We start from the raw sequence: 56,738 nt of genomic DNA on the forward strand, positions 1-56,738 counted from the left end.
GATGTTTCACGTGAAACATCGCCCCCGCGCACCCATGAGGGCGGGGCCCGAAGATGACCTTCGGGCCCCGCCCTCATGGAGCCGACCCGGGGAAGCCCCGGCCGGCTTCGTGGGTCAGGCCGACTTCGACCCGCCCTCCTCGTCACGGCCGTCCGCCTCGGCGTCCGCCTGCTTGGCCTGCACCTCGGGGTCGAGGAGACCCTGCCCGGTGCCGTCTACCGAGGTGAGCGGCGGCCCGTCCGGGACCTCGGTGGGAGCCGGGGGCTCCACCAGCCAGTCCGGGTTGGCCTGCTTGTCCCACCACTTCCAGGCGGCGAGCGCACCGCCCGTCACGGCTCCGAGCACCAGCACGGAGAGAGCGAAGCGCTTGGTACGGCCCCGGCGCTGGTTCTTCCGGGCCAGCTTCTCGATCTGCTTGGCGCTGACCTGGCCCCGCAGGGCGGCCAGAGCGGCGGCCGACCGGGCGGTGGCTTCCTCGCGGGCCGGCTGGGCGGCGGCTACGGCCTGCTCCAGCCGGGGCCGGGAGTAGGCAGCGGCCTGGTGCGCGGCGCGGCGGGTGTGGACGACCGCCTTGTGAGCGGCCTCGTCGACCTTCGGCGGGACATGGGCGCGGGCGTGCTCCACATGGGGCGCCAGGTGGGCGTCGTAGCGGACGCGGGCCTGGTCGGCTGCCTGGGCGGCGGCCAGCGAGACCTTGGGTGCGAGCCGGACGCGGGCCTCCTGCCCGAAGTGTGCGGCGCGTTCCATGGCTGTTTCGGCGTAGGGAGCCACCGCCTCCGCGGCGTGCCGCGCGCTCTCCTTCGCCGAGCCGGTCGCGGCGCGCACGCTGTCGATGCGGGTCACGGGTTCCTCCTCCTCGGTGGCGTACGTGAGTGCCTGGGGTATGCCCCAGAAGGCGAATAGTTCACCAAATGGCTCGCCTTTCCACCCTTTTCGCGATGATGCCTTCCTTCGGGGCCCACAGCACACAGGGACGGGCATCCGGGTCATGCTGTGCCGCGATCAGGTGGTCACGGCGGCCCTCCCCACAGCGCGTGCCCGCTCGTCGGCCGGGCACTCCTCGGTCGCGGCTCCCACGATCCTTGGTGGTCCTGCCTCTTGAGGGGGCCTGATGGGGAACGGCCGTCCGCGGCACTGCCCCCAGGGGGTAAGCGGCGGAACCGGGGGAGTGAAGTGCCCGGCACGTCCGGTCCGTGCGAGGATCGGTGCGTCACAGAGGACAACGGAAGGCAGATCGTGGCTGAGCAGCTTTACGCCACCCTGAAGACCAACCACGGCGACATCCAGGTCCGGCTTCTGCCGAACCACGCGCCGAAGACGGTCAAGAACTTCGTCGAGCTCGCCCAGGGTGAGCGCGAGTGGGTGAACCCCGAGACCGGCGAGAAGACGACGGACAAGCTGTACGACGGCACGGTCTTCCACCGCGTGATCAGCGGCTTCATGATCCAGGGCGGAGACCCGCTGGGCAACGGCACCGGTGGCCCGGGCTACCAGTTCGCCGACGAGTTCCACCCGGACCTCGCCTTCGATAAGCCCTACCTGCTGGCCATGGCCAACGCCGGCCCGGGCACCAACGGCTCGCAGTTCTTCATCACCGTCTCCCCGACCGCTTGGCTGACGCGCAAGCACACCATCTTCGGTGAGGTCGTGGACGAGGCGAGCCAGAAGGTCGTCGACGAGATCGCGGCCCTCCAGACCAACCCGCGCACCGACCGCCCCGTCAACGACGTGGTCATCGAGTCGGTCGTGGTGGAGAACCGCGAGGGCTGAGTCCTCAACGGTTCGCCGTTTCCCGGTGAACTCGCGCAGGGAACCTTTCCGCCCCGCCCATCCGTACAGAGGATGGGCGGGGCGGCGCGTTGGCCGCGTGGTCCGGACCGCCGTACGAGGACTGTTTGAGGGGAAGAGGTCCCATGGATCAGGGCCCATCCGGAGCGCAGGGCGCGCGGGACGCGCACAGCCTGCCAGGCTGTTACCGGCATCCGGAGCGCGAGACCGGGATCAGTTGCGTTCGCTGCGAGCGGCCCATCTGCCCTGAGTGCATGGTCAGCGCCTCGGTCGGCTTCCAGTGCCCGGATTGCGTCCGCGGTGGCTCGGGCACCGGCTCCTCCCCGGTGAACGCGCCGCGGACCATCGCCGGCGGCACCATCGCGGCCGACCCCCGGCTCATCACCAAGATCCTGTTGGGGCTCAACGCCGCCGTCTTCGTCGCCATCCTGGCGATGGGCGACGAGTTCGTCATGCACTTGGTCCTGGTCGGCGCCTTCCCCCCGCCGGGGTCCGGCTGGGAACCGGCCATGGGTGTGGCGGCCGGTGAGTGGTACCGGCTGGTCACCTCGATGTTCGCGCACCAGGAGTTCTGGCACTTCGGCTTCAACATGCTCGGGCTCTGGTGGCTCGGCGGACCGCTGGAGTCCGCCCTCGGCCGGGTCCGCTTCCTGGCGCTCTACCTGATCTCCGGCCTGGCCGGCAGCGCGCTCACCTATGTCATCGCCGCCCCCGGCCAGCCCTCGCTCGGCGCCTCGGGCGCGATCTTCGGCCTGATGGGCGCCACCGCGATCTTGATGCGGCGCCTCAACTACGACCTCCGGCCCGTCCTCATCCTCCTCGGCCTGAACCTGGCCTTCACTCTGTACGCCCGGGGCAGCATCGCCTGGGAGGCGCATGTCGGCGGCCTGGTCGCCGGAGTGATCATCGGGTACGGCATGGTCCACGCACCGCGCGGGCGGCGGGCGCTGGTCCAGTGGGGCACTTGCGGGGCGGTCCTGGTGGCCGTCCTGGTCATGATCGTCGCTCGGTCGATGGCGCTGAGCTGAGCCACGGCGCCGAGGTGCCCGCCGACGGATCCGCGAGGCGTACCGCTTCTAGCAGGTACTCACAGCCACCTGTGTACATCGGGGTGTGCGCAACCCGTACGGCCTAGTGACACGCGGTGGTTGTACACATGTTCGAATTGCGATTCGAGGGTTATCCACAGTCTGTGCCGGATCTTGTGCACGGGGTGCGGAAAAACTGCGCCCCTCGCCTCTGACCTGGAGCTTTCCAGAAGAGGCAAGGGGCGAACAGAGCTCCTACGCATCGGCGGCCGGTCATATCGGCGTCAACCGCAGATGAGTTATCCACAGATCTTCCGATCTTTTCCCCAGGTGTGGATAACCCAGTGGATAGCTTGGGGCAGGGCTTGCCTCAGAGAGCCGGAAGTGCTGCGGGCGGGGCGGCTACTTCCACTGCGTGGAGACGCCGAACCCCGCGGCGATGAAACCGAAGCCGATGACGATGTTCCAGTTGCCGAACGCGTCGATCGGGAGGCCGCCGTCCGTCAGGTAGAAGACGACGATCCACGCCAGGCCGATCAGGAACAGGGCGAGCATCACCGGAGCCACCCAGCTGCGGCTGGTGAGCTTTATCTCGGTGGACTGCTTCGCCGGGGGCGGCGTGTAATCAGCCTTCTTGCGGATACGTGACTTCGGCACGAGGGTCTCTCCTGTCGATGCGCTGCGTGGCCGCGCAGGGGGACGGTGGCTGGCTCCGGGCGAGTGGCACCGGGGCGGTGTGGTCTCCCCCGGCCGTCCGTTAGCGTAGTGCTTCCGTGGTGCCGAAGGAGAGCAAGGGTACGTTGAGCAATTCTGCCGACTCACCCCACGCGGACTCCAGTCCTGACCGTGGGCGATTCCGATGGCGTCCCGTGCGTCTTCTCACCGTGGGCGTCTTCGCGCTGGCCGGCCTGATCTTCGTGACCAGCTTCAACACGGCCCGCGGGACCAACATCCGCACCGACACCGCCCTGCTGAAGCTCTCGGACCTCATCCGCGACCGCAGCCACAAGAACGGTGAGCTGGACGAGGCCAACAGCGCGCTGCGTAGAGAGGTCGAGTCGCTCGCCGAGCGGGACGACGGCAGCACCCAGGCCGAGGACGCGAAGCTCGGCGCCCTGGAGAGGTCCGCCGGGACCAAGGCGATCTCCGGCTCCTCCGTCTCCGTGACGCTGGCGGACGCCCCGCCCGACGCCACCGCCAAGCTGCCGGGCTACCCCGACCCCCATCCGAACGACCTGGTGATCCACCAGCAGGACCTGCAAGCCGTGGTGAACGCCCTGTGGAAGGGTGGCGCCAAGGGCATCAAGGTCATGGACCAGCGGCTGATCTCCACCAGCGCGGTCCGTTGCGTGGGCAACACCCTGATCCTTCAGGGGCGCGTCTACTCGCCGCCCTACACGGTCACGGCCGTGGGCGACCAGGAGAAACTGAAGCAGGCGCTGGCCGCCTCCCCGGAGATCCAGAACTACATGCTCTACGTCAACGCCTACGGCCTCGGCTGGAACGTCGAGGACGCCGAGAAGACCAAGCTTCCCGGCTACTCCGGAACCGCCGACCTGCACTACGCGAAGCCGACCTCCTGAGGCCTTCGGCCCCTTCCCTCGCGGGCTCCGGACCCTCGCGCGGGCGGGTCTCCGGACTCTCGCGACGTTTCACGTGAAACATCGCGGTGGTTTCACGTGAAACATCCCTGGTTCCACGTGAAACATCGGCTCCCCGCTCCCGCCCGCCGGTGTGGCAAGTCCCGCATTCCGTGGGGACGCCCCGGGGAGATGGCTGATCCCTTTAGTCTGGTGCTGCAACTACGTGAGTCGGTATGCCCAGCGGTCAACCACCGTGTGGGGCAGGACAAGTGGGGACGGCATGTACGGCTGGATCTGGCGGCATCTGCCGGGCAATGCCTGGGTGAGGGCGTTCATCTCTCTGGTTCTCGCACTCGCCGCGGTCTACGCGCTCTTCGAGTACGTCTTCCCGTGGGCCGAGCCGCTGCTTCCCTTCAACGACGTGACTGTCGACGACGCCCGTGGAGTGACCCGATGAGCGCACGCATCCTGGTCGTCGACAACTACGACAGCTTCGTCTTCAACATCGTGCAGTACCTCTACCAGCTCGGTGCCGAGTGCGAGGTCGTCCGGAACGACGAGGTGCGGACCTCCCACGCGCAGGACGGCTTCGACGGCGTCCTGCTCTCCCCCGGCCCTGGCGCACCCGAACAGGCCGGCGTCTGCGTCGACATGGTGCGGCACTGCGCGGAGACCGGCGTCCCGGTCTTCGGTGTCTGCCTCGGCATGCAGTCGATGGCGGTCGCCTACGGCGGCGTCGTGGACCGCGCCCCGGAACTGCTGCACGGCAAGACCTCCCCGGTGCTCCACGAGGGCCAGGGCGTCTTCGCGGGGCTCCCCTCCCCCTTCATCGCGACCCGGTACCACTCGCTGGCGGCCGAGCCCCTGCGGATGCCCGAGGAGCTGGAGGTCACCGCCCGCACCGCCGACGGCATCATCATGGGCGTCCGCCACCGCGAACTGCCCGTCGAGGGCGTTCAGTTCCACCCGGAGTCGGTCCTCACCGAGCACGGGCACCTCATGCTCGCCAACTGGCTGGCGGAGTGCGGCGACACCGGGGCCGTCGGCCGGTCGAGGGGGCTCGCGCCGGTGGTGGGCAAGGCCACGGAGTGACCGAGCTGCGGCCCGAGCGCGAGACGGCCGCCGGGGGCCCGGTCGACCCGCTCACGGGCCCGCTCCCCGACGTGCTCGCCGGCGGACACAGCTCCCCGTGGTTCCGCGCCGAACAGCACCAGGGCGACCCCGCGCCCCAGCACCCCTCTGCCGACCCGTACGCCCCGGCACCCGCCGATCCCTACACGGTGCCCCCGCCGTCGGCCTACCAGCCCCCTGCGGCCCCGCACGCGTACGGCACCGAGCCCGCCTACGCCGAGCAACCCCCGTACGCCGAGCAGGCCCCGTACGACGCTCAAGGAGGGTACGGCCTGCCGGATGCCTACCCCGCCCCCACCGAGACGTACGGGCAGCCGGAGCCCTCTCCCCAGCCCCACGGCGACCCGGCCCGGCCCGCGGCCCCCCAGCCACCGCCGGAGCCGTACAGCCCCACGCCGGACGCCCTCCCCCGCGACGACGAGACGATGGCGCTCCACACCGCAGACCCCGTGCGCACAGCCGGGGACAGCGACGGCCAGGACCGGGACCCGGACGGCGACCGGCCGGCCGGGAGCGACGGTGCTGAGGGCGGACGGGCCGCCCGGCGCAAGGCCGCCAAGCGGAACGCGCGGTCGGGTGGACGGCGGGCCGGGGGCGGCCGACGCCGCGCCGGATCAGCGCCGGCCGACGGCCCGCAGGGGCAGGACGGCGACGCCTCACCGGACACCGGGCCGCGCGACCGCCCCCGTACCCGTGTCGAGGCGCGGCGGGCCGAGCGGGCGCGGAAGCCGAGCGCCGCCACGGTCGCCAGCCGGGCGGTCGGCGAGCTGTTCATCACGATCGGCGTACTGATGCTGCTCTTCGTGACGTACCAGCTCTGGTGGACCAATGTGCGAGCTCAGCACCAGGCCGACGGGGCCGCCAACAGCCTTCAGCAGGACTGGGAGCAGGGGAAGCGGAAGCCGGGGGCGTTCGAGGCCGGGCAGGGTTTCGCCATCATGCACATCCCGAAGCTGGACGTCGTCGTCCCGGTCGCCTCCGGCATCGACAAGCAGCGCGTGCTCGACCGGGGCATGGCGGGCCACTACGCGGAGGGCGCGCTGAAGACGGCGCTGCCCGAGGCGAAGGAGGGGAACTTCGCCGTCGCGGGCCACCGGAACACCCACGGCGAGCCCTTCCGGTACATCAACCGGCTCACCCCGGGCGACCCGATCGTGGTGGAGACCCAGGACACCTACTACGTGTACGAGATGGCGAGCATCCTGCCGCAGACGCCCCCGTCGAACACCGCTGTCATCGACCCGGTGCCCGCGGGATCGGGGTTCACCAAGCCGGGCCGGTACATCACGCTCACCACCTGCACCCCGGAATTCACCAGTACGTATCGGATGATCGTCTGGGGCAAGATGGTCGAGGAACGGCCGCGCAGCAAGGGCAAGCCGGATGCGCTCGTCGATTGAGTCGGACCGGACGGACGGGGCAGGGTCAGTGGCAGCGACGAAGACGCAGGACAGGACGGACGAGGAGTCCGTCGTCGCACCGCGCGGACGCAAGCGCGGCATCATCGCGACAACGGTCGGGCTCTTCGGGGAACTGCTGATCACCGCGGGCGTCATCCTCGGTCTCTTCGTCGCCTACTCGCTCTGGTGGACCAACGTCGTCGCCGACCGCGAGGCCGGCAAGCAGGGGGACGCGGTCCGCGACCGCTGGGCCGGGGGTCCAGGAGAGCTCGACACCAAGGACGGCGTGGGCTTCCTGCACGTCCCGTCGATGAAGAACGGCGAGGTGCTCGTCAGGAAGGGCACCGAGAGCGACATCCTCAACCACGGTGTCGCGGGGTACTACACGGACCCGGTGAAGTCGGCGCTTCCGGCCGACGACAAGGGCAACTTCACCCTCGCGGCCCACCGCGACGGGCACGGCGCCAAGTTCCACAACATCGACAAGATCAAGAAGGGCGATCCGATCGTCTTCGAGACGAAGGGCTCCTGGTACGTCTACAAGACGTACGCGATCCTGCCGGAGACCTCCAAGTACAACGTGGAGGTCCTGGACGCCGTCCCGAAGGGGTCAGGCGCCAAGAAGCCCGGCCGCTACATCACGCTGACCACCTGCACGCCGGTCTACACCTCGGACTACCGCTACATCGTCTGGGGCGAGCTGGACCGCGTCGAGAAGGTCGACAACCAGCGCACGCCTCCCGCCGAACTCCGCTAGGGGGTGTAGCCACCGGAGCCCGGCAAGCGCCGTACCGCCCGCCTTCGGCGCGCGGTCGGGGAACGACGAAGCCCCGGCACCGGTGATCCGGTGCCGGGGCTTCGGGCGTTCGCCGCTGGTGGCGGGGTCAGTCCCCGCGCCCGCCGAAGAAGTTGCCGCCGTCCTCGCCGGGCGGGCCGACGGTGGTCAGGTTGACCGCGGTGCCCTTCGGGACCTCCGCGTCCTCACCCGGGTCGAGGGCGGCGACGAGCGAGTTGTCGTCCTGCGAGCCGGCGATGTTGCCGACCGTCAGCCCCGCGTCGGTCAGCGCCTTCTTCACGTCACCGAGCTTCTGGCCGCGCAGGCCGCCCGGAACCTTGACCTTCTCGGCCGCCTTGGCGATCTTCACGGTGACCGTGGAACCGGGCTGCACCTGGGACTGGGGCGAGGGGGTCTGCGAGAAGACCTTGCCGGCCTCCGCCTCGTTCTCCTCCTCGACGCAGTTGGCCTTGAGGCCGCTGCCTTCGAGCTGCGAGGTCGCCTCCTCACAGGTCTTGCCGCTGACGTCCGGCACCGCCGTCATCGCCTTCTCCTTGGCGACGGTCAGCGTGATGGTGGAGCCCTTCTCGACCTCGGAGTCGCGGTCGGGGTCCTGGCCGATCACCGTGCCGGGGGTCTGGTCGGACTCCTCGTTCTTCCGCTCGATGTCGGTGAAGCCCTTGGACTGGAGCTGCTCCTCGGCCTTCTCGTAGGAGAGCCCCTTGACGTCCGGCACCGTGATCTTCGGCGCGCCGGTGGAGACGACCACGGTGACGGTGCTGCCGCGTTCGACCTTGCCACTCTCGCCGCTGCCCGGCTCGGGGTCCTGGCTGCAGATGTGCTTCGCCGGCTGGTCCTCGCACTCCTCGCGGGCGGAGACGTCCAGCTTCAGGTCGACGTTCTCGGCCTTCTTCTTGGCCTGGGCCTCGGTGCTCCCGACGAAGTTCGGGACGTTGACCTTGGTGTCGCCGCCCTTGTCGCCGAAGACCGACTTGCCGATGAAGATGGCGCCGATCAGGACCAGGATGCCCGCGGCGATCAGCAGGATCGTCGAGATGTTGGTGTTCTTCTTCGGCTGCTGGCGGCGGCGCCCGGGCCGGTCGTCGTAGCCGTAGCCGCCGTCGTCCGGGTTGGCCGGCGGGAGCATGGAGGTGGCGGCGGCGTCCTGCGGGTGCATCGCCGTGGTCGGCTGGTCGTCCGGGTAGCCGCCGTAGCCGACCGCGCCCATGGCGGCGGTGGCGCCGACGGGCTGGCCGTCGAGGCACGCCTCGATGTCGGCGCGCATCTCGTCGGCCGACTGGTAGCGGTAGTCCGGGTCCTTGACCAGGGCCTTCAGGACGATGGCGTCCATCTCGGGCGTGATCTCGGGGTCGAAGACGCTCGGCGCCTGGGCCTCTTCGCGCACGTGCTGGTAGGCGACGGCGACCGGGGAGTCCCCGACGAAGGGCGGCCGGACGGTGAGCAGCTCGTAGAGCAGGCAGCCCGTGGAGTACAGGTCGGAGCGGGCGTCGACCTGCTCGCCCTTGGCCTGCTCCGGAGAGAGGTACTGGGCGGTGCCGATGACGGCGGAGGTCTGCGTCATCGTCATGCCGGAGTCGCCCATGGCCCGGGCGATGCCGAAGTCCATGACCTTGACCTGGCCGTTGCGGGTCAGCATCACGTTGGCCGGCTTGATGTCGCGGTGGACGATGCCCGCCCGGTGCGAGTACTCCAGCGCCTGGAGGATGCCGATCGTCATCTCCATGGAGCGCTCCGGCAGCAGCTTGCGGCCGGAGTGCAGCAGTTCACGGAGGGTGGAGCCGTCGACGTACTCCATGACGATGTACGGGATCGAGACCCCGTCGACGTAGTCCTCGCCCGTGTCGTAGACGGCGACGATCGCCGGGTGGTTGAGCGAGGCGGCCGACTGGGCCTCACGGCGGAACCGGGCCTGGAAGGACGGGTCGCGGGCGAGGTCGGCCCGGAGCGTCTTCACGGCGACGGTCCGGCCGAGACGCGTGTCGTGGGCGAGGTACACCTCGGCCATGCCACCACGGCCGAGCACCGAGCCCAGCTCGTACCGGCCGCCCAGGCGACGCGGCTCTTCCATAGCTACCTACCAGCTCTCTCCGTCGGTCCCGACCGCACCCGTGTGTGGTCCGGCGGTGTGCTGCCCGGCCATACGGTACCCGCCCCGCACAGGCCGGTCCGGCCCTGGCCGTGAGCTGATACCTGACCGGTATCCCCGCGCGTGAAGATCCACAACTACCGGACCGTGACGGGGGCCATAGCCGGCCGCGGGCTCACTTCTTGTTGTTCACGACCGCCTCCATGACGGACTTGGCGATGGGCGCGGCGAGACCGCCACCCGAGATGTCCTGGCGGTCGGCACTGCCGTCCTCGACAACCACCGCGACCGCCACCGGGGAGCCCTCGGCCGTCTTGGCGTAGGAGATGAACCAGGCGTACGGCTTCTCGCTGTTGTCGACACCGTGCTGTGCGGTACCGGTCTTGCCGCCGACGGTGACGCCCGGGATGCGCGCGTTGCTGCCCGTGCCGTCGTTGACGACCGTCTCCATCATCTGCTGGAGCTTCTGCGCGTTCTCCTTGGAGAGCGGCTCGCTCATCTTCTTCGGCTCGTGCGTCTCGATGGTGTCGAGGCCCGGCGCCTGCAGCTGGCTGACCATGTACGGCTCCATGAGGACACCGTCGTTGGCGATGGCCGAGGTGACCATGGCCATTTGGAGCGGGGTGGCGGCGGTGTCGAACTGGCCGATGGAGGAGAGCGCGGTCTGCGACTTGTCCATCTCCTTGGGGAAGACCGAGGCGTTGGAGCGGACCGGGGTGAACTGCTCCTCGTTGAAGCCGAACTTCTCGGCCGTCTCCAGCATCTTGTCCTTGCCGAGATCGGAGCCGATCTTGCCGAAGACGGTGTTGCAGGAGACCCGCAGCGCGTCGCGGAGGGTGGCGTCCTTACAAGGGATGTTGCCCTCGTTCGGCAGCGGCGTCGTGGTGCCCGGCATGATCCACGGAAGCGGCGTGTCGGTCTTCGCGTCGATGTCGGTGACCAGCCCGTGCTCCAGGGCGGCTGCCGCCGTGAGGACCTTGAAGGTCGAGCCGGGCGGGTACGTCTCGCGCAGCGCGCGGTTGACGAGCGGCTTGTCCTCGTTCTTGTCGAGCTTGGAGAACTCCTCGCCGTCCTTGTTGGTGATCCCGGCGAAGACTCCGGGGTCGTAGGACGGGGTGGAGGCGAGGGCGAGGATCGCGCCGGTCGACGGGTCGAGCGCGGCGACGGCGCCCTTGCGGTCGCCGAGGCCCTCGAACGCCGCCTTCTGGGCGCTCTCGCTGAGCGTCGTGACGACGTTGCCGCCCTCCTTCTTCTTGCCGGTCAGCATGTCGAGCGTGCGGCGGAAGAAGAGGCGGTCGTCGTTGCCGGTGAGGATGCCGTCCTCGAGGTTCTCGAGCTGCGAGGCGCCGACGAGCTGCGAGGCGTACCCGGTGACGGGGGCCCACATCTCGCCGTTCTTGTAGGTGCGCTTGTACTCGTAGTCGGTGCCCTCGGTGGCCTTGGAGCCGGTGATGGACTTGCCGTCCACGATGATGTCGCCGCGCGGCTGGGCGTACCGCTCGATGGAGACGCGGCGGTTCTTGTCGTGCGTGGCGAGCGAGTCCGCCTGTACGTACTGGATCCAGTTGGCCCGCAGCAGCAGGGCGAGGACCAGCAGCCCGCAGAAGATCGCGATCCGGCGCAGGGGCTTGTTCACGGGCGCACCACCTGGGTCATCTCGGCGTCGGGGGAAGGAGCCGGCGCCGGGGCGGGACGGCGGGCGGTGTCACTGATGCGGATCAGGATGGCGACCAGCGCCCAGTTGGCGAGCACCGACGAACCACCGTACGCGAGGAACGGCATGGTCATACCGGTGAGCGGGATGAGGCCCATCACGCCGCCGGCGACCACGAAGACCTGGAGGGCGAAGGCGCCGGTCAGGCCGATGGCGAAGAGCTTGCCGAAGGGGTCGCGGGCGGCCAGCGCGGTGCGGGCGCCCCGCTCGATGATCAGCGCGTAGAGGAGGAAGAAGGCCATGACTCCGGCCAGGCCCAGCTCCTCGCCGACGGTGGAGAAGATGAAGTCGGAGTTGGCGGCGAAGCCGATGAGGTCGGAGTCGCCCTGCCCGAGGCCGGTGCCGAGCACCCCGCCGGAGCCGAACGACATGATCGACTGGCCGATCTGCTCGCAGGCCCCCGAGTCCACGTAGCAGCCGAAGGGATCGAGCCAGGCGTTGACGCGGAGCTTCACGTGGGAGGCGAAGGAGGCGACACCGACGGCGCCCGCGGCGGCCATGCCCAGGCCGATGACGATCCAGCTCGTCCGCTCGGTGGCGACGTACAGCATGATCACGAACATGCCGAAGAAGAGCAGCGAGGTGCCGAGGTCGTTCTCGAAGATGAGGACGAGGAGGCTGACCGCCCAGATCATCAGGATCGGGCCGAGGTCGCGGCCGCGCGGCAGGTAGAGCCCCATGAACCGGCGGCTGGCCAGGGCGAGGGCGTCGCGCTTCACCATCAGGTACCCGGCGAAGAAGATCGCGATGACGATCTTCGCGAACTCACCGGGCTGGATGGAGAATCCGGCCACCCTGATCCAGATCTTGGCGCCGAAGACGTCCGTGCCCAGACCGGGCACGAGCGGCAGCAGCAGCAGGATCAGCGCGCCCACCATGGAGATGTACGTGTACCGCTGGAGGATGCGGTGGTCCTTGAGGAACACCACCACGGCGACGAAGAAGGCGATGCCGATCGCGGAGTACATCAACTGGCTGGGGGCGGAGGGCGAGAAGGAGCCGTACGCCTTCCTGGCCAGCGCCTGCAGCCGCTCCGACTGGTCCAGGCGCCAGATCAGCACCAGGCCGAGCCCGTTGAGGAGGGTGGCCACGGGGAGCAGCAGCGGGTCGGCGTAGGGCGCGAAGCGGCGCACCACGATGTGGCCCACGCCCGCCAGCAGGCCGAGGCCGATGCCGTAGCCAATGAGGCCGGTGGGGATCTCGCCGTTGATCGCGAGGCCCACGTTGATGTACGCGAACACGGGGATGACCACCGCGAACACCAGCAGGGCTAGCTCGGTGTTGCGGCGGCTCGGCGCGCCGATCGCCCCGATGGTGGAAGTCTGTGTCGTACTACTGCTCATGGCGTGAAAAGGCCCCCAACGGCTGCTTACTGCTTACCGCACAGCGGGACCAGCTTCTGCTCTTCCTCCGAGAGGCTGGGGCCGGGCGTGGGAGTGGCATCGGACTTGTTCTTGCTCTTCGGGTCGTCGGCGAGGTCACCGGCCGCGTCGGAGTCGCCCTTGCCGGGCTTCGCGTCCTCCTGCTGCTGCTTCTGCGCGGCGGCGCGGCGCTCGGCGTCCTTCTTGCAGGCGGACGCCTGGACGCTCAGTTCCTCGACCTTCCCCCTCGCCTCGTCCATGCCGCCCTCGGCGATGGTCGCCTCCACCTGCTTGCGCTGGTAGGGCGGGAGGTACTTGAGTTCGATCTCGGGGTGGTCGCGGTGGACCTTGGAGAGCGACACCCAGGCCAGATCCTGGTTGATGCCCTGGAAGAGGGCGACATGGTCGTCCTTGGTTCCCACGTAGTACTGGGTCTGGGTCCAGCGGTAGCCGCCGTAGAGGCCGCCGCCGACGACCGCGAGGGCCAGCACCGTGAAGAGGGACCGCTTCAGCCAGGCGCGGCCGCGCCGCGGCTTCTCGAAGTCCCCGTCGCCGTACGCGCCGAAGGAGTTCTCCGGGGCGTACTCGGCGGAGGCGCCGCTTCCGGGCGGGCCGAAGGAGCCGCTGGGGGCGGACGGCCGACGGCCGAGGCCCGCCGCGCGCCCGGCCGGGGTCTCCATGGCACCGCTGTCCTGCTGCTGGTGCTGGTTCTCCGCGACCGCGCCGACGACGACCGGGGTGTCGTTGAGCTGGGTGGTGAGGGTGTCGTTGGAGTCGACGTCGAGGACGTCGGCGACGATGCAGGTGATGTTGTCCGGTCCGCCGCCGCGCAGGGCGAGCTGGATCAGCTCCTGGATGGTCTCCTGCGGGCCCTGGTAGCTGGCGAGGGCCTCCTCCATCGTCTGGTGGGAGACGACGCCGGAGAGGCCGTCGGAGCAGATCAGGTACCGGTCGCCGGCGCGGACCTCGCGGATGGAGAGGTCGGGCTCGACGTGGTCGCCGCTGCCCAGCGCGCGCATCAGCAGCGAGCGCTGCGGGTGCGTCGTCGCCTCCTCCTCGGTGATGCGGCCCTCGTCGACGAGGCGCTGCACCCAGGTGTGGTCCTGCGTGATCTGCGTCAGCACCCCGTCCCGCAGGAGGTACGCGCGGGAGTCGCCGACGTGCACCAGGCCCAGGCGCCGGCCGGTCCACAGCAGGGCGGTGAGCGTGGTGCCCATCCCCTCCAGCTGGGGGTCCTCCTCAACCATCACCCGGAGCTGGTCGTTGGCGCGCTGCACGGCGGCGCCCAGGGAGGTGAGGATGTCGGAGCCGGGGATCTCGTCGTCCAGCTCCACGAGGGTCGTGATGACCTCGGAGCTGGCCACCTCACCCGCGGCCTGGCCGCCCATGCCGTCGGCGATGGCGAGGAGGCGGGGGCCGGCGTAACCGGAGTCCTCGTTCCCCTCCCGGATCATGCCCTTGTGCGACCCCGCGGCGAACCGCAGTGACAGGCTCATGCGCCGCACCTCGCCTGTCGACGGTTCCGGGTACAGCCGGTCTGATCGAGCCACACTGCCCACCCTCCGGTCGGGAGCGCCTCCTGAATCGGATCCTGGCGGTGGATCACGACGGCCCGCTCGCTCCGCTCGCTCATTGTCGTACTACTTCCGCAGCTCGATGACGGTCTTGCCGATACGGATCGGTGCGCCCAGCGGAATCGGTGTCGGGGTGGTGAGCCGGGTCCGGTCGAGGTAGGTGCCGTTGGTCGACCCGAGGTCCTCGACGATCCACTTGCCGTCGTGGTCCGGGTAGATCCTGGCATGCCTGCTGGAGGCGTAGTCGTCGTCCAGCACGATCGTGGAGTCGTGGGCGCGGCCGAGCGAGATCGTCTGCCCCTGGAGGGCGACGGTGGTGCCGGTGAGTGACCCTTCGGACACCACCAGCTTCGTCGGCGCCCCGCGGCGCTGGCGGTTCGAACCGCCCTGGGCGCGCTGCTGCGGCGGCGCGGCCTGCTGGCGTTGTTGCTGCGGACGTGCGTCGGCGGTCCGCCGCGCTCCGCGCTGTGTGACGCGCGTGCCGAACAGGTCGCTCCGGATGACCTGGACGGCCACGATCACGAACAGCCACAGAACGGCCAGGAAACCCAGCCGCATGACCGTCAGGGTCAGCTCTGACATTGCCCCCGCTTCACCCTTCGGCTTGCCGGTAAATGATGGTGGTGTTGCCCACGACGATTCGCGAGCCGTCGCGGAGCGTAGCGCGGGTGGTGTGCTGTCCGTCCACCACGATGCCGTTGGTCGACCCGAGGTCCTGGATCGTGGAGGGCGAACCCGTCCGGATCTCGCAGTGTCTGCGGGAGACTCCGGGGTCGTCGATGCGCACGTCGGCCTCGGTGCTGCGGCCGAGTACGAGGGTGGAGCGGGAGATCTGGTGGCGGTTGCCGTTGATCTCGATCCAGCGCCGGGTGGTGGCGCCCGCCCCGGCGAGCGAGGGCCCGACGCCCTGTGCCCCGCCGTGCGTCCCGGGCGGGGGGCCGGCGGGCATGGGAGGCGGGGAGGCCGGGGGCTGCGGGTAGCCGTAACCGCCCGGGGCCGGATGGCCGGGAGCGGGGGCGTGGCCGCCCTGGGAGGGTGCCGGAGGGTACGCGTGGCCGCCGGGTGCGGGAGCGCTGCCCGGGGTCTGCGAGGTGCTGGAGGCCAGGGTGCGGCTGCGGACGCGGTACAGGCCGGTGTCGAGGTCGTCGGCCTTCTCCAGGTGGACCTTGACCGGGCCCATGAAGGAGTACCGCTGCTGCTTGGCGTAGTCCCGGACCATGCCGGACAACTCGTCGCCCAACTGGCCCGAGTACGGGCTGAGCCGCTCGAAGTCCGGGGTGGAGAGTTCGACGATGAAGTCGTTGGGGACGACCGTGCGGTCGCGGTTCCAGATCGTCGCGTTGTTGTCGCACTCGCGCTGGAGTGCGCCGGCGATCTCGACCGGCTGCACCTCGGACTTGAAGACCTTGGCGAAGGTGCCGTTGACCAAACCCTCGAGCCGCTGCTCGAAACGCTTCAGGACTCCCATGGGGCACCTCCTCCGTCGTTGGCTTCCTGGTACTGCTTACTGATCGTATCCACGCGCCGGGAAATCGGCTGGTTCCCCCTGTCGGCCCCGCCCACGAGTGTCGCCCCTCACAAGACATGCCCCGCGCACGCCGATTCACGACTCGGGGCGAACCTTCCCGTGGGACCCTGCCACGGCCACGGGTGGCCTTGCCAGGGTCCTGGGTCCCGGCGCCCGCTGCCGGGTGCCGCACCGGCCGGGCAGCGTCCTCGCGGACGCGGTCCGGACCCTTTCACGGGTCACGCCGCACTGCGTGCCGCCGCGTGCGCACCACGCTTCTTCGGCGCTCTCCCTGTTCAGTGTCGCGTATGCCCGACGGGGACGGGAGCGCCCGGCGGCGAATCGCCTCCCCGCCGACCGCGCCCGGGAGGGGGCGAGAGGGCGATCCCGGGACGGTACGGGGCGTACGCGGCCGGAGTCGTGGAGCGGGACGGGTGGGAAGGCGCGAGGAAGGGGACCGCGGAGGATTGCATTCCGCCGCGACGGCGGGTCGCGGACGGGCACGGGGAAAGCGATGTGATTCCAGCCTGGGCACCGTGCTAATCTTCTGGATGTCGGAAGGCGCCGCGCCCCACCAGGGGACGGACCGGAAGGCAACACCCAATGCGCGGGTGGCGGAATAGGCAGACGCGCTGGATTCAGGTTCCAGTGCCCGAAAGGGCGTGGGGGTTCAACTCCCCCCTCGCGCACCATGGAGACCGGGTCTCCATCAGGACGAAAGTTCTGGTGGGGGCCCGGTTTTCGTTGTGCCCGCTTCTCCTGTTCGTGCGCGTTCCGCGGGGGGTACTGAGGGGCTCGCCCTCCCCGCGGCTCCGCTCCCGGTGGGCGGTTCCAGGGCGGCGGTGGGTGGCGGTGCGGGGGTGCGGCCCGTTTGCCGGCGCGACGGCGGACCGTACGATGTGACGATTGTCTCAGGGGTGTTGAGGGGCTGGCCGGTCGCCGTGCGCGGCCCCGTCCGACCGGCGCCCGGACGGCGCCGTGCCCCGGAAGGATCGGCTCCGCCGAAGGCGGGCGCAGGTGTTCCGGGGCGCGGGGTGGGGCCGGGGTGGGCGTCAGGCGGCCTGGGGGGCCTCGGTGAGGCGGGCGGCGAGAGCGCGGGCCTTCTCGCCCGCCTCCTCCAGGGCCTTGGTACGGGAGGTCTCGAAGAGCGGGATCAGCTCGGACATCGCCGGGTTGACGGGGGCCAGGGTCAGCTCGGGGACGATGAAGTCGACCTTGGCGCCGAGCATGCCGGTCATCAGCTTCTCCAGGTAGTTCTGGACGAACTCGAAGCTCTCGCGCGGAGTGCCCTCGGCGTACGAGCCGCCGCGACTGGCCACCACGGTGAAGGGCAGTCCCGCCACCGAACCGCTCTCCCCGCCGGTGCGGCCGACGATGATCACCTGGTCGAGCCAGGCCTTGAGGGTCGAGGGGATCGTGAAGTTGTACATGGGGGCGCCGAGCAGCACGGCGTCCGCCGACTCCAGCTCGGTGGCCAGCTCGTCGCGGAGCGCCACCGCGGCCCGCTGCTCCTCGGTGTGCTCCGAGGGGTCGGTGTAGCCGGCCGACACGGCGGCGAAGTCGAGGTGCGGCACCGGGTGGGCGGCGAGGTCGCGGTGGACGACCTTCCCGTCCGGGTGAGCCTCGGTCCAGGCCTTGACGAAGGCGGCGGTGACCTCGCGGGAGGCGGAGCCTGCCGGGGAGATGGCGGAGTCGATGTGGAGCAGCGTGGCCATGGGGGTCTCCTGGGGGAGGTGAGGCGGGGCCCGGCACGGCGACGTCGATGGCGCCCGGCCCTGCCTGATGTTCCGTACGTAACTATGGATAACACAGTCACTTACTTTTTTTCATCCCGTGCGGGGTGGCCAGTAGTCTGAGAGGTATGGCGGGCAACGGCAGGGCCACGGGAACGGGCGGCGCGCGCGGGCGCGGCGCCGGGGACGACGGTGCGCGGAACGGGGCCGGTGCCCAGGAGCGCGGGGACGTCGCGCACGTCCCGGAGGCCTGCGGCAAGGTCGACCTGGGCATCACCCGGGTCTTCGAACTGCTCGGGAAGCGCTGGACCGGCCCGATCATCGCCGTCCTCATGACGCAGCCCGTGCACTTCGCCGACCTGCGGCGCGCCATCCCCGGCATCAGCGAGCGGATGCTCTCCGACCGTCTGACGGAGCTGACCGCGGCCGGGCTCGTCCTCCGCGAGGTGGCGGAGGGCCCACCGCTGCGCGTCTCCTACCGGCTCACCGAGCCCGGGGCGGAGCTCGGCCCCGCGCTGTCCGCCCTCCGGTGCTGGGGGGAGAAGCACCTGCTGGGCGGGGCGGGCGGAGAGCCGGGCACGGGGTGCGAGGTGACGCGGGAGGGCTGAGGCCGACTGGGGCGGTCAGTCCCGGAGCGGGCTCGGGAGCCGTGGGGGCGGTGGGGTGCGTGAGGTTTCTGTGACCCGTGTGGGGGACGGAGTTCTCCACAAGCGGTGCGGTGGGCGGGGTTGTCCACAGGCCTCGGCGGGGTGTCCGCGGCGGCGGTACGGTCGCTCTCGCAGGGCCTTCCGTACGCGACGGGCGGGCGGTGGGCGGCGCGAGACGACCTGCCCTGGCGTGGTGCGGGCGAGTGTCCGTGACGGGCTGGGAGGGGAACGCGGCGGGGCTTTCGAGGGGGAGGCGGTTCCAGTGACGGAGACGGTGGCGGTGGCGAGCGGGCCGGCCGTGGGCGGTGGCGGTGCGGTGCTGGACGAGGAGGCCGGAGTTCCGCTGGTGGGCGGGTCCCGCGTGGCCGGGGGCACGGGCGCCATCCCCTCGGCGCGGGCCGCGAAACTGTCCCGGGTGGCGGGGTTCGCGAGCTGGCCGGAGCGCGACGATCCCCGGCGCGCGGGCAAGGCCCTGCGCGGGCGGGTGCCGCGCAGGACCCACGCCGACCTGGTGCTCGACACGGACCGGCCCGATCCGGTGACGGCCGTCGAGGAGTCCAACCGGGGCCGGCTCCGCGAGCTGACGCCGATCCGGGTCGGGCGGATGGTGGCGAGCCCGTTCGCCTTCCTGCGCGGTTCGGCCGGGCTCATGGCGTACGACCTGGCGCGGACGCGGGTCACCGGGATCGGGGCCCACCTGTGCGGAGACGCGCACGCGGGGAACTTCGGCCTCTACGGCGACGCCCGCGGCGGGCTCGTCATGGACCTCAACGACTTCGACGAGACGGTCTACGGCCCGTGGGAGTGGGACCTGAAGCGGCTCGCCGCCTCGCTGGTGCTGGCCGGACGCGAGGCCGGGGCGGACGAGGCCGGGTGCCTGGCCGCCGCGCGGGACGCCGCCGGCGCCTACCGGCGGACGATGCGGCTGCTCGCCCGGATGCCCGTGGCCGACGCGTGGAACGCCGTGGCCGACGAGGAGCTGGTCTCGCACGCCGACGCCCGGGACCTCCTCGGCACCCTCGGCAGGGTGGCCGAGAAGGCGCGGCGCAACACCAGCGCCCGCTTCGCCGCCAGGTCCACCGAGGCCGCGGCCGACGGCAGCCGCCGCTTCGTCGACGCGGCACCGGTGCTGACCCGCATCCCGGAGGACGAGGCCGCGCGGGTCGCCGCCGCCCTCGGCCCGTACCTCAACACCCTCCCCGAGGACCGGCTGCCGCTGCTCGCGCGGTACGCGATCCAGGACGTGGCCTTCCGCGTGGTCGGCACCGGCAGCGTCGGCACCCGGTCCTACGTCGTCCTGCTCCTCGACCACCGGGGCGAGCCGCTGGTGCTCCAGGTCAAGGAGGCCCGGCCGTCGGTGCTGGGCCCGCATCTGGGGCGGGCCGGGTTCGCCGTCCCCGAGGCCGGTCACGAGGGACGGCGCGTGGTGCTGGGGCAGAAGCGGATCCAGGTCGTGAGCGACGTTCTGCTCGGTTGGACGTCCGTGGATCAACGTCCTTACCAGGTACGGCAGTTCAGGAACCGCAAGGGGAGTGTCGACCCGGCCGCGCTCCCGGCCGACCAGGTGGACGACTACGCCCGGATGACCGGGGCGCTGCTCGCCCGGGCCCATGCGCACAGCGCCGACCCGCGCCACATAGCCGGGTACTGCGGCAAGGGGGAGGCCTTGGACGAGGCGGTGGCGGCCTTCGCCGTGGCCTACGCGGATCGTACGGAGGCGGATCACGCGGCACTGGTGACGGCGGTGCGGGCGGGGCGGTTGGAGGCGGAGGTGGGGGTGTAGGGGAGATGGGTGCTGACGGAGAAGGGGTGTTTGGCGGTCGGGGCGGCCGGGGCGGTCGCGGTAAGAGGGGGAGGGAGCCACGGGCGCGGGGTGGCTGCTGGATTCCGCCGTCCGAGGTGACCGGCGCGGGGGTTTGACGGAAGGGCCTAGGCTGGACGGGTGACGAGCCCGGAAGCCGAATCTCTGCCCGCCGACTCCGCCCCGGAAGAGCCTTCCTCGGGCGTGCCCTCCGCAGGGGGGGCCGCCGGCGGGGCGCCGTCCCGTGCCGATGAGGAACCGCAGGGTGGGGCGGCCACCGGTGGTGTGCCCGCCGACCAGGATGCGGGCGCCGCTGCGGCTCCTTCCGTGGGCGAGGCTCAGCGGCCCGCAGGGCCTTCCGAGGCGGCTGGGGCCCCCGGTTCCACTGGGGCTGCCGGGCCGACCGGGACGTTCGGTGCGGGCGCCGGCGCCGGGGCCGGGGCCGGGGCCGAGGAGGCGCCGCGGCGGCCGGAGGAGCGGCTGGAGAAGGCGGTCCGGGCGGCGGAGCAGGCGCTGATCGAGTTCGAGATCGCGGTGGAGACCTTCCGGGTGGAAGTCGAGAACTTCTCCCGGTTGCACCACCAGAAGCTCGGCCCGATGTACGCCCGGCTCGATGAGCTGGACGCGCAGATCGCCGAGGCGAAGGCGGCGCGGACCGGTGACGCCGAGGATCTGCGGCTGGCCCGGGAGGCCAGGGCGCGGGTGATGCCGTTGCCGGGCGTGGAAGAGCTGTTGCACGGCTGGATCGACTCCGAGGGGCTCTCCCCCGAGGGCGCCGCCATGCTCACCGATCAGCCGGTGCGCCCGCCGCAGCGGGTCCGCCCGAGCGCCGACGCGCGCCGCCTCTACCGGGACCTGGTGCGCAAGGCCCACCCCGACCTGGCGCAGGGGGAGGCCGAGCGGGCTCGCCGCGACGCCTTCATCGCCCGGGTCAACAACGCGTACACGCTCGGCGACGAGGAGGCGCTGCGGGCGCTGACGGCCGAGTGGGAGGCGGGTCCGGCTCCCGAGGAGCAGCCGCCGAGCCGGAGCGAGGAGCTGTACGCGCGGCTGGAGTGGCTGGCCGAGCGCAAGGAGATGCTGACGCTGATCGCCAAGGAGCTGGAGGACGGGGCCATCGGTTCGATGCTGCGCATGGCGCAGGACGACCCCGACCGGCTGCTCGACCAGATCGCCGAGCAGCTCCTCGGCGAGGTCGCCGAGCGTGAGCGGGAGCTGACCGCGCTGCTGGGCTGACCTGCCTCGCTCCGTGGTCGTCCCCGCCTCCTCAGGGGCGGGGGAGGGCGTGGCCCGTCCGGTAGCGTCGGGTTCATGCATTTCGGATCTGCGGTACCCACGGTCGAGGTCGGAGCGTTGTCCGGCGAGGATTTCCTGCTGGACGTCCGGGAGGACGACGAGTGGAACGCGGGCCACGCCGCCGACGCGCTCCACATCCCGATGAGCGCCTTCGTCGAGCGGTACGGCGAGCTGACCGAGGCGGCGCCGCAGGACGGGCGGGTCAACGTGATCTGCCGGTCCGGGGCCCGGTCGGCGCAGGTGGCGATGTACCTGCGGCAGCAGGGGATCGACGCGGTGAACGTCGAGGGCGGTATGCGGGCCTGGGAGTTCGCGGGGCGGCCGCTGGTGGACGAGAAGGGGCAGCCGGGGTTCGTCGCCTGAGGCGGGCCCCCTCGCCGACGGCGGTGCGGCCGGCGCCGGGCCAGCCGCGCTGTGGCCGGTCCGCGGCGGCGTGTGCGCTACCCCAGTCCGTCCCGGAGCCGGGGCGGGTTCGTGGCGGGAGTGCGGAGGAGTGGGCGGGGGCCCTGCGCGGGGATCGTGCCGTGAGTACGGTTTCTGCGCGGGGCGGCCCATGAGCGCCGCCGCACGGTGAACGGGGACGGGTCGGATGGACGGATACGGCGGCGCCGGGGACGCGGAGGCGACCCCGGCGACGGACGTCGAGGCGAGGGAGACGGACGGCCCGTACCCGCCCCGGCGGGGGATCGGCGCCCAGCGGACGCCTTCCTCGGAGCATCCCGCTTCCCGAGCGCCCTCCCCGGGCGAGGCGTCCCCGCGACCGGACGACGGTGAACTGGCCGATCAGGCCGGTGGTCCCGACGAGTTCGACAAGGCCGAGCAGGCCGAGCAGGCCGAACGGGCTCATGAGGCCGGCAAGTTCGACAAGGCTGAGCAGGCCGACCGAGCCGACGCGTCCGACCAGGCAGACCAGGCAGACCAGGCCGATCGCGCAGACCAGGCCGACCGGCCCGGCGAGTCCGGCCAAGACGTGCGCGCCCACGAGTCCGGCCGAGCCGACGAGGCCGACGCGTCGGACCAGGCCGCCGCCTCCGCAGCCGACCCCGCCGGGGCCATCTCCTTCCGGGACGGCACCGCGTACCGCTTCCCGGGCAGCACCGCGTACACCGCCGGCGCCGTGAGCGGCCTTTCCACCCCGGCCCCGCTGGTCCCCGGCGCACCCCGCACCGCTCCCCCGCCCGTCCCGGCGGCCACCGGCCCCGCCCCCGAGCCGGGCGCCGCGGGTCCCGGGATCGGGGCGTTGCGGGTGGGGAACCAGGTGGTGGCGGCGGTGGTGCTGGCGTTGGTGGCGGTGGGGGTGGGGGTGCACGTGATGATGGTGTTCCTGCACGTCGCGCCCGCCAACACGGTGACCAAGCAGCACGGCCAGGCGGTGGACGACTACGTCTACCCGGAGTTCGAGCAGAACTGGAAGCTGTTCGCGCCCAACCCCTTGCAGCAGAACATCGCCGTACAGGCGCGGGCCGAGATCCTGGCGGAGGACGGGACGGTGGGGCGTACCCGGTGGGTCGACCTGTCGGCGCTGGACGGCGCGGCGATCGACGGGGACCCGCTGCCGAGCCACACCCGGCAGAACCTGCTGCGGCGGGGCTGGGACTTCTACGTCAACTCGCACGACAGCGCCGGGGTCCCGAACGGCGTGCGGGGCGAGCTCTCCGAGCAGTACGTACGCCGGATCGTGCTGGCGCGGCTGAGGACGGAGCTGGACGGAACGCGGGACGGCGTGATCGACCGGATACAGGTGCGGTCGCGCACCACGCAGGTGCAGCCGCCGCCGTGGAGCGACGAGAAGGTGAGCCGGGAGCCGGTCGACCGCGAGCTGACGTGGTGGTCGGTGACGGACGCGGACGTGCCGCTCGGCGGGAGCCTGCAGTTGCGGCGGGACGGCGCCGCCCGGGGCGGCCGGGGCGCGAACGAGGCGGGGGGCGCGCGATGAGGACGGCTCTGGCCGGGTTCGCGCGGGGTGTGCACCTGGTGACCTCGCGGTCGCTCGGGCCGTACCAGACCGCCGTGGTGCGGATCGGGCTGGCGGGGACGTGGCTGCTCTTCCTGCTGCGGGAGTTCCCGCACCGGCATCTGCTCTACGGGCCCGAGGGGCCGTGGGGCTGGTCGATGGCGCGTCGGCTGATCGCGGGGAACGACGCGTTCACCCTGCTCATGTGGTCGGACGGGCGGCTCTGGTTCGAGGCGGTGTACGCGCTGGCGGTGGTGGCGAGCGCGCTGTTGCTGGTCGGCTGGCGGACGCGGACGATGTCCGTGCTGTTCATGGTGGGCGTGCTGTCGCTGCAGAACCGGAACATCTTCGTCGGCGACGGCGGGGACAACGTCGTCCACCTGCTGGCGATGTACCTGGTGCTGACCCGGTGCGGCCAGGTCTGGTCGCTGGACGCGCGCCGGGCGGCGCGGGCGGGGGCCGCCGGGCGCGAGCCGTGGGCGGACCGGGCCGGACCGGTGCTGTGGGCGGGGAGCGCGGCGGCCCTGGCGGCGGTGACGGTCCTCGGGGCGGCCGGCTGGGGGTGGCTGCTCTTCTTCTGGGTGGTGCTGATCGGGCAGGCGGTGTGGTGGTGGCTCGGGCGCCGGGCGCCGGACGGGCAGGCGTACCTGCTGAGCGATGTGGTGGCGCATCTGGTGCACAACGGCGCCCTGCTACTGATCATGGTGGAGACCTGCCTGATCTACGCGACCGCCGGCTGGTACAAGATCCAGGGCTCCCGCTGGCAGGACGGCACGGCGGTCTACTACCCGTTGCAGCTGGAGTCGTTCTCGCCGTGGCCCGGCCTCTCGCAGATGCTGGCCGGGCACGGGCTGCTGATGCTGGTGGTGACGTACGGGACGGTACTGACGCAGGTGGCGTTCCCGTTCGCGCTGCTCGACCGACGGGCCAAGAACGCGCTGCTGGTGCTGATGATGGCCGAGCACCTGGCCATCGCGGTGCTGCTGGGGCTCCCGTTCTTCTCGCTGGCGATGATCGCGGCGGACTCGGTCTTCCTGCCGACGCTCTTCCTGCTGTGGGTGGGCCGTCGGTGCGGTGGGGTGCGGGACGCGGTGGTGCGCCGGGCGCGTGCGGCGCTCGGGAGGGGCGCGCAGGGCGGTCGCGAGGGCGAGGCTGCCGCCGGGCCGACGCGGAAGCTGCCCGTCCGGCCGTCGTAGGCTTCCCGCCATGAACGCGTACGGCCCGACCGGGGCCCACCCGGAGCCGTCGGTTCCGCCCGTTGTCCCGCTACCCGCCGCCGGACCGGACGAGGCGCTGGCGCGCTGGCGCGGCCTGGCCCCCGGATCCGGCTGCGGTGCGGCGCCGGAGGCCGCGCCCCGCCACGTACTCCTGGAGGGGTTCCACGCGCTGAAGCATGCTCTCCGGTTCGGTGCGGTGGTCCCGGTGGCGCTCTGCTCCGACCGGGCGGGGGCGCTGGGGCTGGCGGCGGAGCTGGCGCCGGACCTTGCGGGTGTGCTGGCGCGGCTGTTGGTCGAGGTGGGCGCGGAGGCGTTGCGCGGGCTGGTGCCGCGCCCGCACCCGACCGGGGTGGCGGCGCTCGCGGTGCGGCCCGATCCGGTCGCCGTGGCGGCGGCGCTGCGGGCCGGGGAGCGCCGGACGCCGGTGGTGGTGCTGGACCAGCCGCGCCACCTCGGCAACGCGGGGGCCGTGGTGCGGCTGGCCGCCGGTTTCGGGGTGACCGGAGTGGTGACGACCGGGCCGCTCGATCCGTGGCACCCGACGGTGGTGCGCGGCGGCGCCGGGCTGCACTTCGCCACGGCGGTCGCCCCGCTGGAGGTCCCAGAGCTCCCCGACGGCCCCCTCTTCGCCCTCGACCCGGAGGGCGCCGACATCCGGGGGACCACGCTGCCGGACGACGCCCTGCTGGCCTTCGGCTCCGAGCGGCACGGGCTCTCGGCCGCGTTGCGCGCTCGCGCCGACCACCTGGTCGCCCTGCCGATGCGCCCCCAGGTCTCCAGTTACAACCTGGCGACCAGCGTGGGCATGACCCTCTTCCACTGGGCCTCCGCCTCCGCGGCGGCGCCGGGAGCGGGCCCAGGGGCGCCGTCCGCCTGAGGGTCCGGGTGGGCTCGGCGGCAGGATCGCGTTAGATTGCCCGAACGATCGGTCGGTTCGGGCGGGTGGACCCCCGGGGCGAGGCGCCGGTATCCGTACGGGAGGATCGCGGGCATGACAGCACACCAGGGCGGCGGCTCGCCGAGCGCGGCCACGGCCGGGCAGCGGGGGCGGGGCGCGGGGCGCGGGGCACGGAGCGGGCGCGACACGTACACGCCGCAGACGCTGCTCTCGGTGGCGGTGCGCGTCTTCAACGAGCGCGGCTACGACGGCACCTCCATGGAGCACCTCTCGCAGGCCGCCGGAATCTCCAAGTCCTCGATCTACCACCACGTCTCCAGCAAGGAGGAGTTGCTGCGCCGCGCCGTCAGCCGCGCCATCGACGGGCTCTTCGCCGTCCTGGACGAGGAGGGCGCGGTCACCGGCCGCCCGCTGGAGCGCGCGCAGTACGTCACCCGCCGCACCGTCGAGGTGCTCGTCACCGAACTCCCTTACGTGACCCTGCTGCTGCGGGTGCGCGGCAACACCGACACCGAACGGTGGGCGCTGGAGCGGCGCCGCGAGTTCGACCACCGGGTGGCCGGGCTCTTCTCGGCGGCCGTGGAGGAGGGGGAGCTGCGGGACGACGTCGAGGTGCGGATGGCCACGCGGTTGTTGTTCGGGATGATCAACTCTGTGGTCGAGTGGTATCGGCCCGAGGGGGTGCCTCGGGCCGGGGATCAGGGGTCGCCCTACGAGGAGGGGCCCGTCGGCAGTGGGGCCGACGTTGCCGACGCGGTGGTGCGGATCGCCTTTGCGGGGCTGCGGGCGGCGTAGGGACCTGGTGGTCGGCTGGGGGTGCTTGACGCGGTCCGGCCGACCGGCCTCAGCCTGGCCGGTGGTTGTCCGGCCGACCGATCTCAGCCTGGCCGGCGTTTGAGGCCGTCTCTGACGTGGGGGCCTCAGTCGCCGGTCTGGCTGCGAGGGTGGCTGTGGCCGCTCCAGCCACTGTCAAAGATGGCCTCAAGCGCCGGCCGCGGTGGGGTCGGCCGCGCTGGAAGGTCGGCCGACAGGCCTGCCCGCTCACCCGTCGGGAGGCAGCTCCTCCTCCTCGAACACCAGCAGTGTCCTCGTCGAGAGGACATCGGGCATGGACTGGAGGCGGGTGAGGACCAGTTCGCGTAGGGCGCGGTTGTCGGGGGCGTGGACCATGAGGAGGACATCGAAGTCGCCGCTGACCAGGGCTATGTGGGCGGCGCCGGGGAGGCGGCGGAGCTCCTCGCGGACGGTGCGCCAGGAGTTCTGGACGATTTTGAGGGTGATGTACGCGCAGGCCCCCTGCCCGGCGCGCTCATGGTCGACGCGCGCGCCGAAGCCCCGGATGACGCCGTCGTCCATGAGGCGGTTGATGCGGGCGTAGGCGTTGGCCCGGGAGACGTGCACGGTGTCGGCGACCGACCGGATCGAGGCGCGGCCGTCCGCCTGGAGCAGTCGGAGGATGTTCCGGTCGACGGCGTCCAGCGGCCGCGGCTCCGTGTGCTCGGCCATTCGTATCGCTCCCCACTCCCGGCGGGCCCGCCCTATGGACGACCTGTGCCCAACCCGTACCGCGCAGAACCGTTCGTCCACATCCTGAGGTCGCCTGTAGCCAAAATGCCTTGTCGACCGAACAATCGGTAGGTGAGGCGCGTCACAGCACGCCGTGCGGGCGCGCCGTCCCTGTGTGACTGTTCGTGACGAGGAGGAGGCGACGTGTCGAAGAAGCGGCAGAGTACGCCGGTCGTCGACCGGCGCCGGCGCACCGGCCCGGAAGACGCACCCGAGGCGGCGGGCCACACCGCCACGCCGCCCGCCTGGCGCCCGCGCGTCGACCCCGGGCCGCTGCTGCCCGACGAGTCGCCCTTCCGGGTCCTCGGGACGGACGCGGCCGGGGACGTCGACCCCGCCCTCCTCAAGCGCCTCCACCGCGAGCTGGTACTGGGCCGCCGCTACAACACGCAGGCCACCGCCCTCACCAAGCAGGGCCGCCTCGCCGTCTACCCCTCCTCTACCGGGCAGGAGGCCTGCGAGGTCGCCGCCGCACTGGTCCTCCAGGAGCGCGACTGGCTCTTCCCCAGCTACCGCGACACGCTCGCCGCCGTCGCCCGGGGCCTCGACCCGATGGAGGCGCTCACGCTGCTGCGCGGTGACTGGCACACCGGGTACGACCCGCAAGCCGTACGGATCGCGCCGCTCTCCACGCCGCTCGCCACCCAGTTGCCGCACGCGGTCGGCCTCGCCCACGCGGCGCGGCTCAAGGGCGACGACGTGGTGGCGCTGGCCATGGTCGGTGACGGCGGGACCAGCGAGGGCGACTTCCACGAGGCGCTCAACTTCGCCGCCGTCTGGCAGGCGCCCGTCGTCTTCCTGGTGCAGAACAACGGCTTCGCGATCTCGGTCCCGCTCGACAAGCAGACAGCCGCCCCCTCCCTCGCCCACAAGGCCGTCGGCTACGGCATGCCGGGCCGCCTGGTCGACGGCAACGACGCGGCCGCCGTCCACACCGTCCTCGCCGAGGCGGTACGCCGGGCCCGCGAGGGCGGCGGCCCCACCCTGGTCGAGGCGATCACGTACCGCGTCGACGCCCACACCAACGCCGACGACGCCACCCGCTACCGAAGCGCCGACGAGGTCGAGGCATGGCGCGCCCACGACCCGGTGGAGCTGGTCGAGGCCGCGCTGCGGGCCCGCGGGCTCGCCGACGAGGACGAGTTCGCGGCGGTCCGCGAGGACGCCGAGAGGTTCGCCGCCTCCCTCCGCGAGCGGATGAACGCCGACGCCGAGCCGGCCCCCGCCGACCTCTTCGCCCACGTCTACGCCGAGCCCACCCCGCAGCTGCGGGAGCAGGCCGCGCAACTGCGCGCCGAACTCGACGCCGAAGCCGCCGCCGAGCAGGACACCGCCGCCCACGGGGAGGAACTCCGATGACCGCCTCCGCCCCCGAGACGACCGGGACGTCCGGGAAGACCGGGTCCGCCGACGCGCGCCCGGCCCGCCGCACCAAGGCGGCCAAGCCCGCCACCATGGGCCAGGCCATCGGCCGCGCCCTGCGCGACGCCATGGCCGAGGACGGATCCGTCCACGTGCTCGGCGAGGACGTCGGCACGCTCGGCGGCGTCTTCCGGATCACCGACGGCCTGGCCGCCGAGTTCGGCGACGACCGCTGTACGGACACCCCGCTCGCCGAGGCCGGAATCCTCGGCACCGCCGTCGGCATGGCCATGTACGGCCTGCGGCCGGTGGTGGAGATGCAGTTCGACGCGTTCGCCTACCCGTCATTCGAGCAGCTCGCCTCGCACGTCGCCAAGATGCGCAACCGCACCCGGGGCGCCATGCCCCTGCCGATCACCATCCGCATTCCCTACGGCGGCGGGATCGGCGGCGTCGAGCACCACAGCGACTCCTCCGAGGCGTACTACATGGCCACGCCCGGCCTGCACGTGGTGACCCCGGCGACCGTCGAGGACGCGTACGGGATGCTGCGCGCCGCCATCGCCTCGGACGACCCGGTGGTCTTCATGGAGCCGAAGCGGCTCTACTGGTCGAAGTCCGACTGGTCGCCCGAGGCGCCGACCGAGGTCGAGCCGATCGGGCGGGCCGTGGTCCGCCGCACCGGCACCGACGCCACCCTGCTGACCTACGGGCCCTCGCTGCCGGTCTGCCTGGAGGCGGCCGAGGCCGCGCGGGCCGACGGGCGGCAGCTGGAGGTGGTGGACCTGCGGTCGCTGGTCCCCTTCGACGACGAGACCGTCTGCGCCTCGGTGCGCAGGACGGGGCGGGCCGTGGTCGTCCACGAGGCCGTCGGTTTCGGCGGGCCCGGCGCGGAGATCGCCGCCCGCGTCACCGAGCGCTGCTTCCACCACCTGGAGGCGCCCGTGTTGCGGGTCGCCGGATTCGACATCCCCTACCCGCCGCCGATGCTGGAGCGGCACCACCTGCCCGGCGTCGACCGGGTCCTCGACGCCGTCGAGCGGTTGCAGTGGGAGGCGCGGAGCTGATGGCCGAGGTCAAGGAGTTCAAGCTGCCCGACCTCGGTGAGGGACTGACCGAGGCGGAGGTCGTGCGCTGGCTGGTGGAGGTCGGCGAGGTCGTCACCGTCGACCAGCCCGTGGTCGAGGTCGAGACCGCCAAGGCGATGGTCGAGGTGCCCTGCCCGTACGGGGGCGTGGTCACCGCGCGGTTCGGCGAGGAGGGCGAGGAACTGGCCGTCGGGGCGCCGCTGCTGACCGTCGCGGTCGGAGCGGCCGGCACCGTCGGTGCCGGGGGCCCGCCGGCCGGCGGTACGGACGCGGACGTGACCGGCGCCCAGGCGCCCGACGCGGCTGAGGACGAGGACGCGGGGGAGACCTCCGGGGCCGTCCTGGTCGGGTACGGCACGGGGGCGCCGCCCGCCCGCCGCGGACGCGTCCGGCCCGCTCAGGGCACGCCCGGCGCTGTCTCCGCTCCCGCGCCGGCGCCGAGCACCGGCTCGGTGAACGGTGTGGCCTCCGGGTACGGGCGCCACGCGGTCACCCCCGACGTGCCGGGGCGGGACGCCACCGCGCCCTCGACCGGCCCGGTGCCGGTCATCTCCCCGCTGGTCCGGCGGCTGGCCCGGCAGAACGGGGTCGAGCTGCGGACGCTGACCGGGTCGGGGCCCGACGGGCTGATCCTCCGGGCGGACGTGGAGCGCGCGATCGGCGCGGGCGCCAAGCCCTCGGAGGTGGCCGCGGCACCCGCAGAGCAGGCGGCATCGGCCGTCGCGGCGGTGGCCGCCGACGCGGGCGAGGTGCGGATTCCGCTACGCGGGCTGCGCGGGGTCGTCGCCGACAAGATGAGCCGCAGCCGCCGGGAGATCCCGGAGGCGACCTGCTGGGTCGACGCCGACGCCACGGAACTGCTCGCCACCCGGCGGGCGATGAACGCGGCGGGCGGGCCGGACGCCCCGAAAATCTCGCTGCTGGCGCTGCTCGCCCGGATCTGCACCGCCGCGCTGGCCCGCTGTCCCGAGCTGAACGCCCGGGTCGACACCGAGGCCCGCGAGATCGTCCGGCTGGAGCGGGTCCACGTCGGCTTCGCCGCGCAGACCGACCGGGGGCTGGTCGTGCCCGTGGTGCGCGACGCCCACACCCGCAGCGCCGAGTCCCTCAGCGAGGAACTGGCCCGCCTCACCGCCTCGGCCAGGGCCGGGTCGCTTACCCCCGGGGAGCTCACCGGGTCCACCTTCACGCTGAACAACTACGGCGTCTTCGGGGTCGACGGCTCCACACCGATCATCAACCATCCCGAGGCCGCGATGCTCGGCGTGGGGCGCATCATTCCCAAGCCGTGGGTCCACGAGGGCGAGTTGGCCGTCCGGCACGTCACGCAGCTCTCCCTCACCTTCGACCACCGGGTCTGTGACGGTGGGGCGGCCGGGGGGTTCCTGCGGTACGTGGCTGATTGTGTGGAGCAGCCGGCGGTGTTGTTGCGGGGGGTGTGAAGGGGTGGGCTGCGCCGCTTGGCCGGGGTGTGGCCTCAAGCGCCGGCCGGGCTGAGTTAGGGGGCGGTTGGCTGGGGGCCCTTGGGTTCCGGCGGGCCGGGGTGTGGCCTCAAGCGCCGGCCGGGCTGGGGTGGCCTCAAGCGCCGGCCGGGCTGGGGTGTGGCCTCAAGCGCCGGCCGGGCTGGAATTGGGCTGAGGTGTGGGCCTACGCCCGCCGGGCTGGGTGGGCTGGGGTGTGGCCTCAAGCGCCGGCCGGGCTGGATGTGGGCTGCGGTGTGGTCGCAAGCGTCGGCCGGGGGGGTGTCGTTTCAAGCGTCGGCGGGCTGGGATTGGGGGTGGGGTGTGGGCTCCAGTGCTGGTCGGTTGTGGGTGGGCTGGGGGGCGGTCCGGTGTGGTTCAGCCCTGGTCCGGGGTCGTGGAGGGGCGGGCCGGGGTGGGTGAGGTTGCGTGGTTGCGGCTTCAGTGGGGCTGTTGTTTGGCAGGGCCAGTCGGCGGTGGGGGCGGAGGGGTGCGGGGCGGGCCCGCGCATACTCGGGGGCATGGTCATTGGGTCTGGGGATGTCGCTCGCGCCGAGGTGGGCTGTGCGCGGGCTGGGAGCGGGGGCGAAGCGTCCGCCGCGGTGGTGGCGTTCGATGCCGTGGTGCTTGCCGGGGGTGGGGCGCGGCGGCTCGGGGGTGCTGACAAGCCGGGGTTGCGGGTCGGGGGGCGGGCGTTGCTCGACCGGGTGCTCGCCGCCTGCGGTGGGGCGGTGACCACGGTGGTGGTGGCGGAGCCTCGGACGGTTTTCCGGGAGGTGGTGTGGGCTCGGGAGGAGCCTGCGGGCGGGGGGCCGCTCGCCGCGCTGGCGGCGGGGGTGCGGGCTGCCGGTGGCGGGGACGGGCCCGGCGCCGTGGTCGTACTCTCGGCGGACCTGCCGTTCGTGGACGCGGCGGCCGTACGCGCCCTGCTCGGGCGGCTCGCGGAGAGTGAGGCGGACGCCGTTCTGGCCCGGGACGCCGAGGGCCGGGACCAGCCGCTGGTCGGCGCCTATCGCAGAGCCCCGCTGGCCCGGGCACTCGACCGGATCCACTCCGAGGAGGGCGACCTGACGGGGCTTCCGCTGCGGCGGCTGACCTCCCGTCTGAACCTGGCCCACCTGGCCGAGGCGCCGGACGCGCCGATCTCGTTCGACTGCGACACCTGGGGGGACCTCGCGGCGGCCCGGGCGCGGATCAGGGAGCATGGACACGTGTTGGATGAATGGATCTTGGCAGCCAAGGAAGAACTCGGTATCGACCTGGACGTCGACATCCGCCTTCTTCTCGACCTCGCCCGCGACGCCGCCCACGGCGTCGAGCGCCCCGCGGCCCCGCTGACCACCTTCCTGGTGGGGTACGCGGCGGGCCGTGCGGGCGGCGGGCCCGAAGCGGTGGCCGAGGCGGCCCGCAAGGCCGCCGACCTCGCCGAGCGCTGGGCGGCCGAGGTACCGCCCGAGCCCGGGGCAGGCACCGGATGAGCGGCGGCCCGGCCCCCGACCCGGACGGCTTCGACAGCCTCCTCGCCCTGGTCAACGACGCCTCCGCGCGCCGCACCCGCGACGAGCCCGCCCCCGCTCCGTACGACCAGGAGGCCGACGGCCAGACCGGTGACGTGCCGCGGGGCGCCGCCGACGGGCCGGTGGACGCCCGCGCCTCCGCCGACCAGGCCGTTCCCGAGGCCGGGGCCCCCTCCGCCCGGGCCGGATGGCCCGCCGAGTACGGGCCCGAGCCGCCCGGCCAGGCGAGCCCGCCCCGGCCCAGTGGCCCGGGTGGCGGCGCACGGTCGTACGCGGCTCCGGACGGGGAGGGGGGCGAGCGGGCGGCCACCGGGTCGGGCCGCACGGCGACCGCCGTGGCCGACAGTGGTGCGGCGGCGGGCCACCGAACGGGCGGTGCCAGGCGCGAGAGCCACGCCGTGACCGCCTGGTCCGAGGCCGTACAGGTGGCCGGGCGGGCCGGGCAGGCCGTCCGGGAGCGGACCGCCGGGGCACGGCCCGCGCTGGAACTCCCGCCCGCCGACGCGCTCGGGCTGGTCCTGGCGCGGCCGCTGGCCGCCCTCACCGATCTGCCGCCCTTCGACACCTCGGCGATGGACGGCTGGGCGGTCGCCGGTCCGGGCCCCTGGCAGGTCCGTCCCGACGGCGTGCTGGCCGGGCAGTCGGGCGAGGCGATGGCCGACGGGGAGGCGGTGCCGATCGCCACCGGCGCCCGGGTCCCGCGTGAGGTGACCGCCGTCATCCGCACCGAGCACGGCCACCTCGACGCCCACGGTCGGCTCCACCCGCGGCACGAGGTGATCCAGGGTCAGGACATCCGTCCGCGCGCCCAGGAGTGCCGCACCGGTGACACTCTGCTGCCCGCCGGGAGTGCGGTGACCCCGGCGGTTCTGGGGCTGGCGGCGGCCGCCGGGTACGACGCGCTGGCGGTCCACGCCCGCCCCACCGTCGATCTCTTCGTCCTCGGCGATGAACTGCTCACCTCGGGACTCCCCGAGGACGGCCTGATCCGCGACGCCCTCGGCCCGATGCTGCCGCACTGGCTGCGGGTGCTGGGCGCGGAGGTCCGCACGGTGGAGCGGCTCGGGGACCGGCCCGATGCGCTGGCCAGGGCCCTCGCCGCCTCGGAGGCCGACCTCGTCGTCACCACCGGCGGGACCGCCTCGGGGCCCGTCGACTTCGTCCACCCGACGCTCGACCGGCTCGGCGCCGAGCTGCTGGTCGACGGCGTCGCGGTCCGGCCGGGCCATCCGATGCTGCTGGCGCGTACCGCTCCCGGCCAGCACCTGGTCGGCCTGCCCGGCAATCCGCTCGCCGCCGTCTGCGGGCTGCTCACTCTCGCCGTCCCCCTGCTGCGCGGCCTTGCCGGTGCGCCGCTCCGGCAGCGGCCGGCGGCGGGACGTACCCCCGGCGGCGGTGTCCTCCCGGACGTGTACGAGACTCGCCGGGTGCAGCTCTCCACCGACCCGCTCGCGGCCACCGCGTCGCCTGGCACCGCGACCACGGTTTCCGCCCCGACTGCCATCCTGGACACCCCCACTCAGGGGCACCCGTCCGACACCCGGCTGATTCCGGTGCGGGTGGAGGCGGGACAGGCGCGGGCACTCAGCTTCGGCGGTCCGGCGATGCTGCGCGGCGTCGCCACCGCGGACGCGCTGGCGGTGGTGGGCCCCGGCGGGGCCGAGGCCGGAGACCTGGTGGAGCTGCTGGCTCTGCCGTGGTCGGGTGGGGGCGGCGGTTTCACGTGAAACTGCCCGGCCAGGACGCCATGGCGCGGGACGCGGACGAACACCTCGTCACGCACCGCGTGAAACTGCCGCACCGCGTCGTCGAACGTCCGCTCCTCCAGGTGGCCAAGCGCCTGTCGATGGCGCTCGTCGTCCTGATGATCACCGTCCTCATCGTCTACCTGGACCGCGACGGTTACGGTGACAACGCCGACGGCTCCGTCGACTTCCTCGACGCCTTCTACTACGCCACCGTCACGCTCTCCACCACCGGCTACGGCGACATCGTGCCGGTCAGCGACAGCGCGCGGCTCATCAACATCCTCGCCGTCACCCCTCTGCGGGTCGCCTTCCTGATCATCCTGGTCGGCACCACGCTGGAGGTCCTCACCGAGCGGACTCGGGAGGAGTGGCGGCTGAACCGCTGGAGGTCCTCCTTGCGCGAGCACACTGTCGTCGTCGGCTTCGGCACCAAGGGCCGGTCGGCGATCCAGACCGTGATCGCCTCCGGGCTCTCCAAGGAGCAGATCGTCATCGTCGACCCCAACGAGAAGGTGATCGACGCGGCGGCCGCCGAAGGGTTCGTCGGGGTCGTCGGCGACGCCACCCGTAGCGATGTCCTCCTCCGCGCCGAGGCGCAGAAGGCCCGCCGGATCATCATCGCCACCCAGCGCGACGACACCGCCGTCCTGGTCGCCCTCACCGGCCGCCAGCTCAACCGGGGCGCCAACATCGTCGCCGCGGTCCGCGAGGAGGAGAACGCTCCGCTGCTCCGCCAGTCCGGCGCCGACGCCGTGATCACCAGCGCCAGCGCGGCCGGACGACTGCTCGGCCTCTCCGTGCTCAGCCCCAGCGCCGGCACGGTGATGGAGGACCTGATCCAGCAGGGCAGCGGCCTCGACCTGGTCGAACGCCCGGTGATAAAGGCCGAGGTGGGCAAGACGCCCCGGGAGACCGGCGACCTCGTGGTCAGCGTCCTGCGCGGCCACCGCCTCATGGGCTACGACGACCCGGCCATCGGCACCCTCCAGCTCACCGACCGGGTGATCACCATCATCCACAACAAGCCCGGGACGACCCCGGTCCGCCCCACGGCGGCGGGGCCGAAGCGCCCGCTGCCGTGAGTCGGCCTGCGGCTCGCGCTCTGTGGCCTGTCCCCCGGGCGCGGGCCAGGACATGTTTCACGTGAAACGTCGCTCAACGCCCACAAGCTCTTAAGCCGGATGAAGCTGCCGAACCCGTGCCGAGCCGCGATGTTTCACGTGAAACATCGCGAGAAGCGGAGTCGCCGCCTTTCGATGGATGTTTCACGTGAAACGTCCGCCCGGCTTCGTCTCAAGCCCCGGCGCGGCGTGGGCCCGTCGGGCAGCCGGGACCGCCTCCCACTGGCGTAGCCTCGCGGCTATGCATGCGATCACGATCCCCGAACCCGGCGGACCCGAGGCCCTGGTCTGGGCCCCTGTCCCCGACCCGGTGCCCGGCGAGGGCGAAGTGCTCGTCGAGGTCGTCGCGGGCGCCGTCAACCGAGCCGATCTGCTTCAGCGGCAGGGCTTCTACGACCCGCCGCCCGGCTCCTCCCCCTACCCCGGCCTGGAGTGCTCCGGCCGTGTCGCGGAGCTCGGCCCCGGTGTCTCCGGGTGGTCCGTGGGCGACGAGGTGTGCGCCCTGCTGTCGGGCGGCGGGTACGCCGAGAAGGTGGCCGTTCCGGCGGGCCAGCTCCTGCCCGTACCGGCCGGAGTCGACGTGAAGACGGCGGCGGCCCTGCCGGAGGTGGTCTGCACGGTCTGGTCCAACGTCTTCATGGTGTCGCAGCTCCGGCCGGGCGAGACGCTGCTGGTGCACGGCGGGGCCAGCGGTATCGGGACCATGGCGATCCAGTTGGCCAAGGCGGTCGGTGCCAAGGTCGCGGTGACCGCGGGGTGTCAGGAGAAGCTGCGGTTCTGCGGCGAGCTGGGCGCGGACTTCCTGATCAACTACCGCGAGCAGGACTTCGTGGAGGAGATCCGCGAGGTCACCGCCGGCGCGGGAGCCGACGTCATCCTCGACATCATGGGCGCCAAGTACCTGGACCGGAACGTGCAGGCGCTCGCCACCAACGGGCGGCTCGCCATCATCGGGATGCAGGGCGGCATCAAGGCGGAACTCAACATCGCCACCCTCCTCAACAAGCGGGGCGCCGTCACCGCCACCTCGCTCCGAGGTCGTCCCGCCTCCGAGAAGGCGGCCATTGTGTCCGCCGTGCGGGAGCATGTGTGGCCGCTCGTCGACTCCGGGCGCGTCCGGCCGATCGTGGACCGCGAGGTGCCCATGCGGGATGCGGCTGTCGCGCACCAGGTCCTGGAGGAGAGCAGTCACATCGGCAAGGTGCTGCTCACCACCGGGTGAGCCTTGGCCGGCTGCGCTTGGGGTGAGGGGTGGGGTGGCCTCAAGCGCCGGCCGGGCTGGATTTTGGCTATGGGCTGTGCTCCCCGGCGTCGGCTGGGTTTGGGGTGTGGCCTCAAGCGCCGGCCGGGCTGGATTTTGGCTGGGCATGGGGTGTGGCCTCAAGCGCTGGCCGGGCTGGATTTTGGCTGGGCATGGAGTGTGGCCTCAAGCATCGGCCGGGCTGGTTTTGGCTGGGCTGGCCTCTTCCGCGTCGGCTGATGGGGGTGAACTGTGGCCTCAAGCGCTGGCCGGGCTGAGTTTTGGTCGAGCTGATTTCTTTGCTGGGTGGTGGATGACGGGCGGTCATGCCGTGGCTGTCGCAGGGCTGTTGCCTGGGCGCGTTATCGTCCACGTCGGCCGCGGGGTGACCGCACCGGTGGTTCGGTGGGCTCGGCGGGATGGCGACAGGTGGCGGGACGATCGTGGGGAGAGCTGGCATGCATCCAGCAGCCGTTGAACGGGACTTTCAGGCCCAGGCGGGCCGCCTCCAGGGCTGGGGGTTGGCGTCGCTGGTGGTCGCCGTGGTCGGCTGGGGGTGGGCCGCCTGGCAGGTGTTCGTGCCGCATGGGGTGGACGGGAGCTCCGAGAGCTGCGTGCCGCCGGCTTTCGCGGACCGCTCGGACCGGTACCGCGATCCGTCGATGATGAACGACGAGGACCGGCACGAGCGGCAGTGCGCGACCGCCCGTGACTGGACGACGCCGGTCACGCTCCTCGTCGTCTCCGTCCCCGCCTTCGCCGCCGGTTCCGGTCTGCTCGCCGCGGGCTGGACGATGGAGCGCACCCGCCGCCTCACCACCGATCTGGAGCGCGCCACCGGCTGACGCCCGCCCGGACTCGGGCACCGTCCGCACAGGCGGCGCCCCGCTCACCCGTACGCGGGGCTTGGGGGCGGAAGCGCTGGGTAACCGAGATGCCGGGGTGCGGGGCCCGTGTGACGCTGGTTCCGTCGATCGATCCATGGGGGCCGGGGCAGTACGGCTCAGGCCCGTGGGCGCGGTCGTCTTCCCGGACGGCTCAGCGACCCGGCTCCGACAGGGGGCAATGACGTGATCACCGGCGAGAACCGGCGCGTGCCCGCACGGCGTACCGCGCTCCCCGCACTCCTGCTCACCGCCCTGGCTCTGCTCGCCGTCCCGGCGGACCCCGCACTCGCGGCCCCGCCCGCCCGGCCCGACCCCGGCCCCTCCACCGTGGGGAACGCGGCCGGTGCCGGACGGGAGCGGCCTGGCCGCACCGACCCGGGGGCTCCCTGGGGTCGGTCCCCCGGCTTCGGCGAGAGCGAGACCGCGGGCCGGACCGGCATGCTCGGCCACCCGCGCGACGCCCACCGCCACGACCCGGGTACGGAGTCAGCCCTGCCGCAGGACCACCACCCCCTCGGCATGCTGGACCCGCCGAGGCCCCCTGCCCGCCCGGCTCCGCCGGACCGTACGCCGAGCCCCGAGGCCACCCCGGACCTTCCCGGAGCCGCCGTGGACCCCACCGGGCAGCTCCCGGGGGTCGAGGCGGTGCCGCGGGAGCCGGAGGCGGCCGCCTCTCCCTCGGCGCCGCCCTCGCCCTCGCCGCACCCCCGGGAGCACCGGCGGGAGCCCGCGCAGTCGCTGCCCGCGCCCCACGGGGAGACGGCGTACCGGGCAGCCCCCCACACCTCGCCGGTCGTCCCGCGCGATCAGGGCGCCGACGCGGGGCCCACCGAGGAGGACGCCGCGTCGGACGTCGCCGAGGCGCCGGGCACCGGGCAGAGCACCGAGCAGCGGGCGATGGCCCGTACCTCGGGGCGTTCCCTGCACACGCTGCCGCTGGGCGGGGGACTGATCATGGTCGGGCTCGGCCTCGGCCTGGTCTTCGTCGCCCTGCGCGTGCGTCGGATCTGAGTGCGACAGAATGGGGCCATGGAGATGCCCAGGAACGAACGGTCGTCACGCTCGACGGAGAACCCGCAGGTCCTGATCGTGGGAGAGGACGGGATGGCGCTGGGCGGCGGCGACGACGAATCCACCGAAGTGCCGGTGACCGAGATGGTCGAGCAGCCCGCGAAGGTCATGCGCATCGGCAGCATGATCAAGCAACTGCTGGAGGAAGTGCGCGCGGCTCCTCTCGACGAGGCGAGCCGGAACCGCCTCAAGGACATCCACTCCAGCTCCGTCAAGGAACTGGAGGACGGCCTCGCCCCCGAACTGGTCGAGGAGTTGGAGCGGCTCTCGCTGCCCTTCACCAACGAGGCCACCCCGAGCGACGCGGAGCTGCGCATCGCCCAGGCGCAGTTGGTCGGCTGGCTGGAGGGCCTCTTCCACGGCATCCAGACCACGCTCTTCGCCCAGCAGATGGCGGCCCGTGCCCAGCTGGAGCAGATGCGCCGCGCACTGCCGCCCGGCGTCGCCCCCGAGGAGGCCGACGGCGCCTCCCCCGCCGCCGGCCGCACCGGAGGCCCGTACCTCTAGGCCACGGCCACCGGGTCCCTGGCCCACCGGGTCCCTGGCCCACCGGGTCGTCGCCCCCGCCGAGGGCCGCCCGACCGCCGTCCCGCACGGGACGCAGCCGGGCGCCCCGGCCCGGGCCCGCCCCCCGCCTTACGCCCCGCTCAGCGGGCGGATTCCGCCTGAATCGCCGAGGCGACGGGCGCTGCCGGGCCGTCCGCCCCCGTGCCCTCCGAGCGCCGGGCGACCGCCACCCCGGCCACCGCGCCCAGGCCGCAGACGGCGCACACCAGCCAGAGCACCAGGTAGCCGGACTCGCCCGGCGTGTGGGAGCCGGCCGGGGTGAAGGCGCCGAGGACCGAGGCGGCGGCGCCGCCCGCGACCGCGCCGCCGACCGTCTTGACGTTGTTGTAGAGCGCCGAGGCGACACCGGTCCTGGCGGGGTCGGTCGCCTCCACGATCACCGTCGGCATCGCGCTGAGCGCCGCCCCGATGCCCGTACCGCAGACCAGCAGCGCCACCACGACCTGCGTCACGCTGCCGTGGGCGGCCGCCAGCGCCAGGAACCCGGTGGTCATCAGGGCGAAGGAGAGCGCCAGCGTCCCCCGGTAGCCGAGCCGCCGGGCGATCAGCGCCGTCCCGGACGAGGTGAGCAGCGCCGCGACCGTGGCCGGGAGGGTGACCAGGGCGATCTGCAGGGCGGAGAGCCCGAAACCGTAGCCGGTCTCGGCCGGGTCGGCGGCGAGGAAGGTGGTGTTCGGCGACTGGCTGCCGAAGTACATGACGCCGAAGAAGAACGAGACCAGGTAGAAGGGCGCCACCCGGCGCCCGCGCATCGCCCGCAGGTCCACCAGGGGCTCCGCCCGGCCCAGCTCCCACCGCACCCAGCAGACGCCGAGCACCACGCTGACCAGCAGCGGCCCCAGCACGGCCGCCGAGAGCCAGCTCCCCTCCTCGGCACGCGACACCCCGCCGAGCAGCGCCAGCAGCGTCAGGCCCAGCAGCACCATCCCCGGCCAGTCGGCCGAGCCGCCCGCCCGGGCCCGGGTCTCGGGGACCCAGCGCATCGAGACGGGCACGCAGACCAGGGCGAAGACGGCGGGCAGCAGCAGGACCACGGTGAGGTCGTCGACCGCCTTGGCGACCGCGCCCATCACCACGGCGCCGATCAGGCTGCCCAGGGTGAGCGCGCCCACCAGCCGGGCGATGGCGCTGCGGGCGCGGTCGACCGGGAGCCGGTCGCGGACCAGGGCGATCTCCAGCGGCAGCAGCGCCACCAGCGCGCCTTGGAGGACGCGGCCGAGCAGCAGCACCGTGAAGTTCGGGGCGAGCGCCACCAGGAAACTGCCCGCCGCCACGCAGACGAGGGCGATCCGCAGCATCAGCCGGCGGCCGCGCAGGTCGCCGAGCCGGCCGAAGACCGGCACCAGGACGGCACCGGAGAGCAACTGCACCGAGATCACCCAGTTCAGCGCCGAGTCGGAGACTCCGTGGTGGTCGCCGAGGGCGGGCAGCAGCGGGGTGATGCCGGTCTGGAGGAAGCCGCTCATCAGCTCGAACAGCACGAGGACGCCGACGACGGCGCCGACCTTGAGCTCCCCCGGCCCGGCCCCCGGCGCCGCGTCGGCCACGCCGCCCTTGTCCACCGGCGGAACCCCGCCCGCGCTCACGCCCCGTCTCCCGCCGCGTGCCGGTCCAGCGCGCCGACGGCGAGCGCGGCGAGCAGCGCTGCCTGGTCGCCGAGGACCGCGTCGTCGAAGACGGCCTGTGCCGAGTGGTTGACCGGGGCGGTGGCGAGGTCGGCCCCGGGCGGGCAGGCGCCCACGGCGAGGAAAGCGCCGGGGACCTCCTCCAGCACGCGGGAGAAGTCCTCGGAGCCGGAGACCGGGCGCTCCCCCTCGACCACCCGGTCCGTCCCGAACAGGCCGGCGGCGGTGGAGAGGGCGAACGCGGCCTCCTCCGGCGGGTTGACGGTGGCCGGGTACTGGCGCGCGTACTCCACGTCCACCGTGACGTCGTGGGCGAGCGCGATGCCGTGCAGGGTCCGCTCCACCAGCCGCTGCACCTGGTCGCGGGCGGTCTCGGAGTAGGTCCGCACGGTCGCTTCGAAGCGGGCCTCGGACGGGACGACGTTGCGGGCCGTCCCCGCGTGCAGGGAGCCGACGCTGACCACCGCCGGGTCCTGCACGTCGATCTCGCGGGCGACGCGGGTCTGGAGCGCGGTGACCATCTCGCAGGCGGCCACCACCGGGTCCCGGGTCAGATGCGGCATGGAGCCGTGGCCGCCGCGCCCGGTCACCGTGACGTCGAAGGCGTCGCTGGCCGCGAGCATCGTGCCGGGGCGGGTGGTGACCATGCCGAGCGGCAGCCGCGTCGAGAAGACATGCAAGGCGTACGCGGCGACGACGCGCTGCCCGGCCGCCTCCAGCACGCCCTCCTCGATCATGAGGGCGGCCCCGTCGCAGCCCTCCTCACCCGGCTGGAACATGAACACCACGTCCCCGGCCAGTTCCGTCCTGCGCGCCGCCAGCAGCCGCGCCGCGCCGACCAGCCCGGCGGTGTGCAGGTCGTGACCGCAGGCGTGCATCGCCCCGTCGGTCCGGGAGGCGTACGGCAGTCCCGTCTCCTCCTGGACGGGCAGGGCGTCCATGTCGGCGCGGAGCAGGACGGCGGGGCCCGGCCGGCCGCCGCGCAGGACGGCGGTGACCGAGCTGAGCGCCTTGCCGCGGGTGACCTCCAGGGGCAGTCCCGCGAGCGCGTCGACCACGGCCGCCTGGGTACGGGGCAGGTGGAGGCCGATCTCCGGCTCGCGGTGCAGGGCGCGGCGCAGCCGTCGGAGGTCGGTGAGCGTGGCCGGTTCGGCGGGGGAGCCCGGGGCGGCGGGGGAGTCCGTGAGATGCGTCATGGCCGGTATCGTGCGCCCGACGTGCAGGTGTCCGGCCGTACGCACAGGAATCCGCCACCGCACATGATCCATTGCAGCAATCCGCCACGTCCCGCACGCCCCCCGGGGCTTGTGCGGGGCCGGGGAGGCGGACCGAGGCGACCGGAGTGCCCGTGCTGGACGAGCTCGACTTCCTGCTGATCACCGCGCTCCAGCACGCCCCGCGCGCCGACTGGCGGCAGATCGGCGCCGCCGTCGACGTGGACGCCACCACGGCCGCCCGCCGCTGGTCGCGGCTGACCCGGGCCGGACTGGCCTGGCAGAGCTGCCACCCGAACCCGGCCCACCTCGACGGCATGCTCGTCGCCTACATCGAGGTCGACTGCGTGCCGGGCCGCCTGCACGAGGTGTGCGCCGAACTCGTCGACGACCGGCCGCTGTTCAACATCGAGCACGCCACCGGCTCCCGCGACCTGATCCTCACCGCCGTCTTCGCCACCCCGGCCGACCTCAACCGCTATCTCACCTTCCGCCTCGGCCGGCTCCCCGGCGTCGCCCGGACCCGCACCCAGCTCGCCACCGCCCTGCACACCGAGGGCAGCCGCTGGCGCCTGGACCGCCTCACCCCGGACCGGCGCACCGCCCTCGGCCCGGCCGCGCACGACCGGGCGGGACGGCCGACGGGCGCGCTCAGCGAGGCCGACGTCCACTTCATCCTGCGGCTCGGCGAGGACTGCCGGCAGAGCGCCGCCGACCTCGCCGCGCGTACCGGCCTCAGCCCCACCACGGTGCGGCGGCGGCTGGAGCGGCTGGACGCGGCCGGGGCGATCTCCTACCGCTGCGAGGCGGCCCACTCGGTCTCGGGCTGGCCGGTCAGCGCCACGCTCTGGGGGACGGTGCCCGCCGCCGACACCGCCCGCGTCACCGCCCGCCTCTCCGCGCTCCGCGAGACCCGCCAGTGCACGACGCTCTCCGGCCCGTACAACCTCATGTTCACCGTCTGGCTGCGCTCGACCGCCGGGATCCAGCCCTTCGAGGCCGCCCTCCTCCAGCGGTTCCCGCAGCTCACCGTCGCCGACCGGGCCGTCACCCTCTGGCAGATCAAGCACGCCGGGCACGTGCTGGACCCGCGAGGCAGGCGGCTGCGCTGGGTGCCGTTCGGGCGCGAATGGACCGATGCCGGGGCGGAGGCGGCCGAGCAGGAGCTGGTGGAGCGGCTGCGGGCCGGGCCGGTCACCGGGTGAGCGGCCCCGCCCCGAAGCGGAAGGCCGGGGACGCCGAAGGGCCGGGAACGCGCGGTGGCGCTCCCGGCCCCTCGGGCAGGTCGGTCGCGGGTCAGCTCGGGTTGCCGCTGGAGACGTCGAGCTGGATCTCCGGCATGTCGTCCGGGTCGACCTCGCTGCCGGCCTTCGGCGTCTGCCGCATGACCGTGTCCTTGCCGTAGGCGTTCTCGTCGATGCTGGTGGTGTCGTACTTCCACTTCGCGGCCTGCATGCACTTCTTCACGAAGGTGATGTTGGTGAAGGTGAAGTCGGGGACGCGGATCTTGTCCGGGTCGTTGTACGACTCGTCCGGCTCGGTGCACTCCTCGACGTCCATCGTCTTGGTGAGGTCCGGGCCGCGGAAGCCGGGCTTCTCGGCGCCCTTCTCCTCACCCTGAGAGGTGCCCGGGTCGCCGGAGCCGCCCGCCTTGTTCTCGTCGTCGTTCTGGAGGGCGAGGGCGGTGATCAGACCGCCTATCGCCAGCAGCGCCACCACGATCGAGCCGGCGATCAGCGGCATCGGCCGCTTGCCACCGCCGTCCTGGCCCTGCTGCTGGACCGCGTACGGCGGCGGCGTGGCCGGGGCCTGGTGGTGGCCGTAGGGCTGCGGGGTGGCGTAGCCGGACTGCTGCGGGTAGCCGTAGCCGGGCGCCGGGGTGGGGACGGGGTGGTGCTGCGGCGGCGGGGTCTGCGCGGTGTACGGGCCGGGCTGGTACGGCGTCTGGACCGGTCCGGTGCTGGGCGGCTGCTGGCCGACCGGCGGGAAGACGGCCGAGCCGACGCCCGCGCCGCTCTGCGTCTGCGAGCCGGGGACGATGCTCGGGGCGGCGGGCTGGAGCGACTGGGCGATCCGCAGGCACTCGTCGCGCATCGACTCGGCGGTGGGGAACCGCTCGTTCGGGTTCTTCTTCAGCGCGCGGGCGACCAGCGCGTCCACCGCCGGGGGGAGCGCGCGGTTGACCGAGGAGGGCGGGACCGGCTCCTCCTGCACGTGCGCGTAGGCGATGGCGAGCGGCGAGTCGGCCTCGAACGGCAGCCGGCCGGTGACCAGCTGGAAGAGCATGATGCCGACCGAGTACAGGTCGGAGCGGGCGTCGACGCCGCGGCCAAGGGCCTGTTCGGGCGAGAGGTACTGCGGGGTGCCGACGACCATGCCGGTCTGCGTCATGGAGGTGACGCCGGACTGCATGGCGCGGGCGATGCCGAAGTCCATGACCTTCACGACGCCGCGCTTGGTCATCATGACGTTGCCCGGCTTGATGTCGCGGTGGACCAGGCCCATCTCGTGGCTGATCTCCAGCGCCGCCAGCACGTCGGCGGTGATCTTCAGCGCCTGGTCGGCGGGCATCGCGCCCTGCCGCGCCACCGCATCGTCGAGGACCGAGCCGAGCGGCCGCCCCTCGACGTACTCCATGACGATGTACGGCGTCGCCGTACCGCCGAGGTCGTCCTCACCGGTGTCGAAGACGGAGACGATGTTGGTGTGGGTGAGCTTGGCCACGGACTGCGCCTCGCGGCGGAACCGCTCGCGGAAGGCGGCCTCGCGGCCCAGCTCGGTGTGGAGGGTCTTGATCGCCACCTGGCGGTCGAGGACCGAGTCGTAGGCCAGGTGCACGGAGGCCATGCCGCCCTCGCCCAGCAGATCCCGGAGCTGGTAGCGCCCACCGGCCACCGCCCGCCCCGCGTACCGGCCCTGTGCGCCGTCCTGGCTCATGTCGTGCGTCCCCCATCGGCACGGTGAGTGCCCGCCGGTCGGTGATCCCTACATTCTGGCCAAGTCTGCCGCAGGCCACGGACACGTCAAGCCGGGTGGCCGTTCCGTGACCGTACGAGACAGGGCCCGCGCCTGAGGCCCGGGGGCCGCGGGGGAATCGCGGAAGGGCGCGCGGGAGCGCCGGGGAAGGGATGGTAGGGGCGGTGGGGGATTTGCCCCGTAGGCGGGTTTCGAGGTTTGATGGCCGGTCCATCTCGGAACGGCGGGGCCTCATGAGGCTGTAGCGTGACCCGTCGGAGCACCCGCGCGACTCTCCGGGCGAGAGCCGAGTACCTCTGAGTACGTCGAGCGCGTGGACAGTGACGATCAAGACACGACGGCGAGGACCGATGGCACAGACGCAGCGCGCTCAGGGCCCGTCCGACCCCGAGGCGACTGGCGGCGACATGTCGGACTCCCATGACGCCCCGGAACTGTGGGGCAACGGCGGTCTCGTCGGCGACGGCCGCTACCGGCTGACCCGCAGACTCGGCCGGGGCGGTATGGCGGAGGTCTTCGCGGCCGAGGACGTCCGGCTCGGCCGGACCGTCGCCGTGAAACTGCTCCGCTCGGACCTGGCCGAGGACCCCGTCTCCAAGGCCCGCTTCACCCGCGAGGCACAGTCGGTCGCGGGCCTCAACCACCACGCGGTGGTCGCGGTCTACGACTCGGGCGAGGACCGGGTCGGCAACAGCACCGTCCCCTACATCGTGATGGAGATCGTCGAGGGCCACACCATCCGCGACCTCCTGGTCAACGCGGAGGCACCCGGACCCGAGCAGGCGCTCATCATCGTCTCCGGTGTCCTGGAGGCGCTCGCCTACAGCCACCAGCACGGCATCGTCCACCGCGACATCAAGCCGGCCAACGTCATCATCACCCACGCCGGCGCCGTCAAGGTCATGGACTTCGGCATCGCCCGCGCGCTGCACGGCGCCCAGTCGACGATGACGCAGACCGGCATGGTGATGGGTACTCCGCAGTACCTCTCCCCTGAGCAGGCGCTCGGCAAGGCCGTCGACCACCGCTCCGACCTCTACGCCACCGGCTGCCTCCTCTACGAGCTGCTGGCGCTGCGGCCCCCCTTCACCGGGGAGACGCCGCTCTCGGTGGTCTACCAGCACGTGCAGGACCAGGCGGTCCCGCCCTCCGAGGTCTCCGACGCGGCGCCGCCGGAGCTGGACGGGCTGGTCATGCGCTCCCTCGCCAAGGACCCGGACGACCGGTTCCAGAGCGCCGAGGAGATGCGCGGCCTCGTCCAGTACGGCCTCCAGATGCTCCAGCAGCAGGGCAGCCACACCCACACCTGGAACACCGGCCCCGTCGACATGCACGAGGGCGGGCACACCCCGGCCATGGGCGTCGGTGGCATGGGCGGCCAGGCCGGCCTCCCGCACCCCGACCCGGGCACCATGCAGCAGCCGATGATCCGGCAGCCCGGCATGGACGACGGGGGTTACGAGGGCGGCGGCCGGCCCGGCAAGGGCGGCGGCAAGGGCCGGATGTGGCTGATCGCGCTGCTCGCGGTGCTGGCGGTCGTCGGCGGCGTGGCCTGGGCGGTGAAGAACAGCGACACCGGGAACGAGAACAAGACGCCGGTCAAGCCGTCCACCTCGTCCTCGCAGGGGTCCCCGTCGCCGTCCCCCTCGCCCTCCGACGAGGAGACCGACGAGGAGACGGTGCCGGGCGACACCGGCGGCAACCAGCAGCCGTACCCGCCGGAGCAGACCGGCGACCCGGGCTGGTCCAGCGACCAGCCCACCAACGAGGTCCCCGAGACGCCGGAGGACCCGGCGCCGTCGAACGAGCAGCCCTCGCAGCCGGAGGACCCGGACCCGACCGCGTCGGAGGAGGAGCCGCCTCCGTCGCCGGACGAGTCGCCCGGCCCGGACCTGCCGCTCCCGGACCCGGAGACGGGCGGCCAGGGCTCCTGAAGCCCGGCCGCGCTTCACCGCGCGCACACCGACGGGCCCCCGGTCACCACGACCGGGGGCCCGTCGGCGTAGGCGTGCCGGGGCGCGCCCTACTCCCCGCGCTCCGCGTGCATCCGCGCCACGTACGCGGCCGCCTGGGAGCGGCGTTCCATGCCGAGTTTGGCGAGCAGGCCGGAGACGTAGTTCTTGATGGTCTTCTCGGCGAGGTGGAGGCGGGCGCCGATGGCCCGGTTGGTGAGGCCTTCGCCGATCAGGTCGAGGATCTTCCGCTCCTGCTCGGTCAGGCCGGTCAGGCGCTCGTCGCCCTTCGGGCTGTCGCCGTCGCGCAGCCGCCGGAGGACGCGGGCGGTGGCGGCCGGGTCCAGCAGGGACTTGCCCGCGGCGACGTCCCGGACGGCGGCGAGCAGGTCGCCGCCGCGGATGGCCTTCAGGACGTAGCCCGAGGCACCGGCCATGATCGCGTCGAGGAGGGCCTCGTCGTCGGCGTACGAGGTGAGCATCAGGCAGTGGACGGACTCGTCCTGGGAGCGGACCTCGCGGCAGACCTCGACCCCGCTGCCGTCCGGCAGGCGTACGTCGAGGACGGCGACGTCGGGGCGGGTGGCCGGGATGCGGACCAGGGCCTCGGCGGCGGTCCCCGCCTCGCCGACCACTTCGATGTCGTCCTCGGCCGACAGCATCTCGTGCACCCCTCGTCGCACCATCTCGTGGTCGTCGAGAAGGAATACGGTGATTTTTCCGCCTTCGCGCACGGAAGCAGTGTCGCACGCGAACTCTTCCCGCGCCCGGGGTGGCCGGGATAACGTGCCGGTGTTCCGGCACCCTGCGAGGCTGTGACCTGGAGCTGTGCGCCGCTTTCCGGATTTACTTGGACTTCCGAGGAAAATCGCAGGTCAGGTGGGGTTTCGCAGATTTGCGCAGCACTGGGTAACGTGCATGTCACAGGCGTTCGCCGGGGCACCTGTCACGCCTTGTTCCCGGGCTCGCACCCACCCCGTGCGCGAACGGGGACGGGCGAGCCTCCCCCCGTCACTGACGAGGGGGCACCAGGCTCCCGGTGGACCCCGGGGGCCGGACCGACGGAGGAGCACACGTGACCGTGGAGAGCAGTGCCGCGCGAGGGACGCGCCGCGGCGGGACCGAGACCGGCGGCGACGCCGGACGGACCGCCCGTGCCGAGCAGTCCCCGAAGCCCGCCAAGCGGGCGACGGCGAAGGCGCCCGCCAAGACCGCTGCCAAGGCCCCCGCCCGTAAGGCGTCCGGCAAGGCTCCGGCCAAGCGGACGCCCGCCAAGAACGCCAGGACCGCGAAGCCTGCCGGGCGCGCGAAGGCCGAGAGCCCCGCCGAGCCCCAGCTCGTGCAGTTGCTGACGCCCGAGGGCAAGCGCGTCGCCGATGCCGAGTACGACCCGTACGTCGCCGACATCACCGCGGAGGAGCTGCGCGGGCTCCACCGCGACATGGTCCTCACCCGGCGCTTCGACGCGGAGGCCACCTCGCTCCAGCGCCAGGGCGAGCTGGGCCTGTGGGCCTCGCTGCTGGGCCAGGAGGCCGCGCAGATCGGCTCCGGCCGCGCCACCCGCCAGGACGACTACGTCTTCCCGACCTACCGGGAGCACGGCGTGGCCTGGTGCCGGGGCGTCGACCCGGCCAACCTGCTCGGCATGTTCCGCGGCGTGAACCACGGCGGCTGGGACCCGAACAGCAACAACTTCCAGCTCTACACGATCGTCATCGGCTCCCAGACGCTGCACGCCACGGGCTACGCCATGGGCATCACCAAGGACGGCGCCGACTCCGCCGTCATCGCCTACTTCGGCGACGGCGCCTCCTCCCAGGGCGACGTGAACGAGGCGTTCACCTTCTCCGCGGTCTACAACGCGCCGGTCGTCTTCTTCTGCCAGAACAACCAGTGGGCCATCTCCGAGCCCACCGAGAAGCAGAGCCGCGTGCCGCTCTACCAGCGCGCCAGCGGCTTCGGCTTCCCCGGCGTCCGCGTCGACGGCAACGACGTCCTCGCCTGCCTCGCCGTCACCAAGGCGGCGCTGGCCCGCGCCCGCAGGGGCGAGGGCCCGACCCTGGTCGAGGCGTTCACGTACCGGATGGGCGCCCACACCACCTCCGACGACCCGACCCGCTACCGCTCCGACGACGAGCGGGAGTCGTGGGAGGCCCGCGACCCGATCCAGCGCCTGCGCACCCACCTGGAGGCCGAGGGCCACGCCGACGAGGCGTTCTTCACGGCGCTGGAGGAGGAGAGCGAGGCGCTCGGCCGCCGCGTACGGGAGGCGGTACGGGCGATGCCCGACCCCGACCCGATGGCGATGTTCGAGCACACCTACGCGGACGGGCACGCCCTCGTGGACGAGGAGCGGGCCGAGTTCGCGGCGTACCAGGCGTCGTTCGAGGACGCCGACGGCGGGCACGCCGACGTTTCCGGGAAGGCGAACTGATCATGGCCACGGAGAAGCTGGCGCTCGCCCGCGCCCTCAACGAATCGCTGCGCACCGCCCTGGAGAGCGACCCGAAGGTCCTCATCATGGGCGAGGACGTCGGCAAGCTCGGCGGTGTCTTCCGCGTCACCGACGGACTCCAGAAGGACTTCGGCGAGGACCGGGTCATCGACACCCCGCTCGCCGAGTCCGGCATCGTCGGCACCGCGATCGGCCTGGCCCTGCGCGGCTACCGGCCGGTCGTGGAGATCCAGTTCGACGGCTTCGTCTTCCCCGCGTACGACCAGATCGTCACGCAGCTCGCCAAGATGCACGCCCGCTCGCTCGGCACGGTGAAGCTGCCGATCGTCATCCGCATCCCCTACGGCGGCGGCATCGGCGCGGTCGAGCACCACAGCGAGTCCCCGGAGACACTGTTCGCGCACGTCGCGGGTCTCAAGGTGGTCTCCCCGGCCAACCCGGCCGACGGCTACTGGATGCTTCAGCAGGCCATCCAGAGCGACGACCCGGTCATCTTCTTCGAGCCGAAGCGCCGTTACTGGGACAAGGGCGAGGTCGACCGCGAGGCCATCCCGGCCCCGCTGCACCGCGCCCAGGTCGCCCGCGAGGGCACCGACCTCACGCTGGCCGCCTACGGGCCGATGGTGAAGGTCTGCCTGGCCGCGGCCGACGCCGCCGCCGAGGAGGGCAAGTCGCTGGAGGTGCTGGACCTGCGGTCGATGTCGCCGATCGACTTCGACGCGGTCCAGCGCTCGGTGGAGCGCACCCGCAGGCTGGTCGTGGTCCACGAGGCCCCGGTCTTCCTCGGCACGGGCGCGGAGATCGCCGCCCGCATCACCGAGCGGTGCTTCTACCATCTGGAGGCGCCCGTGCTGCGGGTCGGCGGCTACCACGCGCCGTACCCGCCGGCGCGGATCGAGGAGGAGTACCTGCCGGGCCTCGACCGGGTGCTCGACGCCGTCGACCGCTCGCTGGCGTTCTGAGGGAGAGGGACGTGACGACGATGACGGAATCCGCCCAGGCGGTACGCGAGTTCAAGATGCCCGATGTGGGCGAGGGCCTCACCGAGGCCGAGATCCTCAAGTGGTACGTCCAGCCGGGCGACACGGTCACCGACGGCCAGGTCGTCTGCGAGGTGGAGACGGCCAAGGCGGCGGTGGAGCTGCCGATCCCCTTCGACGGGACGGTGCGAGAGCTGCGGTTCGCCGAGGGCACCACGGTCGACGTCGGCCAGGTGATCATCTCGGTCGCCACCGGAGGCGGTGCCGCACCGGCCCCCGAGCCGGCAGCGGCGCCCGCCGCCGACAGCGCGGAGGCCACCGAGGCCGAGGCCGAGGGCGCCGAGCCGAAGGGCCGCCAGCCGGTCCTCGTCGGCTACGGCGTCTCCGAGTCCTCCACCAAGCGCCGGGCCCGCCGCTCGGCCACCGAGGCCCCGGCCGCCGCCCCGGCTCCCGAGGCGGCCGCGCCCGCCCCGGCTCCGGCGCCCGCCCCGGCCGCCCCCGTGGCCAACGGGGTCCCGGTCTCCGGCGCCGGCCGGCCGCTGGCCAAGCCGCCGGTGCGCAAGCTGGCCAAGGACCTCGGGGTCGACCTGGCCAGCGTGGTGCCGACCGGCGAGGGTGGCGTCGTCACCCGGGAGGACGTCCACGCGGCGGCCGCCCCTCAGGCCCCGGCCGCGCCCGGACCGGCCCCGGCCGCCGCCCCGTCGCAGGCCGCCCCCGCCGCTCCGCAGCCCTCCGCCGCCCCGGCTCCGGACGCCCGCGAGACGCGGATCCCGGTCAAGGGCGTACGGAAGGCGACGGCGCAGGCGATGGTCGGCTCGGCGTTCACCGCGCCGCACGTCACCGAGTTCGTCACGGTGGACGTGACGCGCACGATGAAGCTGGTCGAGAAGATGAAGGCCGACAAGGAGCTGGCCGGCGTGCGGATCAACCCGCTGCTGATGGTGGCCCGCGCCCTGCTGGTCGCCATCCGCCGCAACCCGGACGTCAACGCCGCCTGGGACGAGGCCAACCAGGAGATCGTGCGCAAGCACTACGTGAACCTGGGCATCGCCGCCGCCACCCCGCGCGGCCTGATCGTCCCGAACATCAAGGACGCCCAGGCCAAGACCCTGCCCGAGCTGGCGGGCGCCCTCGGCGAGCTGGTGAGCACGGCGCGCGAGGGCCGCACCTCCCCGGCCGACATGCAGGGCGGCACGGTGACCATCACCAACGTCGGCGTCTTCGGCGTCGACACCGGCACCCCCATCCTCAACCCGGGGGAGTCCGCCATCCTCGCCTTCGGCGCGGTGAAGTGGCAGCCCTGGGTCCACAAGGGCAAGGTCAAGCCCCGCCAGGTCACCACCCTGGCCCTCTCCTTCGACCACCGCCTGGTCGACGGCGAGCTGGGCTCCAAGGTCCTGGCCGACGTGGCAGCCGTCCTGGAACACCCCAAGCGGCTGCTGACCTGGACATGAGCCGCCGACGGCAGTAACTGACAGCAGCAACGCCCTGAGGGGGCGCCCGTACATCGCGGGCGCCCCCTCTTGGTTTCACGTGAAACATAGGCCCGTTTCACGTGAAACGTCGCTCTGTTTCACGTGAAACCACTGACGCCCTGTCAACGCGGCGCGTCAGCACCTCAGTCCTGCTGGGCTCCCTGCGGCAGCGGCTTCACCCTGAGGGTGCTCGTCGTCTTCGTCCCGAAGCCGTGGTCGAGCATCTTCCCGGCGTCCTCGTACCGGTTGTTGTCATGGAGAATGACCCCGACCAGGGTCTTCCCGTTCTTGGTGGCCGAGAAGATCAGGCACGGCCCCGCAGCGGTCCCGGTGCCGGTCTTCACGCCGGTGGCCCCCTTGTAGGAGCCGAGCAGCTTGTTGGTGTTGTACCAGGTGTAGGTACGCGTCCCGCCGCTCTTGGCGGTCGCCTTCTGCTTGGTGGAGGCCGCCTTCACCACCGTGCGGAAGGTGCTGTTCTTCAGCGCGTGCCGGGCCAGCTTGGCGAGGTCGCGCGGCGTCGAGTAGTTGTTGCCGCCCTGGGAGATCCCGTCGAAGGAGTCGAACTTGGTGTTCGTCATCTTCAGCGACTTGGCCTTGGCGTTCATCTTGGAGATGAACGACTTGGTCCGGGCCGAGACCGTGGAGCCGGTGCCGAAGGTGTCGGCGAGGGCGTAGGTGGCGTCGCAGCCGGAGGGCAGCATGGCGCCGTAGAGCAGCTGGCGGACGGTCAGCTTGTCGCCGGTGCGCAGATCGGCGGTGGAGGCGCCGTTCTTGGTGACGTAGTCACGGTAGGCCTGCTTGACCGTGACTTTCCTGTCCAGGTTGACGCCCTTGGTGTCGAGGACGACCGCGACCGCCATGGTCTTGGTGGTGCTGGCCATCTGCCGCTTGGTGTCGGCGGTCTTGCTGAACACCGTCTTCCCGCTGCCGGAGTCCATCAGGAAGGCGCCCTTGGCGGTGACCTTGGGCGCGGGCGTCGCGGCGGCGGCGGCGGGGCTGACGAGGGGGCCGGCGGCCAACAGGGCCCCCGTGGTGAGGAGGACGGCGGCCGCGCGGCGACCGCCCGAAATGCCGAAAGTCACAGTGGAAGCTCCGAATTCGCGTTCCTTGCCCGGGATCTCCCTGGATTCCGGGTGCGCAGAGCAGACTCCCGAACCGGGCCAAGGGTTGTACACCCACTGCCTTGGCGGGCCCGGGTGACAGCCGCTCGCTCTGGGACCGCCACGGCCCTACGGGGGGAAGGCGCAGGTGGCAGGCGGCGGACACCGTGCCCCACCGCGTGTGAGCAAAGTCATCGTCCACATCCCGGGAAGCGAAAGGCGCGGCACTGATGGTGTACGGGTCATGTATCTATCCTGTGTCCATGCCTTCAGCACCCCCCGCCACCGCCGCCGAGAAGAAGCCGCCCGCCGCCGACCGCGTCTACCAGCACGTGAAGCAGGCCGTCCTGGACCGCAGCTACGAAGGCGGCACCCTCCTCACCGAAGGCGGTCTCGCCGAGGCCGTCGGGGTCTCCCGCACCCCGGTCCGCGAGGCGCTGCTCAAGCTGGAGGTCGAGGGGCTGCTGAAGCTCTACCCGAAGAAGGGCGCCCTGGTCCTGCCGGTCTCCGCCCAGGAGATCGCCGACGTCGTCGAGACCAGGCTGCTGGTCGAGGAGCACGCCGCGCGGCGCGCCGTCCCCGCCCCCGCCGCCCTCATCACCCGGCTGGAACTCCTCCTCGCCGAGCAGCGGGAACTGGCCGAGGCCGGCGACCTGGCCGCCGTCTCCGACAAGGACCGCTCCTTCCACGCCGAGATCGTCCGCAACGCGGGCAACCAGATCCTCTCCCGCCTCTACGACCAGCTCCGCGACCGCCAGCTGCGCATGGGCGTCGCCGTCATGGAGGCCCACCCCGACCGGATCGCCGCCAACCTCACCGAGCACGCCGAGCTCCTCGAAGCGATCCGCTCCGGCGACGCCGAGGCCGCCGCCGCCCGTGTCCGCAGCCACGTCGGCCGCGTCCGCGAGCTCATCCGAGGGGAGGACCGGTGACCAGCTCCACCCCCACCCCGCCCGGCGCTCCCGGCTCCTCGGGCGACGACCCGAGCTCCGGCTTCCGCCCGCTGGACCCGCCGGGCGGCCGCCGCGCGGTCCTCGTCTGGTCGGTCGGCGTCTCGGTCTACTTCGTCGCGATCATCTTCCGCACCTCGCTCGGCGTCGCCGGACTCGACGCCGCCGACCGGTTCGAGATCAACGCCTCGGCCCTGTCGACCTTCTCCATCCTCCAGCTGCTGGTCTACGCCGGCATGCAGATACCCGTCGGTCTGATGGTCGACCGGGTCGGCACCAAGAAGGTCCTGACCTGGGGCGTCATCCTCTTCACCCTCGGCCAGCTCGGCTTCGCCTTCTTCCCGCACTACGGCATGGCGCTGGTCTCCCGCGCTCTGCTCGGCTGCGGCGACGCGATGACCTTCATCTCCGTGCTGCGGCTCGGCTCCCGCTGGTTCCCCGCCCGGCGCGGCCCCCTCGTGGGCCAGCTCGCCGGACTGGTCGGCATGGCGGGCAACCTCGTCTCGACGCTGGTCCTCGCCCGGCTGCTGCACGGCATCGGCTGGGAGGCGGCCTTCGGCGGCAGCGCCCTGCTCGGCGTCCTCGTCCTCGTCCTCATGCTGGTCTTCCTCAAGGACCACCCCGAGGGCCACGCGCCGCCGCCCGTCCCCAAGGGCCACCGCGGCGCCGCCTTCATCCGCCACCAGATCGCCCGCTGCTGGGCCGAACCCGGCACCCGGCTCGGCCTGTGGACCCACTTCACCACGCAGTTCCCCGCCATGGTCTTCCTGCTGCTCTGGGGCCTGCCCTACCTCGTCGAGGCACAGGGCATGACGCGCGCCGAAGCGGGCGAACTCCTCACCCTGGTGGTGCTCTCCAACATGGTGATCGGCCTGGTCTACGGCCAGCTCATCGCCCGCAACCACCGTGCCCGGAGCGTCATCGTGCTCGGCACGATCCTCGCCACCGCCGCGAGCTGGGCCACCGTGCTGAGCTGGCCCGGGACCGCCCCGGCCTGGCTGTTGGTCGTGCACGCCCTGATCCTCGGCGCCTGCGGACCGGCCTCGATGGTCGGCTTCGACTTCGCCCGCCCGGCCAACCCGCCGGAGCGGCAGGGCACCGCCTCCGGCATCGTCAACATGGGCGGCTTCACCGCCTCCATGACCTCGCTGCTCGCCATCGGCATCCTGCTGGACCTCACCGGCGACAACTACCGCATCGCCTTCTGCGCCCTCTTCGTCCTCCAGGCGCTGGGCACCGCGCAGATCCTGCGGCTGCGCCGCGCCGCCCTGCGCCGCGAGAGCGAGCGCCTGGTCGCCAGCCGCGTGGAGACCGTGCACGTACCGGCCTGACGGCGCCGGCAACCGGCCCCGGCCACGGGCATTCCGGGGGCCGGGGCCCTGTCGTCCTCAGCTCGTACTCAGTGACCGTCGACCGCTCACGGCGTGACGGCGAAGTTGTCCAGGATCGCCTGCGCCAGCTCCGGGTCGCCCTCGGTCTTCACCCGGTCGCCGACGGCCTCGTGCCGCACCCGCCCGGCCGCCAGCTTGATGTACGTCTCCCAGTCCAGACTCAGCGTCACCGCCGGGCCCAGCGAGGGCGAACCGTCGACCGAGCCGCGCCCCTCGGCGTCGACCCGTACCGTCCGCAGGAACTCCACCGGGCCCTGCACGTCGATCACCACGGCCGTACCGGGGGGCGCGCCCGCCTCGCGGGCCACCACCTTCGCCAGCGCGGAGAGCAGCATGTCGCGGGCGATGTACGCGCCCGGCGAGTCGAGGTTGCCCGGCTGCCCGAGGGCCGTCCTGAGGTCCTGCTCGTGGAGCCAGACGTCCACCGCGCGGGCGTACATGGCCGCTTCGAGGGTCTGCTCGGTGCCCAGCGGCCCGCGCAGCGTCGCCGACGGCTCCCGCGTCTCGTTCCGCAGCTGGCGCGAACGCCGGATGATCGTGTACTCCAGCTCCGCCGTCATCTCCGGGCCGGTGTGGTGGCGCCGCACGTCCACCTGCATCTCCATGTACCGCTGATGGTCCGTCCGCACGTGGTACAAGTCCCGGGGCAGCGTGTGGATCGGACGCGGGTCGCCGAGCATCTCGCAGTCCAGACCGATGACATGGGAGACCAGGTCCCGCACCGACCAGGCCGGGCACGGCGTCGCGAGGTTCCACTGGGCCTCGGGAAGTGGCTGGACCAGCTCGGATATCGCTTCGACGGAGTGGGTCCAGGCATCGGCGTAGGACTGAAGGCTGGGATGGAGACTCACGTGATCCCTCGGGCGAGTGGTGCGCGGGCGGTCGGATGGCGGCGGGTGCGGGCGAACGGCGGTGCGAGCGGACCGTACGGTCGTACGGGCCGTCTCCGTACGCGAATCGTACGGACCACCGGGCCCCGGTCGCTTTCGGACAAGGGCAGTCGGACAACGGCAGCAAGTGGACGGACGGCTGGCGGCTGGCGGGCGTCGGGCTGGCGGGCGGCGCGCTGCTCGGGACGAGGGGCGGACATGCCGGGTGATCGGTCCCCTCCGACGCGCCCCTTCGTGGAACAGCACAGTACGCTTCCCCATGGCACCCCGGCAGTGCTTTCGTGTGACGATCGTAGGCCCGTGTTGACGGCCCGAATGCCAGGACGGTGGTAGTGTGCGCGCCTCGCTCATCCAGCTCTGTGTCGACCCGGCCGAATCGGTGGGCGCCCGCAGGGATCGCGCGGTCGGCCTGATCCGCGAGCGATCCGGATCCGACCTGGTCGTCCTCCCCGAGCTGTGGACCACCGGCGCCTTCGCCTTCGACCACTTCGGCGAGCACGCCGAGGAGTTGCGCGGCCCCACGTTCCTGGCCCTCTCCGAGGCCGCCCGCGAGGCCGGGGTCTGGCTGCACGGCGGCTCCATCCCCGAG

Annotated in this window: 49 protein-coding genes and 1 tRNA gene (1 of these 50 running past the window's edge); 34 read left to right on the top strand and 16 right to left on the bottom strand. The window is 72.5% G+C overall.

Features of this window, described 5'->3' with window-relative positions; all coding sequences use genetic code 11:
* Positions 1-114: 114 nt before the first annotated feature.
* Complete coding sequence (locus ACFWMZ_RS21595; RefSeq protein WP_383172345.1) at positions 115-843, bottom strand: DUF5324 family protein; 729 nt, start codon at positions 841-843, stop codon at positions 115-117.
* Positions 844-1,236: 393 nt separating this feature from the next.
* On the opposite strand from ACFWMZ_RS21595, the gene ACFWMZ_RS21600 reads away from it, so the two are divergent.
* Positions 1,237-1,770 (top strand): peptidylprolyl isomerase, encoded by a 534-nt coding sequence (locus ACFWMZ_RS21600; RefSeq protein ID WP_383172343.1) that lies wholly within the window; start codon positions 1,237-1,239, stop codon positions 1,768-1,770.
* Positions 1,771-1,913: 143 nt separating this feature from the next.
* Positions 1,914-2,816, top strand: coding sequence for a rhomboid family intramembrane serine protease (locus ACFWMZ_RS21605; RefSeq protein WP_383172341.1), 903 nt, complete (start codon positions 1,914-1,916; stop codon positions 2,814-2,816).
* A 402-nt stretch (positions 2,817-3,218) separates the two neighbouring features.
* Here the strand turns inward: ACFWMZ_RS21605 and crgA are convergent, their stop codons facing one another.
* Positions 3,219-3,473: a cell division protein CrgA gene (gene crgA, locus ACFWMZ_RS21610; RefSeq protein WP_383172339.1), complete on the bottom strand. Its 255-nt coding sequence runs from the start codon at positions 3,471-3,473 to the stop codon at positions 3,219-3,221.
* Between the two features lie 143 nt (positions 3,474-3,616).
* On the opposite strand from crgA, the gene ACFWMZ_RS21615 reads away from it, so the two are divergent.
* The 5 genes from ACFWMZ_RS21615 (at position 3,617) to ACFWMZ_RS21635 (ending at position 7,687) form a co-directional block, all read left to right on the top strand.
* On the top strand, positions 3,617-4,399 hold the full coding sequence (locus ACFWMZ_RS21615) for a DUF881 domain-containing protein (protein WP_383172337.1): 783 nt from the start codon (positions 3,617-3,619) through the stop codon (positions 4,397-4,399).
* A 280-nt stretch (positions 4,400-4,679) separates the two neighbouring features.
* Positions 4,680-4,856: a hypothetical protein gene (locus ACFWMZ_RS21620; RefSeq protein ID WP_383172335.1), complete on the top strand. Its 177-nt coding sequence runs from the start codon at positions 4,680-4,682 to the stop codon at positions 4,854-4,856.
* Positions 4,853-5,491, top strand: a complete 639-nt coding sequence (locus ACFWMZ_RS21625) for an aminodeoxychorismate/anthranilate synthase component II (RefSeq protein WP_383172333.1) — start codon at positions 4,853-4,855, stop codon at positions 5,489-5,491. Before ACFWMZ_RS21620 ends, ACFWMZ_RS21625 begins: the two co-directional genes overlap by 4 nt.
* Positions 5,488-6,930 carry a class E sortase gene (locus ACFWMZ_RS21630; protein WP_383203502.1) on the top strand — a complete coding sequence of 481 codons (1,443 nt, stop codon included), beginning with the start codon at positions 5,488-5,490 and terminating at the stop codon, positions 6,928-6,930. The genes ACFWMZ_RS21625 and ACFWMZ_RS21630 overlap by 4 nt, the downstream gene beginning before the upstream one ends.
* Positions 6,914-7,687: a class E sortase gene (locus tag ACFWMZ_RS21635; RefSeq protein ID WP_383172329.1), complete on the top strand. Its 774-nt coding sequence runs from the start codon at positions 6,914-6,916 to the stop codon at positions 7,685-7,687. Before ACFWMZ_RS21630 ends, ACFWMZ_RS21635 begins: the two co-directional genes overlap by 17 nt.
* Before the next feature lie 127 nt (positions 7,688-7,814).
* Here the strand turns inward: ACFWMZ_RS21635 and pknB are convergent, their stop codons facing one another.
* The 6 genes from pknB to ACFWMZ_RS21665 all read right to left on the bottom strand — a co-directional run bounded on the left by pknB (position 7,815) and on the right by ACFWMZ_RS21665 (position 15,929).
* Positions 7,815-9,794, bottom strand: a complete 1,980-nt coding sequence (pknB, locus tag ACFWMZ_RS21640; RefSeq protein ID WP_383172326.1) for a Stk1 family PASTA domain-containing Ser/Thr kinase — start codon at positions 9,792-9,794, stop codon at positions 7,815-7,817.
* Positions 9,795-9,987: 193 nt separating this feature from the next.
* Positions 9,988-11,448 (bottom strand): peptidoglycan D,D-transpeptidase FtsI family protein, encoded by a 1,461-nt coding sequence (locus ACFWMZ_RS21645; RefSeq protein WP_383172323.1) that lies wholly within the window; start codon positions 11,446-11,448, stop codon positions 9,988-9,990.
* Positions 11,445-12,869: an FtsW/RodA/SpoVE family cell cycle protein gene (locus tag ACFWMZ_RS21650; protein ID WP_383172321.1), complete on the bottom strand. Its 1,425-nt coding sequence runs from the start codon at positions 12,867-12,869 to the stop codon at positions 11,445-11,447. Before ACFWMZ_RS21650 ends, ACFWMZ_RS21645 begins: the two co-directional genes overlap by 4 nt.
* Positions 12,870-12,895: 26 nt before the next feature.
* On the bottom strand, positions 12,896-14,383 hold the full coding sequence (locus ACFWMZ_RS21655; protein WP_383172319.1) for a PP2C family protein-serine/threonine phosphatase: 1,488 nt from the start codon (positions 14,381-14,383) through the stop codon (positions 12,896-12,898).
* Between the two features lie 144 nt (positions 14,384-14,527).
* On the bottom strand, positions 14,528-15,043 hold the full coding sequence (locus tag ACFWMZ_RS21660) for an FHA domain-containing protein (protein ID WP_383172317.1): 516 nt from the start codon (positions 15,041-15,043) through the stop codon (positions 14,528-14,530).
* A gap of 10 nt (positions 15,044-15,053) precedes the next feature.
* Complete coding sequence (locus ACFWMZ_RS21665; RefSeq protein WP_383172315.1) at positions 15,054-15,929, bottom strand: FhaA domain-containing protein; 876 nt, start codon at positions 15,927-15,929, stop codon at positions 15,054-15,056.
* A gap of 644 nt (positions 15,930-16,573) precedes the next feature.
* Here ACFWMZ_RS21665 and ACFWMZ_RS21670 point away from each other — a divergent pair.
* A tRNA-Leu gene (locus tag ACFWMZ_RS21670) sits at positions 16,574-16,660 on the top strand.
* Between the two features lie 360 nt (positions 16,661-17,020).
* Here ACFWMZ_RS21670 and ACFWMZ_RS21675 read toward each other — a convergent pair.
* A complete protein-coding gene (locus ACFWMZ_RS21675; protein ID WP_383172313.1) occupies positions 17,021-17,683 on the bottom strand; it encodes an FMN-dependent NADH-azoreductase in 663 nt (220 codons plus the stop codon).
* A gap of 146 nt (positions 17,684-17,829) precedes the next feature.
* Here ACFWMZ_RS21675 and ACFWMZ_RS21680 point away from each other — a divergent pair, with 146 nt between their 5' ends.
* From ACFWMZ_RS21680 to ACFWMZ_RS21715, 8 genes are all read left to right on the top strand, one after another.
* Positions 17,830-18,309 (top strand): winged helix-turn-helix transcriptional regulator, encoded by a 480-nt coding sequence (locus tag ACFWMZ_RS21680; RefSeq protein WP_383172311.1) that lies wholly within the window; start codon positions 17,830-17,832, stop codon positions 18,307-18,309.
* Positions 18,310-18,709: 400 nt separating this feature from the next.
* A complete protein-coding gene (locus ACFWMZ_RS21685) occupies positions 18,710-20,131 on the top strand; it encodes a DUF2252 domain-containing protein (RefSeq protein ID WP_383203553.1) in 1,422 nt (473 codons plus the stop codon).
* Between the two features lie 222 nt (positions 20,132-20,353).
* Positions 20,354-21,385 (top strand): hypothetical protein, encoded by a 1,032-nt coding sequence (locus ACFWMZ_RS21690; protein ID WP_383203505.1) that lies wholly within the window; start codon positions 20,354-20,356, stop codon positions 21,383-21,385.
* A 75-nt stretch (positions 21,386-21,460) separates the two neighbouring features.
* Positions 21,461-21,808 carry a rhodanese-like domain-containing protein gene (locus ACFWMZ_RS21695; protein WP_383172307.1) on the top strand — a complete coding sequence of 116 codons (348 nt, stop codon included), beginning with the start codon at positions 21,461-21,463 and terminating at the stop codon, positions 21,806-21,808.
* 226 nt (positions 21,809-22,034) lie between these two features.
* Positions 22,035-23,381, top strand: a complete 1,347-nt coding sequence (locus ACFWMZ_RS21700; RefSeq protein WP_383203508.1) for a DUF5819 family protein — start codon at positions 22,035-22,037, stop codon at positions 23,379-23,381.
* A complete protein-coding gene (locus ACFWMZ_RS21705) occupies positions 23,378-24,595 on the top strand; it encodes an HTTM domain-containing protein (RefSeq protein WP_383203511.1) in 1,218 nt (405 codons plus the stop codon). The genes ACFWMZ_RS21700 and ACFWMZ_RS21705 overlap by 4 nt, the downstream gene beginning before the upstream one ends.
* 10 nt (positions 24,596-24,605) lie before the next feature.
* A complete protein-coding gene (locus ACFWMZ_RS21710; protein WP_383172303.1) occupies positions 24,606-25,493 on the top strand; it encodes a TrmH family RNA methyltransferase in 888 nt (295 codons plus the stop codon).
* Between the two features lie 114 nt (positions 25,494-25,607).
* On the top strand, positions 25,608-26,309 hold the full coding sequence (locus ACFWMZ_RS21715; RefSeq protein WP_383172301.1) for a TetR/AcrR family transcriptional regulator: 702 nt from the start codon (positions 25,608-25,610) through the stop codon (positions 26,307-26,309).
* 246 nt (positions 26,310-26,555) lie between these two features.
* Here the strand turns inward: ACFWMZ_RS21715 and ACFWMZ_RS21720 are convergent, their stop codons facing one another.
* Positions 26,556-27,020 carry an Lrp/AsnC family transcriptional regulator gene (locus ACFWMZ_RS21720; RefSeq protein WP_383172299.1) on the bottom strand — a complete coding sequence of 155 codons (465 nt, stop codon included), beginning with the start codon at positions 27,018-27,020 and terminating at the stop codon, positions 26,556-26,558.
* Positions 27,021-27,224: 204 nt separating this feature from the next.
* On the opposite strand from ACFWMZ_RS21720, the gene pdhA (ACFWMZ_RS21725) reads away from it, so the two are divergent.
* The 10 genes from pdhA (ACFWMZ_RS21725) (at position 27,225) to ACFWMZ_RS21770 (ending at position 39,081) form a co-directional block, all read left to right on the top strand.
* Complete coding sequence (pdhA, locus tag ACFWMZ_RS21725) at positions 27,225-28,439, top strand: pyruvate dehydrogenase (acetyl-transferring) E1 component subunit alpha (protein ID WP_383172297.1); 1,215 nt, start codon at positions 27,225-27,227, stop codon at positions 28,437-28,439.
* On the top strand, positions 28,436-29,509 hold the full coding sequence (locus tag ACFWMZ_RS21730) for an alpha-ketoacid dehydrogenase subunit beta (protein WP_383172295.1): 1,074 nt from the start codon (positions 28,436-28,438) through the stop codon (positions 29,507-29,509). The genes pdhA (ACFWMZ_RS21725) and ACFWMZ_RS21730 overlap by 4 nt, the downstream gene beginning before the upstream one ends.
* The gene (locus ACFWMZ_RS21735; protein WP_383203514.1) at positions 29,509-30,972 is read left to right on the top strand and encodes a dihydrolipoamide acetyltransferase family protein; all 1,464 of its coding nucleotides are present in this window, start codon (positions 29,509-29,511) and stop codon (positions 30,970-30,972) included. Before ACFWMZ_RS21730 ends, ACFWMZ_RS21735 begins: the two co-directional genes overlap by 1 nt.
* Positions 30,973-31,592: 620 nt before the next feature.
* Positions 31,593-32,468 carry an NTP transferase domain-containing protein gene (locus ACFWMZ_RS21740; protein ID WP_383172291.1) on the top strand — a complete coding sequence of 292 codons (876 nt, stop codon included), beginning with the start codon at positions 31,593-31,595 and terminating at the stop codon, positions 32,466-32,468.
* A complete protein-coding gene (locus ACFWMZ_RS21745; RefSeq protein ID WP_383203517.1) occupies positions 32,465-34,234 on the top strand; it encodes a molybdopterin-binding protein in 1,770 nt (589 codons plus the stop codon). Before ACFWMZ_RS21740 ends, ACFWMZ_RS21745 begins: the two co-directional genes overlap by 4 nt.
* Positions 34,231-35,337, top strand: a complete 1,107-nt coding sequence (locus ACFWMZ_RS21750) for a potassium channel family protein (RefSeq protein ID WP_383172287.1) — start codon at positions 34,231-34,233, stop codon at positions 35,335-35,337. Before ACFWMZ_RS21745 ends, ACFWMZ_RS21750 begins: the two co-directional genes overlap by 4 nt.
* Before the next feature lie 280 nt (positions 35,338-35,617).
* Positions 35,618-36,598, top strand: coding sequence for an NAD(P)H-quinone oxidoreductase (locus tag ACFWMZ_RS21755; RefSeq protein ID WP_383203520.1), 981 nt, complete (start codon positions 35,618-35,620; stop codon positions 36,596-36,598).
* A gap of 476 nt (positions 36,599-37,074) precedes the next feature.
* Positions 37,075-37,461 (top strand): hypothetical protein, encoded by a 387-nt coding sequence (locus ACFWMZ_RS21760; protein ID WP_383172282.1) that lies wholly within the window; start codon positions 37,075-37,077, stop codon positions 37,459-37,461.
* Positions 37,462-37,710: 249 nt separating this feature from the next.
* A complete protein-coding gene (locus ACFWMZ_RS21765) occupies positions 37,711-38,514 on the top strand; it encodes a hypothetical protein (RefSeq protein WP_383203523.1) in 804 nt (267 codons plus the stop codon).
* Positions 38,515-38,532: 18 nt separating this feature from the next.
* A complete protein-coding gene (locus ACFWMZ_RS21770; protein WP_383172278.1) occupies positions 38,533-39,081 on the top strand; it encodes a bacterial proteasome activator family protein in 549 nt (182 codons plus the stop codon).
* Between the two features lie 140 nt (positions 39,082-39,221).
* Here ACFWMZ_RS21770 and ACFWMZ_RS21775 read toward each other — a convergent pair whose 3' ends face one another.
* Positions 39,222-40,727 carry an MFS transporter gene (locus tag ACFWMZ_RS21775; protein ID WP_383203526.1) on the bottom strand — a complete coding sequence of 502 codons (1,506 nt, stop codon included), beginning with the start codon at positions 40,725-40,727 and terminating at the stop codon, positions 39,222-39,224.
* On the bottom strand, positions 40,724-41,962 hold the full coding sequence (locus tag ACFWMZ_RS21780; RefSeq protein WP_383203529.1) for a M20 family metallopeptidase: 1,239 nt from the start codon (positions 41,960-41,962) through the stop codon (positions 40,724-40,726). The genes ACFWMZ_RS21775 and ACFWMZ_RS21780 overlap by 4 nt, the downstream gene beginning before the upstream one ends.
* A 152-nt stretch (positions 41,963-42,114) precedes the next feature.
* Here ACFWMZ_RS21780 and ACFWMZ_RS21785 point away from each other — a divergent pair, with 152 nt between their 5' ends.
* Positions 42,115-43,185: an Lrp/AsnC family transcriptional regulator gene (locus ACFWMZ_RS21785; RefSeq protein WP_383172270.1), complete on the top strand. Its 1,071-nt coding sequence runs from the start codon at positions 42,115-42,117 to the stop codon at positions 43,183-43,185.
* 91 nt (positions 43,186-43,276) lie between these two features.
* On the opposite strand, the gene ACFWMZ_RS21790 is transcribed toward ACFWMZ_RS21785, so the two are convergent.
* Positions 43,277-44,917, bottom strand: a complete 1,641-nt coding sequence (locus ACFWMZ_RS21790) for a protein kinase (protein WP_383203532.1) — start codon at positions 44,915-44,917, stop codon at positions 43,277-43,279.
* Positions 44,918-45,306: 389 nt separating this feature from the next.
* Here ACFWMZ_RS21790 and ACFWMZ_RS21795 point away from each other — a divergent pair, with 389 nt between their 5' ends.
* Complete coding sequence (locus ACFWMZ_RS21795; RefSeq protein WP_383203535.1) at positions 45,307-46,890, top strand: protein kinase; 1,584 nt, start codon at positions 45,307-45,309, stop codon at positions 46,888-46,890.
* An 89-nt stretch (positions 46,891-46,979) separates the two neighbouring features.
* Here the strand turns inward: ACFWMZ_RS21795 and ACFWMZ_RS21800 are convergent, their stop codons facing one another.
* On the bottom strand, positions 46,980-47,642 hold the full coding sequence (locus ACFWMZ_RS21800) for a response regulator (RefSeq protein ID WP_383172264.1): 663 nt from the start codon (positions 47,640-47,642) through the stop codon (positions 46,980-46,982).
* A gap of 341 nt (positions 47,643-47,983) precedes the next feature.
* Here ACFWMZ_RS21800 and pdhA (ACFWMZ_RS21805) point away from each other — a divergent pair, with 341 nt between their 5' ends.
* The 3 genes from pdhA (ACFWMZ_RS21805) to ACFWMZ_RS21815 are packed head-to-tail and all read left to right on the top strand — an operon-like array spanning position 47,984 to position 51,797.
* Positions 47,984-49,342, top strand: coding sequence for a pyruvate dehydrogenase (acetyl-transferring) E1 component subunit alpha (pdhA, locus tag ACFWMZ_RS21805; RefSeq protein ID WP_383172262.1), 1,359 nt, complete (start codon positions 47,984-47,986; stop codon positions 49,340-49,342).
* Positions 49,343-49,344: 2 nt separating this feature from the next.
* Positions 49,345-50,325 carry an alpha-ketoacid dehydrogenase subunit beta gene (locus tag ACFWMZ_RS21810; RefSeq protein WP_383172260.1) on the top strand — a complete coding sequence of 327 codons (981 nt, stop codon included), beginning with the start codon at positions 49,345-49,347 and terminating at the stop codon, positions 50,323-50,325.
* 20 nt (positions 50,326-50,345) lie between these two features.
* Positions 50,346-51,797 (top strand): dihydrolipoamide acetyltransferase family protein, encoded by a 1,452-nt coding sequence (locus tag ACFWMZ_RS21815; RefSeq protein WP_383172360.1) that lies wholly within the window; start codon positions 50,346-50,348, stop codon positions 51,795-51,797.
* 164 nt (positions 51,798-51,961) lie between these two features.
* Here the strand turns inward: ACFWMZ_RS21815 and ACFWMZ_RS21820 are convergent, their stop codons facing one another.
* Positions 51,962-52,900 carry a D-alanyl-D-alanine carboxypeptidase family protein gene (locus ACFWMZ_RS21820; RefSeq protein ID WP_383203538.1) on the bottom strand — a complete coding sequence of 313 codons (939 nt, stop codon included), beginning with the start codon at positions 52,898-52,900 and terminating at the stop codon, positions 51,962-51,964.
* Positions 52,901-53,181: 281 nt separating this feature from the next.
* Between ACFWMZ_RS21820 and ACFWMZ_RS21825 the strand changes: the two genes are divergently transcribed.
* On the top strand, positions 53,182-53,850 hold the full coding sequence (locus ACFWMZ_RS21825; protein ID WP_383172256.1) for a GntR family transcriptional regulator: 669 nt from the start codon (positions 53,182-53,184) through the stop codon (positions 53,848-53,850).
* Entirely contained in the window at positions 53,847-55,199 is a 1,353-nt protein-coding gene (locus ACFWMZ_RS21830) for a nitrate/nitrite transporter (protein ID WP_383203541.1), read from the top strand. The genes ACFWMZ_RS21825 and ACFWMZ_RS21830 overlap by 4 nt, the downstream gene beginning before the upstream one ends.
* Before the next feature lie 86 nt (positions 55,200-55,285).
* Here the strand turns inward: ACFWMZ_RS21830 and ACFWMZ_RS21835 are convergent, their stop codons facing one another.
* Positions 55,286-56,110 (bottom strand): maleylpyruvate isomerase family mycothiol-dependent enzyme, encoded by an 825-nt coding sequence (locus ACFWMZ_RS21835; RefSeq protein WP_383172251.1) that lies wholly within the window; start codon positions 56,108-56,110, stop codon positions 55,286-55,288.
* Between the two features lie 373 nt (positions 56,111-56,483).
* Here ACFWMZ_RS21835 and ACFWMZ_RS21840 point away from each other — a divergent pair, with 373 nt between their 5' ends.
* On the top strand, positions 56,484-56,738 hold the 5' portion of the coding sequence (locus ACFWMZ_RS21840) for a carbon-nitrogen family hydrolase (RefSeq protein ID WP_383172248.1). The gene runs 549 nt beyond the window's last position; 255 of the gene's 804 nt are visible here — the first part of the coding sequence; the start codon lies at positions 56,484-56,486; its stop codon lies beyond the right edge, outside the window.

The sequence above is a fragment of the Streptomyces sp. NPDC058373 genome, from assembly GCF_042723275.1.
Classification (GTDB): domain Bacteria; phylum Actinomycetota; class Actinomycetes; order Streptomycetales; family Streptomycetaceae; genus Streptomyces.

Bases quoted from the DNA above. Each gene is read 5' to 3' on its own strand.
- ACFWMZ_RS21605 (WP_383172341.1), top strand. From the start codon at position 1,914: ATGGATCAGGGCCCATCCGGAGCGCAGGGCGCGCGGGACGCGCACAGC.
- ACFWMZ_RS21620 (WP_383172335.1), top strand. From the start codon at position 4,680: ATGTACGGCTGGATCTGGCGGCATCTGCCGGGCAATGCCTGGGTGAGG.
- ACFWMZ_RS21625 (WP_383172333.1), top strand. From the start codon at position 4,853: ATGAGCGCACGCATCCTGGTCGTCGACAACTACGACAGCTTCGTCTTC.
- ACFWMZ_RS21635 (WP_383172329.1), top strand. From the start codon at position 6,914: ATGCGCTCGTCGATTGAGTCGGACCGGACGGACGGGGCAGGGTCAGTG.
- pknB (WP_383172326.1), bottom strand. From the start codon at position 9,794: ATGGAAGAGCCGCGTCGCCTGGGCGGCCGGTACGAGCTGGGCTCGGTG.
- ACFWMZ_RS21650 (WP_383172321.1), bottom strand. From the start codon at position 12,869: ATGAGCAGTAGTACGACACAGACTTCCACCATCGGGGCGATCGGCGCG.
- ACFWMZ_RS21655 (WP_383172319.1), bottom strand. From the start codon at position 14,383: ATGAGCCTGTCACTGCGGTTCGCCGCGGGGTCGCACAAGGGCATGATC.
- ACFWMZ_RS21660 (WP_383172317.1), bottom strand. From the start codon at position 15,043: ATGTCAGAGCTGACCCTGACGGTCATGCGGCTGGGTTTCCTGGCCGTT.
- ACFWMZ_RS21665 (WP_383172315.1), bottom strand. From the start codon at position 15,929: ATGGGAGTCCTGAAGCGTTTCGAGCAGCGGCTCGAGGGTTTGGTCAAC.
- ACFWMZ_RS21675 (WP_383172313.1), bottom strand. From the start codon at position 17,683: ATGGCCACGCTGCTCCACATCGACTCCGCCATCTCCCCGGCAGGCTCC.
- ACFWMZ_RS21680 (WP_383172311.1), top strand. From the start codon at position 17,830: ATGGCGGGCAACGGCAGGGCCACGGGAACGGGCGGCGCGCGCGGGCGC.
- ACFWMZ_RS21695 (WP_383172307.1), top strand. From the start codon at position 21,461: ATGCATTTCGGATCTGCGGTACCCACGGTCGAGGTCGGAGCGTTGTCC.
- ACFWMZ_RS21700 (WP_383203508.1), top strand. From the start codon at position 22,035: ATGGACGGATACGGCGGCGCCGGGGACGCGGAGGCGACCCCGGCGACG.
- ACFWMZ_RS21705 (WP_383203511.1), top strand. From the start codon at position 23,378: ATGAGGACGGCTCTGGCCGGGTTCGCGCGGGGTGTGCACCTGGTGACC.
- ACFWMZ_RS21710 (WP_383172303.1), top strand. From the start codon at position 24,606: ATGAACGCGTACGGCCCGACCGGGGCCCACCCGGAGCCGTCGGTTCCG.
- ACFWMZ_RS21715 (WP_383172301.1), top strand. From the start codon at position 25,608: ATGACAGCACACCAGGGCGGCGGCTCGCCGAGCGCGGCCACGGCCGGG.
- ACFWMZ_RS21720 (WP_383172299.1), bottom strand. From the start codon at position 27,020: ATGGCCGAGCACACGGAGCCGCGGCCGCTGGACGCCGTCGACCGGAAC.
- ACFWMZ_RS21730 (WP_383172295.1), top strand. From the start codon at position 28,436: ATGACCGCCTCCGCCCCCGAGACGACCGGGACGTCCGGGAAGACCGGG.
- ACFWMZ_RS21735 (WP_383203514.1), top strand. From the start codon at position 29,509: ATGGCCGAGGTCAAGGAGTTCAAGCTGCCCGACCTCGGTGAGGGACTG.
- ACFWMZ_RS21745 (WP_383203517.1), top strand. From the start codon at position 32,465: ATGAGCGGCGGCCCGGCCCCCGACCCGGACGGCTTCGACAGCCTCCTC.
- ACFWMZ_RS21755 (WP_383203520.1), top strand. From the start codon at position 35,618: ATGCATGCGATCACGATCCCCGAACCCGGCGGACCCGAGGCCCTGGTC.
- ACFWMZ_RS21760 (WP_383172282.1), top strand. From the start codon at position 37,075: ATGCATCCAGCAGCCGTTGAACGGGACTTTCAGGCCCAGGCGGGCCGC.
- ACFWMZ_RS21770 (WP_383172278.1), top strand. From the start codon at position 38,533: ATGGAGATGCCCAGGAACGAACGGTCGTCACGCTCGACGGAGAACCCG.
- ACFWMZ_RS21780 (WP_383203529.1), bottom strand. From the start codon at position 41,962: ATGACGCATCTCACGGACTCCCCCGCCGCCCCGGGCTCCCCCGCCGAA.
- ACFWMZ_RS21790 (WP_383203532.1), bottom strand. From the start codon at position 44,917: ATGAGCCAGGACGGCGCACAGGGCCGGTACGCGGGGCGGGCGGTGGCC.
- ACFWMZ_RS21795 (WP_383203535.1), top strand. From the start codon at position 45,307: ATGGCACAGACGCAGCGCGCTCAGGGCCCGTCCGACCCCGAGGCGACT.
- ACFWMZ_RS21810 (WP_383172260.1), top strand. From the start codon at position 49,345: ATGGCCACGGAGAAGCTGGCGCTCGCCCGCGCCCTCAACGAATCGCTG.
- ACFWMZ_RS21815 (WP_383172360.1), top strand. From the start codon at position 50,346: ATGACGGAATCCGCCCAGGCGGTACGCGAGTTCAAGATGCCCGATGTG.
- ACFWMZ_RS21825 (WP_383172256.1), top strand. From the start codon at position 53,182: ATGCCTTCAGCACCCCCCGCCACCGCCGCCGAGAAGAAGCCGCCCGCC.